The following is a 57,671-nucleotide window of genomic DNA, read 5'->3' on the forward strand; positions in this document are numbered from 1 at the left end:
GTTGGTGGCTGCATTACTTGTTCGCAATCGTTGAAATTTTGAGACAAACTACGGTCATTAAATGCTGGACCAGACCAGCAAAAACCTGATGATGATTCATAAGATAATCCAGAAGAGTCATTGCATCTTCTACTCAATAATTGTTCACTCCTTTTAAGTATTATCCACAATTGGACAATATTGACTTGTTTTTTACACTATAAACTATTCAAAAAGAGAAATATGGCTTGTACACATGACATAAAAAAATACTATATTGGATTAATTATTGAAGTAAGTATAAAAAAACGACACGCGAGAGGAACCGTATTTCATTTTTTTGCACCTCACTTATGAATATAAAATATGACACCTGCTAAAACCTCTATTTTATTTATTCTATTTTTTGGGATCAATACTTTTAAGTTATGATACCGAAATGTATTCCCAATAAAAAAAGCAGCCTTTACGGCTGCATGAAGTGGGTTACCCTCCTGGCATCTTTACTAAGCATATTTCTTAAAATTCTCCGCCTGCTCCAGCACCTTCTCGAAAACTTCCTCATCCCACTCTGGAGGATATCCGTTTTCGTATAGTAGAACAGTCAAATTCATGTTCAGTTGGTTCTTAATGTCGTCACGTGTCGACCAGTCGGCATATTGAGCTTTTTCGTCAACCAGCTCTTTTATTTTTCTAGCAAGTACAATGCATTTTTCATCCTCGTATTTAAACTGATGTTCATCGCGAACCTTAACTAGAATATCGTAAAATGCCTTTTCCTCATATGATATTCCGAGTTTCTCAAATGATACTTTATCATCTTGTAAATCGGTTAGTATTCTAATTAATTCATCGGATAGATCATTAATAAAGTCTGCTACAACTTCGCTGGTAAAAACAAGCTTATCTCGATTGTTGTATGTTTCAACAACCTTTTTAAGGCGTTCATCAAATACAATAGCCTTTACCTTATTCGTTTTACCATAGCCTGAAATCGCCTTTCTTAACAGCTTGAGCAAAGCATTAAACTTTGATATTGGTAGATCTATAGCATCTAATTGTTTTTGGAAATCATCTCCAAATACATCTTCTGGCTTGTCTGCATTGACAATGTTTTCGATTCCAGTACAGGTGATTGCGTCTTGCACCATTTGTTCGACCACACTATTCATGATTTCTGCGTCCGGTGTGTTGCCTTTGGTTTGCTTATAGATAATTGAGCGAATGGCGAGATATAATTGCGCTTTTATGACTTCTTCATAGGTAAGTTCTCCTGACGGAAAGCAAATCTCGTAGGCCGCCTTTAGTTTGCGTGTTAAATCCATGAATCGTATTTCGATTTCTTTGCTCATCTGCACATATTCCACAGCCGCATTTAAACAAACTAGCCGTTCCAAAGGTTCACCTGTATAGAACTTTTCCGCATTGAAGCCATGCATAAGAGCATCGACTAAGTCTAAATGATTGCGAAAAATGGAAAGTGAAATCGGTAGTTGGTCAATCGGACTTTCCTGTGGACCGCCATAAACTTTTATTGCTTCCAGCATATCTTCCTTAATGCCGATATAATCGACGACCAAACCTTTGACCTTGCTTTCAAAAACGCGATTGACACGGGATATTGTCTGAATTAAAGTGTGTTTCTGAATTGGCTTATCAATATACATAACCGAAAGTGACGGCACGTCGAAGCCTGTAATCCACATATCGACAACAATAGCAATCTTAAAGTTTGAATCGATGTTTTTAAACTGCTTGTCCAGTTTGGCACGATATTCTTTATTACCGCACAAATCAAAGAGCTCTTTTTCGTCATTATCCCCTTGCGTTGCAACAAGCTTAATTTTTTCAAGAGGAATCAACTCATCCAACTTTTCCTCTGGAAGGTTAGCCTGGTTTTCTGCCTTTATTGGAGTATTCCACTCCGGGCGAAGCGCGATAATTTCTTTATAAAGCTTGAATGCCAGCTTTCTATCTGCACAAACAATCATTGCTTTTTGAACTATAGCGGGCTTTTCAGTACATAGTGCTTCATAATGCATCACAATGTCCGCCGCCAGCTTCTTCAGCCGGTCAGGGTGACCGAGTAAACGTTTCATCTCACTCATTGCACGCTTGCTCTCTTCGACTTGCTCCGGATTTGCGCCTTCTTCTGTACATTTATCATAATACTGTTGTATTTCTTTAGCTTGCTCTTCAGATAGAATAACACGTGCCAAACGAGGCTCATAAGCAATACGGACGGTGATACCGTCATCACTGGACTCTTTCATGGTATAACTGTCCACCACTTCACCGAAAACCGCTATAGTCTCGTCAATCGGCGTTCCAGTAAAACCACAGAAAGTTGCGTTTGGGAAAGAATCTCGGAGGTATTTTGCAAATCCAAAATTAGTCGTAACTCCTTTGTCGTTTACTTTCAGTTTTGAACCAGTATTCGTTTGTGTTCTGTGTGCTTCGTCCGAGATACAAATAATATTATATCTGTTAGAGAGAAGCCCCGTTGATTCACAGAATTTCTGAATGGTTGTAATGTAAACGCCGCCGCTGGTTGTACCACCAAGTGCCTCCTGCAAATCTTTTCGAGTTTCAATGCTTCTCACATTCTTGTCGTGTAGGTAGCGTTTGGAAACTACGAACAGCTCGGAAGTTTGGGAGTCTAAATCCTCCCGATCCACTATTATAACTATTGTGGGGTTATTAAATGTTTCACGTTCCCGAAGTGCAAGTAAACGGGACAAGAACATCATAGTATAGGTTTTTCCACAGCCTGTAGCTCCAAAATAAGTACCTCCCTTGCCATCTCCCTGCGGACGTAAATGTGCTTTAATATTTTCAAGCATCTTATTTGCGGCAAAGAACTGTGGATACCGTGTCACAATAGCTAGTTCATGTTGGCTCTCATCCGGATAATATACAAAATCCCGTAGAATACTTGTGACTCTATCTTGGGCAAAAACACCCTTAATCATAGTAAAGAGCGCACTAATACCATTAGAAACCTTTTCCTCATCATTTGCCTTATTCCATGCATAATAATACTCGTAAGGCGTGAAGATACTTGCAAGCTTTGTGTTCGCCCCGTCCGTAATGACGGATAGGAAGCAGTATTTCATCAACTTTGGGATGTCACGGCAGTAGCGGATATGAATCTGTTCCCAGGCATCAAATATTGTTGTATCTTCCTTAACTGCTGATTTAAACTCAAATATTGCGACGGGTATACCATTGATAAACAGTAGCATATCGGGACGACGAAGACGTGTTCCTTGAACGGAATACTGGGTAACGACTTTATAGATATTGTTTTCCAAAATATCAAAATCGATATAACCCACATGCAGAGCAACTTTGCCCGCGTCATCGCGCGGGAGATCAAAACCCTCGTTTACAAGCCAAAAAGCCTCACGATTGCCATTATAAAGTGGGTCGGATGGAATGAGTTTTAGTCGGTTGATAATCTTTTGTATTTCACTTTTTGATAGATTTTCATCTTTATACCTTTTGGCAAGATACGCACGCAGATCATCCTCAAGCAATATGTCTTCAAATTTGCGATGTATGTTTTCGCCAAGTACATGGGTGTAGTCCTCAGCAACAAATAACTTAATTATGGCTCTTTCTAATTGTTCCTCATTAAATTGACCCTTTATAAAGTTTAATTCCATGTCCTGCCCCCGCTTTTAAGGATAGTTTAGCTTCTTCCAGTGAGCCTTTTATCAATATTGGGCAGATATCCTTTATTTTTGCTTTTAACTTCTCATTGATGTCCCTGCGCTTGATATAGGCGTTATAAATATTAACGATTGATCGCTGAACCTCAATGTCAGGTACTGGGATTTTTACCTCGCACATATCATCCCATACGAATGTTTCACGTGCGCTTCCCCATGAATTGAATCGAACGTATCGGTTAAACTCTGAACGACTAAAATGCATCATCAGATATTCTGGTAACAATTCATCTGTCTTCACTACTCTAAAAACTGTCGAAATAGATGAGACCAAATAATGATCGTCAGAGTGGTTAAACGCTAGCGATATTTTATCTCCACGACGCGATGTATCGGATACATATGCGAAACTGCCTACCCTTACAACTTTATAACTCCCTAAACTGACTCCCTTTAAATCTGCCTTTGTAGGAATAAACTCTTTACCTGTTGAAATACCCCGTACACCTTGTGCGTCTATGCACAATGATTTGTTACGCTCATCTAATTGCTCAATGTACTCGCCAATAGCTTTAGGCGGCAAATTCCGTCGTAATTCATCAATATAAGCGTCACAAGTCAATTTAAGATCCTCTAACCCGCTCTCAAATACCTTTTGATTTTGTACCATGGCGTTGTAGAGGTCCACGTATTTTTTTTGAATTGGTAATGGCGGTAAGTCGATTTCAATGTCACACATGTCCTCCCACAAAAAATACTCTCGCGCTGAACCCCATGAGTTAAACCTCGTATATCTGTCAAACTCTGGACGATTGAAATATAAAAATAAGTAATCAGGGAGCAATTCTTCAGGCCTGATTACCCGAAACACAAGCGATATTGTCGATACCAAAAACATATCTTTCGAGGTATTGTAAGCAATTGAAATTTTGTCTCCACGCCGCGAAGTATCCGAAACATAAGAAAAACAATTGGGTGGCACCAGTTTGTATGAATTTAGTCTTACGCCACTCAAATCCGCTTTTGTAGGGATAAATTGCTTATTGGTAGAAATTCCAACAACAGAACTTGTACCATATTCGCCATCAGAATTTTTCAGGTCTAACAATTCCAAAAATGTACCTAATTTACTCAATACCATAGCCAATCCCCTTAAATGCATTTTCCAGAATGGCATGTGATGCTTTCTCTTCCCTCAGAATCTCACGCATCTCGGCCTGGATACGAGCCATTTCAACGGCATAGTCAATCTCTAAATCATGGTCGATAAAATCTATATACTTGCTTGGCGCAAGGGAGTAGTTCCGTGCACGGATTTCCTCCTGCGTCGCCGATTTGCAGAGTTCCGGCATATTAGTAAAAGCAGACCTGTCTGTATTCTGCCAGTCGGTGTAAATCTTCTTGATGGCGGCGATTTGGTCATCGTTGAACATCACATACTTTTTCTCATAAACATTCTCATTCCACTGACGTAGGTCAATAAACAATACCTCCTTCTGTCGGTCGCGTAACTCGCGTCCGTTCAGCATCCGAGCCTTTTTGTTGTTATTGACAATCCAAAGCGTAACCGAAATATCCGTCGAATAGAACATTTCACGAGGAAGAACAATTATTGCCTCCACTTTGTCATTTTCGATAAGCTGTTTGCGAATCTTGTATTCTTCGCCTCCTGCGTTTAAAGCACCGTTTGCGAGTAGGAAGGCCGCTATTCCATTTGTAACATCGAGCTTGGAGATCATATGAAGAATCCATGCATAGTTAGCGTTAGAAGCGGGTGGTACATCATAACCTCTCCAACGGTAATCGTCGGTCAACTCGTCCTTTCCTCGCCAATTTTTCAGATTAAATGGCGGATTCGCCATGATGAAGTCCACTTTGTCATCCTTATGACGATCGTCACTAAAAGTTGAAGTTGCCCTGTCCCCGAGGTCATAGGAAATACCTCGGATTGAAAGATTCATTTTTGCTAGCCGCCATGTGTCGAGATTGGACTCCTGCCCGATCACGGAAATTTTCTGTCGATTGCCATTGTGCCGTTCCACAAACTTAACCGACTGCACAAACATGCCGCCGCTTCCGCAGCAAGGATCATAGACCCGTCCACTGAAAGGCTCTATAAGTTCTGCAATAAGGTTTACGATGCTTGCTGGAGTGTAATATTCACCTTTTTCAGATCCAGAACCACCGTCCATGGCAAACACTTGTAGGAAGTATTCGTACACCCTGCCAATAAGGTCTTTGTCATGAAACTTCTGCTCATCTATCTTATTGATTTCGTCAATCAGTCCTTTAATAGATGAACTTCTAGCGCCAAGAGTAGCATAAAAGTTTTGTGGTAGCGCACCTTTTAATGATGAATTCTTATCTTCAATATCTGCCATTGCCTTGTCCAGAATAACGGCGATATCATCCGAGCTCGCATTCATTACAATGTATGACCAGCGAGACTTTTCACTCAAATAGAATACATTTTCAGAGAGGTAAAAAGATGGTTTATCAAGGAAAGCAGGCACATCACCAAACTGTGCCAATATTGCCTTACGCCTTTTTTCAAACTTATCGCCAGCAAATTTGAGAAATACCAATCCCATAACGGCGTCACGATTTTTTTCATTACCGCCCACAGTTCCTCGGAGGGCGTTCCGGCAATTCCATAAAATGCTATCAAGCGATTGTTCCTTCACTAAAGTCTTTTTTGCCATAATTCACTTCGGTCCTTTCAGAATAAAAACTACTTAGTATGGTAATGGTTAGGAAAAGGAATGTTTATATACCAGCAAGAAAAAATATTATCAAATAAATAATTCACCATGATGCTCTAAATTCCTGTAAGAATTTGGGCTAATATTAGTTCTTTAGCATGACACTTTGCCACACTTTCAGCTGTTTTTGCATTTTCCTCCGGTTTCCTGAGTTATCAATAACAAATTAGGGTATAGATGGCAAAACAAATGGCAAAGCAGCATACCCCAAATGATTGCCACGAGTATTATTTCGTAGCCCCAAATGAATACGTTACCTTGCCTTTTTAGATTCAATAGAAATCAGAATTAGTTGGGGAAATTATTAAAGGATGTTACTGATTAATTTTATCATACATAGCTTATGGTAAGGAAAGATCTTAAACATATATTTACATTTATCCTGCTTTACCTTAAATAATGACAATTTATCTATCATCAATATCTGCTTTTTGTGCCATTGATAATACTTCTATTTTTTTCAACTGAAAATGTATCATGGCAAAGGACTTTAGCTACAATAATTATTGCTAAAAAAATAGAGAGAAATACAATCATTATGACTGTAATTCTCTCATTAATTAATGCAGTATTAACAAAAAATTATGCATCCGCAGCAGTGGGATCAACAAAGCTAAATTCAATCTTATTGTTTAAAGCACCCTGCAATTCCTTTTTATCGACAAATGCACCATTCGTTTTCGCAATGAATTCTGATGCCTTCAGCCGATCCTTCATCTCCGCATTTTCATCCCGCATAATTTCCGTCCAAAACCGCTTTGTTTCAGTGATATCGGCAATAAATTCCACATCCAATTGCGCATTCCGCTCCTTAATGTATTCTTGGACCTTAGCATTCCTGAGCAGGCGGCTGGCATTTACTTCAGCGGCATTCCCTTCAGCATCGTATCCTGCTCTCAAATAGCTCGCTGTGGCATTTCCAGTTTCTATATAATAATCGGCAAATCTCTTTTGCTTGACGTTTAATTCATCCATCTATAACACCTGCCCTTGTTATTATTTCAGCAACCAAACACAACAACTATGAAACATCAATTTTTTCGTCAACCTGCCTACTCAACCAGTTCCCAAAACTAGCTCCCCCCTCTTCTTCTGAATCAATGTAATCTAAGATATCTATAACAAAAATGTCATCTAGAGATAATCTAGTATCCTTTACAATTCTTTTCAAATAATTGAAAAGACCTTCTAATACTCCCAATGTTTCTATATAAATAGGAAGTTTATTTTTATCTATACCGTAAACGTAATAATTATCCAAATCATCTACAATAAGAATTTTCCTAATATCCTCAATTTTTTTAGTCATAAAAACTCTCCAACCTTCTTTTAGATATATTTTGTATAGTTACAGCGTTAGTTTGGCTGAGTAAGAGACAACAGAGATTCTTCTCTATGTTGTTATTTTTTCTTCTTAAAAAGGCTATTGAATAATGTGTCTTCATCAATAAAATAAATGTCTTCAACAGTTAAATTAGCAATCTTCACTGTTTCTTTTACATAATCCCAGAGTATTTCCCATGATTCAAATAACCGCGATTCAATCAATGTTTTACCTTCCCTGAATCTTAAAGTTAAAATATCACAGTTATTATAATTCTCCACAATAACAATTTTCGAAGTTTCCTCTGGTTGATGTATATACATTTTACACTCACTCCTAAATTAGTTTTTAAACAATTACGTCTTTTTCACAACAATGCGATTCACTTAATAAATCATGTTCTGCATCAGAAAACTTATATTAGCTCATTCCTAACCATGTAATAAAAATGATGGTAAATATAGTTTCCAGCGGTGGGGGGGGCAACAAAAACTGTTTGAAATCCGTAACGTGCCTCAAATGCTTTTAATGAACCTAGTAAAGCGCGGGCTTGGTATTCGCTTCTGTATTTGCCAGTAATGATATTTTGATAGCCATTAGGATCTTCAACCAGGATCAGAAAAGGGAACCGCTGCGCCCGAATCAACTCATTCTCAAACCGAGTCCTGTCTTTAATCGTGGCCGCCAGCTCGTCCACACTGTTTTTCCTTTCAATGGCTGCCGGAAAGTATAAATCCCTATGAATCCCAAGCTCCTCATTTTTAGGCAAGTAGGCTGCATAATCCCCATAATCCAACTTTTTCTCTTCATATGGGATTCTCTTAGACTTAAAATAATCAATAATATGCTTGTTTTCTTGCTCCCTCGAATCAACCAATATCACTATAGACGACAGTAATTTTTTAATTTCTGTTTCAGTAAATTTATATTTGATAGTTCCATCTTTCATATGACTTTCTCCTTCTCCAGTATATAAATACGTCATTAACGCTATTAACTCCATTAATCATTAACTCTTGAATTATCGTGCTATAAACCTATTTGTGATGAACGTTTTTAATAAGTTTTTTATTACGTCATTAATAATTTCCAGACTCTATTTCAAATAAAAAGCGTTATTAATCGCGTCAAAAAAGACGTTCAAATTAAAGGTATTGGATACACTATTATCAAGGGTTTATTATTAAACGCGTTAACAACGTTAATGTCGTTAAGACTAATCTGTTAGTGATATTTTGGTAATGTTTTTCTTCACTCCTTCCTTTCGTATAGAATCAACTCTAATAAAGCCGTTAGATAATAAGTCTTCTACAATAAGATCTATTTCATTTTTACTAAGGTTTTTATGAAAAAACTCCCTGACTTCAGTTCTAGTCATGCCGTCTTTGCCGCTGTCTTTTCGAAATTTTAACTCGTCTAGGAGTTTAATAGCTCTACTGTTTTTTAGAATCCCTTGATTGCCGAAAATGAAGCGAGCTGAACCAAAACAATATTTCCACAAATCCAGCGCAGCCATTAAATGGATAACTTTTATCTCGTAAGATTCATCCAATAAGGCATATACGCAAGCGAGACGCATTGTTTGAGCCTCCGCGCGGCTTGTGACTGCTCCAATTACACCGCCTGTCCCAGTTGACAATGGTCCATAGACTTTTTCCCATAATTGCTCTGCTTCTTTATCTCTTTTTAATTCCCCTGCGGTAGACCCAAACTTAACAGCAGATTTTATCTTATTTACTAGCGGCGAAATATCTATTTCGTGAAAAGCTCCTCCACTTGGAAGCAGTTTTGACCGTTCAACCATTAACCATAAGAAGCGATTCGCAAAACCATTAACTAAATCTACATTAGAAATTTCCTTTTTTAATTCATCCTGTGTAATCTGACCTAAAATGGATAAATGTGCATTTGTAGCTTTTAATGGGTTTTTGGTTAATGTTCTCGGGCTGCCAGTATCCCAAAACTCTCTAACAATTGCAGAAAGGGTATTTCCAACCCTATTGGCAATTCTCAATACCTTCCCAAACTCCTCTTCAACAACTAGAACTCTTTTATCCTCTATTCCTTCATCAACGATTTCACCATTTTTTATTTCTTCATCTCTTACGGCATAAATTAACCCTTCACCACTAGACATACCTGAAAGCATATGGTCTTGTTCCCACTCTGGTTCTATCGAATTAAAAATTAATCTAACAGGACTTAGGGAAGTTCCCTTTCTCCCTTTACCAGTAGCCCCAACAACGACCGCAAATATACGTGCAGGGTGCCTCCTTGCTGCTGCTGTAAAGTGTGCAGAATCGCCGATAATATTTCCATACGCAGTTAAAAAGGTTATTAATGTTGCCATCGGATCTGCCTCGGTATGAGGGTCAATGGTACGCACTACCTCACCAGCTAATCCATAAAACGCAGGTGCAGCGGGACCTTCTTCAGTGGGATATAACCTCAGTTTTGGAGTAAATGCACCGCTTTCATTAACAAAATCTTCTTCATCGATAAATAAGTTTTCAACTTGGTCATGTTTTACTTGGTTTTCTTCTCCCAAATTTGAAATATTTAAATCTTCATTGAGAACTTCATTTACCTTTTCGATCGGATATGTTTTTAAAAAAATATCCGCAGTTTTACTTGCCAAAGTTAAAACACCTTTCCGTTTATTTCTTTGATAAAGCAATTAACCTCTTCCAATGTTTGAAACTGGATATGGGGATCATCATCAATTAAACAAACCAACCAATGCTCCACCTGTCTAATAATGTGATACAAGTCTCCAACTTGGTCCAAATCTTCTGGTGTTTTAATAGTGGAAATAGCATCATTTAACAGCTTTTCGACCCACTTTAATTTATCAATGCTTTGGATTAACTTTTTATTAAACTTTTTTTGAAGTGCTGCCACGAGTTGAGTGTTAACTTTTTTTCGCTGCCATTCTTTTGCCTGAGCACTATCAGGCTCTGTTAGTCCATAATCACTTATTATTGTTTCAACTGCTTTGTAATAGTCCAAATTAAGTGATAATTTCACAATATCGATCACATTGCCCGCTTTTCCATCATTGCAGCCACCCCAACAAAAGAAACTATTTGTATCCGTATATACCGTAAAACTGGGACTTCGATCGTTATGATAAGGGCAACGAATATTGAAGCTTCGACGGCTTGTCTTAGCCTTAAAAAAATTTACCCCTGCATATTTTTCAAGTGCATCCGTTATTGAAATAGTATTTTTTATTTGGTCGATCATTGACATAGACTCACCTCAGTGATTTAAGATTTATTAATTATTCACCATTCCACCACGTTGTCGAACCTCATCGAACCATAGATCAATAAATTCTTGAACTTCTCTCCGATTAAAGGCCCACTTTTTCCCTATACGAATACTGGGAAAGTTAGGATCATGGAGAAATAACTTTTCTATGGTAGGCCATGAGAGATTTAATGTTTTGCAAAGTTGTTTGCTGTCCATAATCATGGTATCGAGTTCAATTTTTTCAAGATGCCTTTGAACCTCTTCCAGGTATAGAGCTTTCAACTGACTTTCATCCATTTTTATTTCAAACATTTTTGCACTCCTTTAGATGACTGTATTTTTCCTTCATTTATGAAGGTTAATAAACATTATAGTTATATAATCCTTCATTGTAAATATATTTATACCATTATTTCATAACAAAGTTGCTTTTAATGAAGGTCGGGGGGTAAGATGTAATATTATAAGGAGGAAAATTTTATGAGTTTTGAAGGAAATAGATTACGAACTGCCCGCAAATTTAAAAAGCTAACCATAGATACTCTCATAGCTGAAGTTAATGAAAAGTATAATATGAAGTTAAATAATGGAATGGTATCGAAATGGGAAAATAATAAGGTTATTCCTCGAATTGATACTATTTCTGTGCTTGCCGAGTATTTAGATGTCCCAGTTGGATACCTTCTAGGTAACAATGACTTAGGCAACCTTATTCTTGATTTAAGATTAAAAAAGAAATATAAAACTAGAGAATTAAGCATCGGTAGTGGCGTTAGTGAAACAGATCTTAATTTTATTGAAGCTGGTGTATCCTTGCCTGCAGATGACTATGCATTGAATAGTATAGGATTTGTTTTTGGTGTGGAAGATTTACGAAGTTATGCAAATAATCAAGGAATCTTTGGACCGGTAACCAATGAAGAATTAAATCAGGAGAAGACAAAAAACTTATTAGAACAATTTGATGATAATTTTCCACCAATAGATTTTACTGATCTTCACGTTGTACTAGAAGGAACGAAAGATGTCCGGTATAAACATTTGGCCCTTACATCTAAGCAAAAAAGCAAACTAATGAAAATAATTGAGATACTACTTGAGGATGAATAAAGGAGGCAATCCAAATGGCACAATTCCGACAACGAGGGAAAACATGGACTTTTGTTGTGGATATGGGTATAGATCCACTGACAAAAAAACGCCGCCCCCAAATTACAAAGGGCGGTTTTAAGACTAAAAAGGAAGCACAAGCCGCAGCGCGTATTATTGAATTAGAAAAACAAAATGGAACTCTTATTAAAGAATCAAATATTCCATTTGAAAACTTCGCCCACGACTGGCTAAAAACCTATAGCCGCAGTGGAGTAAAGGTTAGCAGTGTAAGAGCCAGAGAAAAAGAAATTAAACATTTTATTAAGGTATGGGGGCCATATCCCATTAGTCGAATTTCAAGGAAAATGTTTGAGGAACGAATTTTAGAACTTAACGAACAATATAGCCATAATTATGTAGATGGTATTAATGCTTGTGGAAGAATGATATTTCGAAAAGCAGTTGATCAGGGGTTAATTAAAACAAATCCTACTGAGGGCTTCCAATTACCTAAGAAACAAAAAACGGTTGAGGAGTTAGAAAAAGAAGAAGAGGAAATTATCTTTTTAGAAAAAGAAGAACTAGCTCATTTTCTTAAATTATCCCAAAAGGATGGTCTTGAAATGGATCACCTGGTCTTTACAGTACTAGCATATACAGGGCTAAGAATAGGCGAACTTCTAGCTTTAAAATGGGCTGATTTTAGCGAGAAACAAGGGTCTATACGTATTACAAAAACATTGTATAATCCAAATAACAATTATGAGAAATACCAGCTGCTCACGCCAAAAACCCATGGATCGGTCCGTACCATTCGAATCGATGATATGTTAATAAGCATGTTGAAAAGGCATCGAATTAAACAAAATGAGATAAAGTTAAAAAATAATATAGTATATAAAGATAACGGCTTTATTTTTGCTCGTGAGGATGGCCATCCACAATTAAGAAAAGTAATGGAAACAAGGCTTAAAAGATTGCTGAATAAAGCCGGAATCAAAAGGAACATTACACCGCATTCATTCCGCCATACCCATACCTCTTTATTAATCGAAGCGGGTGTAGGTATAAAAGAAATTCAACAGCGGTTAGGACACAGTGACATTAATACGACTATGAACATTTACGCACATATGACCAAAAACATGGAAGAAAAGGCCTCCCAACAGTTTAGCAAACTGATGAAAGACCTTCTCCAATAGTTGGTTTTTCTTTTTTCGATTTATGCGGACAAACTCGCGGACAAGTTTTATACCTTACGAGTTCATCACTTGATATAACTGGGTTTTAAGGCCCTAATTACATCATGCCGCCCATGCCGCCCATTGCGCCCATGTCAGGCATTCCAGCAGCACCAGCTGGTTCTGGCTTGTCAGCAACAACTGCTTCAGTTGTTAAGAACATAGCTGCAACAGATGCAGCATTTTGAAGCGCAGAACGAGTTACTTTAGTTGGATCCACGATACCAGCTTCGATCATGTTTACCCATTCGCCATTAGCAGCGTTGAAGCCTGTTCCAACTGCTTCGCGCTTTAAGCGGTCAACGATAACTGAGCCTTCAAGGCCAGCGTTGTGAGCAATTGTGCGAACTGGCTCTTCCATCGCACGTAATACGATGTTGATACCTGTTGCTACGTCGCCTTCAGCTTGGATTCCAGCTACTTTGCTGTATACGTTTAGAAGGGCAACACCACCACCGGATACGATACCTTCTTCAACTGCAGCACGAGTAGAGTTCAAAGCGTCTTCGATGCGAAGCTTGCGCTCTTTTAATTCAGTTTCAGTTGCAGCACCAACTTTGATTACTGCTACACCGCCAGCTAGTTTAGCTAGGCGCTCTTGTAATTTTTCACGGTCAAATTCAGAAGTAGTTTCTTCTAATTGAACACGGATTTGGTTTACACGAGCTTCGATCGCTGCAGAATCTCCTGCACCTTCAACGATTGTTGTGCTTTCTTTTGTTACAACCACTTTAGAAGCGCGTCCTAAAGATTGGATTGTAGCAGTTTTTAATTCACGACCAAGCTCTTCAGTGATGACTTCTCCGCCAGTTAAGGCAGCGATATCTTCAAGCATTGCTTTACGGCGGTCACCAAAGCCAGGAGCTTTAACAGCAACTGCATTGAATGTTCCGCGAAGCTTGTTCACTACTAATGTAGATAATGCTTCACCTTCGATATCTTCAGCAACAAGTAATAATGGCTTACCTTGTTGAACCACTTGCTCAAGAACTGGAAGGATTTCTTGAATGCTTGAAATCTTCTTGTCAGTAATTAAGATATATGGGTTTTCTAATACAGCTTCCATTTTTTCAGTATTTGTTACCATGTAAGCTGAAACGTAACCACGGTCGAATTGCATGCCTTCAACAACGTCTAGTTCAGTTGTGAAGCCTTTAGACTCTTCAATTGTGATAACGCCGTCGTTGCCAACGCGCTCCATTGCTTCAGCGATTAATTGGCCTACTTCTTCGTCAGCAGCAGAAATAGCCGCTACTTGTGCGATAGAAGATTTACCTTCGATTGGTTTTGAGATAGCTTTTAATTCTTCAACAGCTGTAATTACTGCCTTTTCAATCCCTTTGCGGATACCCATTGGGTTTGCACCAGCTGTTACGTTCTTTAAGCCTTCGCGGATCATCGCTTGAGCAAGAACAGTTGCAGTTGTTGTACCGTCACCGGCAACATCGTTTGTTTTGCTTGCTACTTCAGCAACAAGCTTAGCACCCATGTTTTCGAATGCATCTTCTAATTCGATTTCTTTTGCGATCGTTACACCGTCATTTGTAATTAATGGTGAACCGAATTTTTTCTCAAGAACCACGTTGCGTCCTTTAGGTCCAAGAGTTACTTTTACTGCATTTGCAAGTGTATCTACACCGCGAAGCATAGCGCGTCGAGCGTCTTCACTAAACATAATTTCTTTAGCCATCGTTCAAAAAACCTCCTCTTATTATTTCAGGTGTTTATTTTTTAAAAATCAACCTTACTAAGCTAAAACAGCAAGGATATCGTTTTCACGTAAAATTAAATATTCAACGCCTTCGAATTTTACTTCAGTACCAGCGTATTTTGAGAAGATAATGCGGTCGCCTACAGCTACTTCAAGGGCAACACGTTCGCCATTTTCAAGCACACGGCCTGTACCAACGGCAACAACTTTTCCTTCCTGAGGCTTTTCTTTCGCTGAATCCGGTAATACGATACCGCTTGCAGTTTTTTCTTCTGATTCAACAAGCTCAATGACAATGCGATCACCTAATGGTCTTAACAAATCAAACAACCTCCTCAAAAATATATGTAATTCTGACATTATTAGCACTCTCTACGAATGAGTGCTAACACAATTATTATAATAATGAATCTGTAAATCTTTTGCAAGTCTGAAGCATAAAATTTTTACAGCAGGGCAAATCTTTTTTTCAACCTTAATCAGTATGTGAAATACAGCAATTTCTATACAAAGAATTTGGTTAAATTGTTCAAAATTGAACGGGGCCCTTTTTAACGGTAAAATGTAGGATGGAATCCATATGAATTTATTTCAATTTAAATTAAAGGCTGTGTTATAGGTAACTGATGATTTTTTAAACCTGTTGGAGCGGAAGGCGCGAGACTCCTGCGGGATATAGAGGTCACTGGAGACCCCGCAGGCGCCAAAGCGCCGAGGAGGCAGGGACCTCCCCGCGGAAAGCGAAGCACCTGGAGCGTAATATCAACAGCCAAGTCAAACACAGCCATATTAAAAAATAGATCAGAAGGAGAATACTTATTTGAAAAGGGAATATTGGATAATTTTAATTGTTTATATCGTTATGCAGTTTTCCAGTTTAGCTGGCGTTCCGTTATTTATGTTCGGTTTTAAGCATTTTGGGGGCAAACTGGAGTTAGCTGTGCCCGTTTGGCTGTTGACTAGTTTTACAGTTGCTCTCATCATTATTCTTTTTATGTTACGGAACGAAATGAAAGGACAAAGCTTCGACCGCAAGGGAAGTTCCTTTTGGTACTCGGCGATGTGGGCAGTGGCCGGCTTTTTCTTAGCTCTATTTGCCCAGTACGTGGCGGCTATTATTGAGCACCTGATTGGCATTAACCCAGGCTCAGAGAACACGAAAGAGATTGTTAATATTATCGAAACCTTTCCATTAGCAATTTTTGTCACAAGCATTGTGGGGCCGATTCTAGAAGAAATTGTTTTTCGAAAAATCATTTTTGGTGCCCTTCATAAACGATTTAATTTCTTTATCTCAGCGATTATTAGCTCGGTCATTTTTGCCGCAGCCCATATGGAGTTTCAGCATATCTTACTTTATTCGGCTATGGGCTTCACCTTTGCTTTTCTTTATGTCAAAACAAAACGCATCATCGTGCCGATCTTTGCGCATGTCACGATGAATACCTTAGTTGTCCTCGTTCAGTCTGTTTATCGGGAGGATATCGAAAGACTGATGCGGGAGGCCGAGGCGGTTCAAAACTTTATCGGAGGCTTTCTATGAGACGTTCACCCTTGATTTCCGGATTGATTTACTTTCTACTCGGCAGTTTATTTACTTACTTCGCTATTGATGATGTGCAATCAAATGGCTGGGGCTTTTTCAGTTACCTGCTCGTTGTCTTAGCCACCTTTGACTTCGGCTCCGGCCTAAAAATGATCACTATCCACTTTAAATATAAAAACAAAGTAGATAAATAAAAAAAGGTGTCAGGCACCATGTGAAAAATTCACAATGGTGCCTGACACCTTTTTATTTGGAAATCCCTTGCTGCTTATGGAACACCATTCGTTCTTTGCCTAAGATAAAGATGAAGAGAAAGGCGATGCCTGCCGGGACAAGTGCCCATGTAAAGGTATGAACTATGGAGCTGGAAAGGGCATCGGTAATTTTATCAAGAATCTGCGGAGGAATGTTCTTTCTTGCCTCTTCCGATAATAACGCTCGTGAATCGCCAAATGCTCCGCTCTTAGGCATTGGCCCCATTCCGGAAAACGCCTTTTCCAATCCCTCTTTAAAGTCGCTCCTTTGTATCGTTCCAAAAATCGTAATCCCAATAGTCATTCCTAGGGAGCGGATAAAGTTGCTGGTGGAGGTGGCGGAGCCCCTTTGCTCCATCCCGAATGGATGAATCGCGGCCATGCTTAAAACGGAAAAAGAGAATCCTACCCCTAAACCTATGACAATCATATACAGGGTTAAGATCGCCCTGCTTGTTTCTGGTGTAATGGTGCTGAGCAGGATAAAACCGCCTATCAAGATGACACCGGAAATAAACATTATGTTCCGATAGCTCATCTTTGTCGTTAAAAAGCCGCCAAGCTGTGCCGTCACAACGGAACCCAGCATCATCGGCAATAAAATAAGCCCCGAATTCGTAGCGCTTCCTCCATATACTCCCTGCACAAAAATCGGGATATAAACGGTTCCCGCCATAAAAGCAGCCCCATAAAACAAGCCAACTAGTGTACTTCCAGCGAACAACTGGTTTTTAAACATCGCAAACGAAATAATCGGATCCTTCGCTTTTGTTTCGACAAATAAAAAGATCAAAAATAAAACCCCGAAGCCCGTAAATAAACTAATAATCGTCGAAGAATCCCAAGCATACTTTTGTCCCCCTAATTCAAGGGCAAACATTAAACAAACTACTGCGCCAATTAACGTCACAGCTCCCCACCAGTCAATCGACTGCTTCTGGTGAATCGGCGATTCCTTGTAAGAGATGATGATAAAAATCAATGATAAAATCCCTAGTGGAAGATTAATATAGAAAATCCAATGCCAGCTGATATGGTCGGTAATATACGCACCCAACAGCGGCCCGAAGATACTTGAAAGCCCGAAAACTGCCCCGAACAAACCACCCATTTTCCCGCGTTTTTCGGGTGGAAATAAATCGAACATAATTGTAAACGCAATCGGGACAAGCGCACCGCCGCCAACCCCTTGAATCGCGCGGTAAATACTTAATTGCGTGATCGTTTCGGCTGTTCCGCACAGGGCCGAGCCGGCCATAAACAATATTAACCCAAAAATAAAGAACCTTTTGCGGCCATACATATCCGATAATTTGCCAAAAATCGGCATCCCGGCCATTTCCGCGACCATATAAGCGGAGACCACCCAGACGAAGCTTTCCAGCCCGCCAAGATCACCGACAATCGTTCCCATCGCCGTGACGACAATCGTGTTATCCATCGAGGCCATCAATATCCCCAGTAATAGCCCCGCGACAACCAAACCTAATTTACTCTCTTTTGCTACCATCCGATTTCTCCTTTATATCTTTGTCTTTGTTTTGATCGTTGCTTGTGAATCCTGGCTTAGATGCTCTCGATACTCCACCAAGCCTACTTGGCAGCCCTGGCCAATTTTTACCTGGTTGCCCCGAACAATATCTGCCGTTGTATTTTCGAGAAAAATATCATCCCCTTCGATGACTTTCGCTTTAAGAGTTCCAACCTCTTTTCCGAAGGGAAGAAGGGAGCTCTTTTTCTTTTTGACGGTTATTTTTCCCCCGCCAATTTCCTCTGCAGTGCTTTGGCCGAAGCGCAAACCCACCTTAATCGTATCTGCGGTTAATAATCCCTTAATTTCAAAACCGCCGCTCGAATCAAAGGTTTCATATTCCACATCGCCATTTACCACGATGCTTCCTTTAATCGATGCTTGATCGCCGAAAAGTCTCTCTCCCACTTCGAGCAGCCCAAGGATCTTTATTTTTTTCAACTGTGCCCGGCTGCCGACGGACATCGTTCCCATGATCAGCGTTTCCTCTGCCTCGATATTCCCTTTAACCTCTGCTTCCCCCAAAATTTTTACTGAACCTGTTTTAACATTTTCGACCGCTTCACTAGTTCCATATACATGAAAAGAGGAACATTCTACATCATTTACAATTGTTCCTTCGCCCCTGATCCTGATTTTATCGTAACGGCCGCCAGGGTAACTTCCTGAACCATTGATAATCAAGTTTGCATCTTTTTTCATTTCCCTTCCCCCCTTATGCCTTTCTGATATCATTCACGACAGCATTTTTATCCTGTGAAAATTCGTCTGTGTACTCAACAACACCAATCTGACAGTTCGGTCCAATTCTGACCTGATTGCCCCGCACCACCTTGGCAATCGTATTTTCCAAGTCAATTTTATCCCCTTCGATTAACTCCGTTTCTAATTGTGCTTTGAAAATTGGCTTAAATAAAGCACTGATGAACGACCCTTTATGCTGCCTTACAGTTATGGTTTGCCCGCCAATCTCTTTTGCTTTGCATTCCCCATAAATCTTTATATCTACCTGATCCGCATTTAGAAGCCCTCCGATCGCGAAGCGGTATTCGCCTTTAAAATACTCAGCCTCGCAGTCTTCCCCAACAGATAACATGCCGCGAAGTTTAATCTCCTCACATTTTACGCTCCCGCCCACAGAAGCTTTCCCAGAAATCCTTAAATTTTTTACATTCAGGTTCTGCTCAAATTTTGCCGTCCCATCAACTGTCAACTTTTCGCTCTCGAAGGTTCCTTTAAACTTGGCATTCCCGTTTACTCTGGCTGTATCTGCTGTAACATTCCCACTGACCGTCCCTAAGCCATTACATTCAAATTCATGACATTCCACATCATCGTTGATTGTCCCTCTGCCATTCAATGTAACTAGGTTAAACTGTCCCCCATTTGAAGAACCTAGGCCATTAATGACCAAATCTCCCCTGTTTTTCAATTCCATAAGAATTCTCCTTTATAATAATTTCGACTTAATTTCTTCCATACAGGTCATCAAGGAAACCTGGACGACAATCTTAGTTCCCCGCTCAAAATGGACCTCTTCTGCATTAATCAGTAAGAGACACGATGATACGCCGAGCTTGCGGGTTATCATGAGTTCACAGCTTTTTTGCTTAATCAGCGCGGCATTATCCTTTAGCACCTGCAGCAGCATTTTCCCTTCATCCAAATTGATTTCCCCAGACTGCAGCAGCTTTTCTAAAACATAAACTTCAAGCATTCTGGAAAAATTAAAATTTGGTCCGCTTTGGTCATTTTCTAGGTAAAAATTCATTACCGCATTTGAAACAATGTTACGTTTCATTAATTCGTCCTTATCTAGCTGCAAATCGCTCAGGCTCGGAGAAAACATGTCGGCTAGTTCATCCAACGATAGATTTTCCTTCATTGTTTGAATTTTATTGATTCTTTCTAGGATTTTTTCCTTCGGAAAGAAGGTTTCCTGGCCCGTAAACGTCGATTTCCTTACAAACCATTCCTCTGGTATAAGATCTTTACGCTTCCATCTATATAGCTGACCATAAGATATTCCCGCCAGCTCTAATAATTCCTTTTTGGAAATTAACTCCTCGCTCATGATTAAAACCCCTTTCTATGTAACAATGTAACATAACACTGTTACGTTGTAAAGATTCAAAAAACTTGTCCTAATAAAAAAAGGGCCTTCCGCAAAATTTTGCGAAAAACCCTTAAACATTTTATTCTTCGATTTCATCTGTTGGATTTGGATAATGCTTTAAAAAGTAAATCAATGATTGCAGCTCGACAGCTAAATCAATGTGATGAACACGAAGCGAGGACGGAACATTTAATCTTGCCGGTGTGAAATTTAAGATCCCTTTCACATTTGCCTTTACAAGCCGGTCTGTAATCATTTGGGCGACCTGCGCCGGAACGGTTAAAATCGCCACCGATATTTGGTGTTCGGTGATTACCCTCTCCAGCTCATCCAAATGATAAACCGGTACCTCGCGAATCATCGTTCCCATTTTTCCAGGATCGACATCAAATGCGCATTCAATTTTCGTATTATTATTTTTTAAAAAATTATAGTTTAAAAATGCTGTGCCAAGGTTCCCCACACCAATCAAAGCAACCTTTGTCAGTTCATCCTGGTCCAATGTTTTCCGGAAAAAGGTTAATAAGTAATTCACATTGTAGCCATAACCCTTTTTCCCTAAAGCTCCGAAATAGGAAAAATCCCTTCGGATGGTCGCCGAATCTACCTTAACCGCTTCACTTAATTCTGCTGATGAAACTCTTTGCTTGCCGGAAGAATGCAGGTTTTTTAAAAATCGATAATAAAGGGGCAGCCGTTTGGCTGTCGCCTGTGGTATTTTCATCGTTTCATTACTCATAATCTCCCACACCCCATATAAATAGTTTTGTTAAACTAGTTCTGTTCTCTTAAAATCTCCATTTTTACCGCCTGTTTTCTCTACTAAATAGGTCGGCCCGATGACCATTCCTTTATCAACGGCTTTACACATATCATAAACGGTTAAGGCACAGGCAGAGGCCGCTGTTAACGCTTCCATTTCTACACCTGTATTTCCTTTTGTTTTAACAAAAGCATCAATATGTAATTGATAGTTATCTCCGGTCTGCTCCCATGAGAAGGAGATATTCACTCCCGTTAATGGAATCGGGTGGCACATTGGAATGAGATCCCATGTCTTTTTCGCAGCCATCACGGCGGCAACCTGCGCTACAGCTAAGACATCGCCTTTTTTCATTTCATGATTTGTTATTTTTTCAAAAATTTCTCTGCTGACTGTAATACTTGAATGAGCAAGAGCTGTGCGAGCCGTTTCTGGTTTATCGCTGACGTCGACCATCTTAGCTCTGCCTTCTTCATTAAAATGAGTGAATTCTGCCATATAAACAATCCTCCGATTAAATCATACACTATTTTTCTTTCTATGTCTGTGAAACTTTGAACTATCGGTACATTTTTTTGTCCATGAGGTATTCACTTCAGGGGAACTAACTTGCTTTATTGCCGGACCTTAGGGAATACGGTAAACTAGTGAGTAGTATAGAGGTGAATTTTATGATTTTATTGCAGGTTAATCAATTACAAAAATATTATGGTGCTGACCTTATTTTATCGAATATAAAGCTGGAATTACAAACAAGAGACCGCGTCGCCCTTGTTGGCCGTAACGGTGCAGGCAAATCAACGTTGTTGAAAATCATTGCCGGCCATCTGTCACATGATGGCGGGGAAATTATTAAGCCGAAAGATGTGACCATCGGATACTTGGCGCAAAATACGGGGTTAGAATCCAATTTGTCTATCTGGGAAGAAATGCTGACTGTTTTTGAGGAACTTCGGCAGATGGAGAAGTTGCTGCGCAAACTTGAGGAACAAATGGCTGATCCTAGTATTTTCGAAGACTCGAGCCGATACGAAAGAATTTTAAAAGAGTATGATGGACTTCAAGTGAAATTTAAGGAGGAGGGCGGCTACCAGTTCGAGGCGGATATTCGCTCCGTGCTTCATGGACTAAATTTTCATGATTCAAATACGATGATTGCCAGTTTAAGCGGCGGTCAAAAAACCCGGCTTGCTTTAGGGAAACTGCTATTAACCAAACCTGACATCCTAATCCTGGACGAGCCGACCAACCACTTGGATATCGATACTCTCTCATGGCTGGAGCAATACCTTCAGGGTTATGAGGGTGCCATATTAATTGTTTCCCACGACCGCTATTTTTTAGATAAAGTCGTCACACAGGTGTATGAGGTATCCCGGAAGCAGATTCAGCGCTTTACGGGCAATTACAGTTCATATCTAGACCAGAAAGCGGCCAACTATGAGCGCGACCTGAAGCTTTATGAAAAGCAGCAGCAAGAGATTGCGAACCTGCAAGACTTTATTCAGCGCAATTTAGCCCGTGCCTCAACAACCAAACGTGCGCAAAGCCGGCGGAAAAAGCTTGAGAAAATGGAGGTCATGGATCGTCCATTAGGGGATGAAAAGTCTGCTTCTTTCTCATTTGAAATTGAGCGGCAGAGTGGTAATGACGTTCTTATGGTGGATTCGCTTGCCGTTGGGTACGACGGTGTTGTGATTTCTGAGGGGATTTCATTACGGGCTTTTAAAGGTGAAAGTATAGCTCTTGTTGGTCCAAATGGAATCGGCAAATCAACGCTTTTAAAAACGATCATTAAAAAGCTGCCGGCATTGAGCGGGACGATTCATTACGGGACAAACCTTTCGATTGGCTATTATGACCAGGAGCAGGCGGAGTTAAAATCAAACAAACGTGTCCTTAACGAATTATGGGATGATTACCCGTTGAAAAATGAAAAAGAAATCCGGACAGTGCTCGGCAATTTCTTATTTTCTGGTGATGACGTACTGAAAACGGTCTCGACTTTAAGCGGCGGCGAGAAGGCGCGGCTTGCCCTTGCGAAACTGATGCTCGAGAAAGCGAATGTTTTAATCTTGGACGAGCCAACCAACCATCTTGATTTAGATAGTAAAGAGATTCTTGAGAATGCCCTAATCGATTACCCTGGCACGATTTTGTTTGTATCACACGACCGCTATTTCATTAACCGCATCGCAACAAAAGTGTTGGAGTTAAGCCGTGATGGCAGCTGTGAATATCTTGGGGATTATGATTATTATTTAGAAAAAAAGCTGGAACAGGAAGAACTGGCGGCATTAGCCCTTGCCGATTCTGTTAAAAAGGTTCAGGTTGATACTTCAGAAAAAAATAGTTATCAACAGGACAAGGAAAGCAAAAAGCTGGAGCGGCAGCGAAAACGAAAATTAGAAGAAATCGAATTAAGGATTGCTGAGCTTGAAGAGGAAATTCAGGATTGTGAAGTATTATTGTGTGAGCCGGATATTTTTCAGAATCACGAAAAAGTGTTGGAAATTAACTTAAAAAGTGAAAAAGCCAAAGCTGAGCTCGAGCAATTGATGGAAGAATGGGCGGAGCTGGCGGAATAATGGAATAACCGGACTCATTGAGTCCGGTTATTTTTTTGTTTGGATATCCACAAACAAAGCCCCTTTGTCCACTAGCTTATCCACATTTCAAATAACATATTTACAAATAGTTTTATTAGTTTTCCACATTATCCACAATAAAATGCCGAGTTATCCACATTACTAACAAGAACACACGTACTTATCCACATCAATGGCTATATAGCTGTTTTTAAACAAAAAAATTATCCACATACTAAACTTAACCAATATTAATATTGCGGAAACCTTTCTCCAGTCTCCACGAGTCTTTGAGCATTTAAAACAATCCCTGTATCCAGCAAAGAGATTTGCTTTAATACCTCGCTTCTGCTCGTATCTATTACAATAGTAGCTTCTGATGTTTTCATAATTAGGCTTTTTGCTTTTTCGGATTGAAAATCTACAGCCTTAAAAGTCTCGACGGAGCGAATTTCATCAATATTCCAAACGGCTGCATCAATTTGATTTTCTTTTAACATTTGAAAAAGCTGCATATAGTTTAGATCGATAAATTGAACATCCAGGCCTTCACATTCGAGCAGCGTTATGATCGTTTGGTCTGGTGACGAACGGTCAATACCTACTCGCATCCCTGGTTCAATCTTGACCTTTGATGAATCAGACAAGAATATCTTATGCTCTGAAACATAGGTCCCCAAGCCAAAGGATTTAACGATCTCCAATCCTTTATGGTGTTCTGTCCCCTCTTCAGCAGCCAATCGTGACACAATAGCAAAATCATAACGTCTTGTTCTAAGCGCTTCCAAGCGGTTGCTGGCACCTCTCATATAAGCTAGGCTAATTCGTTTGTTCAGGAGGTTGAAACCATCAATAATGCCGGTTGCCAATCCTTCGTATTTTTTTGAATATGGCAAAGGCATGACTCCAACCAAAGGACCTGTACCAGATATATCAAGAAGCAGACTTACATCCTTTTTGATTAAAAATGTCCCTAGATGACCTCTTGCCTCTAATTCAATGGCTCCAAGCATTTCAAGCAGTTTAATTGCCCCCTGGACTGTGCCTCTTCCTAAACCGAGTTCATCACAAAAATCGGTGACAGTCGGAATTTTATGGCCTACTTCCAATGCTAAGAGCTCTAGAGCTATATTTTTAGCTGCTAATCCGTTTTTTGAATACAATTTTTCCCACATATGTCTTCTAACCGCCTTCAGACAAAATCCTATATTCAGTATCTTGAATATATCAATATAAAGACCGCTGGTAAAGAGATCCCCAACTACTGATCCCTGCAAAACAAAAGAAGCCGCATCTTGTACGGCTTCCTCTAATTGGCATATTATGATGGTTTTAGCTATGGCTCATACTCATTGTAGCGATTAACTTTGAGACAGCCTTTTCATCCGCTACCACCACTGCATTAGGATGGTTTTTCAAAACAGAGGCAGGGCAGTCTATACTTGGTTCCCCGGTAAACATCTGATAAATGGCCTCTGCTTTTGATTCACCTGAAGCCAATAATAAAATTTCCTTGCTTTTTAAAATGCTGGCAATCCCCATCGTTATCGCCTTTTCTGGAACTTTATCCACACTCTCAAAATAACGGGAATTAGCTCTTCTTGTTGATTCCGTTAATGTTACAATATGTGTCTCCGTGTCAAATGGGGTACCAGGTTCATTAAAACCAATATGGCCGTTTTCACCAATTCCTAGTAATTGCAAATCTACACCACCGATTTGATCAATGATATTTTCATAGTTACTAGCTTCCTGGTGAATGTCCGCTGAAAGTCCATTTGGGATATGGACTTTTTTCCTTGGAATGTTGATGTAATCAAATAAATGTTTAAACATAAAAGTATGATAGCTATTAGGATCATCCGGTGCAATCCCTACATATTCATCTAAATTATAGGTAGAAACATTTTGGTAGGAAGTATAGTTCCTTCTAAAATCCTCAATTAACATTTCATAGGTTCGAACAGGAGTACCTCCTGTTGCAAGACCTAATTTAAACTGGCAATTGGATTTCACTTGATCCAAAATATAATTGGCGGCAAACTCGCTCATTTCTTCATGACCTTTAACTTTTACAAGTTTCATCTTACCATCTCCTTGTTAAAAGGCACGTCCCCCTCAAATTTCTCACAAAACCTCATGTAAAAAGCTCTCACCATACTCCGGTCTTTCAACCCCTACAAATTCCGCCATCGTTGCCGCGATATCTGCCATCGTTTCTCTCGTTCCAATCGAAACAGGCTTGACACGTTTACCGACAACTAATATTGGCGTTTGTTCTCTTGTGTGATTTGAATGGCCGATGGTTGGATCGTTCCCATGGTCAGCCGTAATGATCAGCACATCTTCCTCGCCTAATTCCGGAATGAAGGAAGCCAAAAACGCATCTGATGTCTCTAATACTTCTTTATACCACTCGCTGTCCTCTTTATGACCCGCGAGGTCTGTTTCTTGAACATTCACCAAGAAGACGGCATTTTCTTCACTTTCGTGATAAAGCTTGGCATAGGTTTCCAGAACATCCTTTGTATTCACAACTGGATCACTGTATCCATTTGCTTGAATCACATCCGCTGTTTTACCAATCCGATAAACAGGAATCTCATTTAACTCGGCAATATGAGCAAATTGCTTCTCAAATTCGACCCCGTACCCTAAATGAAGTACCCGGTATCCCTCTCCATAAACATTCGCTTTCGGAGCATCGACACCCCATTGCCCAGGATGTTTCTCTTTCACAACAGAAAGAATCATTTCGATATCCGACTTTTCATTGCCAAAAATAATCACGCGGCTTGTATCGACATTTGCCCGTACCACTTTACCTATTTTAATAACTTCCTCGAACGATAACTGTCTCAAATCCCCGACAACGTTAATAATATTACCAAGCTGGGATTCGAGATTGTCGCCAATCACAACGGCACCATTTACTAGTAAAATAGTAGACTCTTCAATTGGATTGGTCACAGTATAGCCTTTTTCTTCTAATGCCTGTTTAAGAGTATTTCTGATATCTTTCATTAAACGTTTTTTTGAAACCTGTGGTCTGCTTCCCATAAGTTCCTGATGGCCCATAAAGGTATCGGCCCCTGGATGCGCCAAGTTGCTTTTTCCGTAAGCAGCTGTTGGAACTCCGACTTGGTCAACAATTTTCCCTAATCCCAGGTTATATAAAGTAGGAATATTTAAATCAACGCTCTCTCTGATGTGTTTATACGTATGGGCATTGATGTCCTCCATCTTTAGTTCCTTGCAGTCTTCCATTGCCCCGACCCCAAATCCATCCAACACTAGTAACGTGATTTTACTCATACCTTAATTCCCCCTTCTTTGAAAATAAATGAGCTCTGGCTGATCGGAATTCACATTTCGAACAAAGGCAACATGGGCTCTGGTTACGAATATTTGTGTACGAAACGCGTAAACAACTGTATCCGCAACCTTCATATTTTTCTCACGCTTAAGACATCCATAATAATCAATATTTTCAGGTGACACACAGTCCACTTTTGCGGGTTGCTCCAAAGTTTCTGTTCCGTTACTTCCGTATAGTGCATTTTCCATATTGGAACGCGGATAAAATCCGCCTGCAATCGTGTACGCATGTTTTTCATCCATATGAGAAATTTCCGATACATACACCATGGCTGGCACTTCTGGCAAATCCTCTTTGTAGGCATGTAATGGCGTCGTGCCAGTCAGCGCATGTCCTGGTTCTCCATGTGTCACACCATACTCTTTCAGCATTGGTATCGTGTGGCAGCTTGTGGCACTTGGAGCATTCACATGGGTCACGGTAATTCCTTTATTTTCAAGGATTTTACGTGCCAGCTGGATCGTTTCCATATTGGAGGTAAAATCAAAATTATTTTTTTCTCCATTTATTTGCAGTACAGGAAAACTTGTAATTCCAATTACACGGATTCCTTTAAGCTGCAGCAGCTCGTCCAAGCTATCTTCAAGCTGATCCAATAGGAAGCCGCCAAATTGACCTGGATAAACCATATCAGATTGTCTAATCACCCTCAGAATGACATCCTGAACCAGGCCCAATTTTTCAGCTGCCTCTGAAAGCTGTCTACCTTTTTCTACTGAAAAAAGAGTAACAATCTCCGGCTGTAATTTTGTCAATACTTCTTCCCATTGGGATTTGCCTGGCTGAACTATATGACCAATATTGCCAATATGACAATCTTGTTTTTTAAGTTCAAATGCTTCATCTATATCAACGGCAACAGCCCGCTCGATGCCACTTTGCTCGATGATCTTGCCCACAAATCCGCTTCTTCCGATTTGCTTTGACATATAATACAAATTAAGTCCATGCTCTTTTGCAGTTTGACTAAGTTTTCTTACGTTATCTTCCAACGAATCCACGTCAATCACATACGTATTGGCAGGTATTTTTCCTTCCTGATGAAGTTTTACCGCCGCTTGGATGAGTCCGGGATTTCGTTTTTTTGTCATATTGATAAACATGGGCAATTCACCCCCTAGAGATTTCTTCTAGTACATTTTGTAAAATTCTTATCACAGTAGTTGCAGAAGATTTCATAGGATTTACTCGAACCCCATGCATTTTCAGTTCTGGTCTGCTTTCAAGAAAGCTCCCAGATACTCGGTAAATCATCGGAATCAATTCATAACGTGATTCAGCACCGACCGGGTAAGTGGCTGCTCCATATTTGGAGGCAAGCTCAATTACTTGAACGGCAATTGGCTTCTCGAATTCAATGATCACGTTTTTTGATTGTGAATTAGTGATATAGGCATCTTTAATGCCTTCTAATTCGCCATGATGGATTCGGGAACACAATTCCTCAACCTGCTCATTTTGGATAGCAATCATAACAGGAGCAAACGCCAAGCTTCGAAGCAGTTCATGCGCCTCAAAACCTTGTACTTGCCCTCCACCGGAGTAGTTTCGCTGGTGAAGCCGCTGAATTGTGTCCTTTTTGCCTAAAATCACACCAATCCCTTCTGGCCCTAACAATTTAAAGCCAGAAAAAGTGGAGAGGTCCGCCCCTAACTGCGTACCGATAAACTGGGTTTTCATCGCACAATAATTGTCATCCACGACAATCGCTAAGTCAGGCCGCAACTCTTTTACCAAGGAGATGATTTCCTTTAAGTCATACTCATCGACAGGCTGCTGTCGTGAGTGCTGAACATAAAAAACCTTGGATTCTTTATCTGCTTCTAACGATGTTACAAGTGCTTGCTTATCATTAAAATTGACTTTGTTTTGTTTTAAACCCATCAAGCGAAATGTTTCTTTTGTTGTCGTATACATTGGAGCCGAATGAACGATACATTGATCACCTGGTTCAAGCAATACACTTAGTATCGCCCGGATCGCGCCTGTCCCGCTCCCGCGCACTAAAGCACAAGCGTCTGCACCAAAGGTATTGGCAATAACCTTTTCGACTCTTGCAGTGGTCAGCGGCCGGTGATAGTCCGGATGAAGACCGACATCGCCAATTTGAAAGAATTCATTATTCGAAAACTCTTTCGTTACTTCATCCAAGAGCCGAAACTGCAGCTTTTTTGCTTCTTCTAACGTCATATTCTTCAAAATAGAACGTTCATATTTAAGACTCATTTCCTGCCCTTCCTTCTCATAATTCGTAACATTTTAAAATGCTATAAATTTACGTGGGTTATGAATGAGCATTTTTTCAATGATTTCATTTGTCACGCCGCTTTTTAACAGCGCGGGAATGAAGCTTTCAAATAAATGGTTATAACCATGTCCGCCGTTAGCCTTCAAATGAGAGTTTCTTGTAATATCGCAAGATAGCATTATTTGATCCTGATAGCCGCGGTCCAGTAATACAAGCAGGTTATCAACCTTATCAGAATCTTTTCGGTAGCTGTTTTTGCCGATGGTATCAAATTGGATATAGGCCCCGCTTTGTAATAGAAGCAATTGTTCCTCCAGATCAGTGTTTAAATCCTGGTGGCCGAAAGAAATCTGTTTTAGATTGACTTCATATCTTTGGAAAATCTCCAGCTGTCCTTTTCCCATTGTTCCAATTTCACAATGTGTGCTGATTGGTGCCCCTGTCATCTTATGGGCCATAATGGAAGCTTGAAATACTTTTTGTTCAGTTGGAGTGATTTCGTTCAAGCTGCTGCCGATTTCAGAGATGAGACCTGCTTTGATATCCGTGTCATCCATGCCCTCTGTAATTTCGCGGATCATCATATCAGCCAGCTCTTCAGCTGATTTTTCAAAAACAAAGGCAGGATAAACGGATTCTTTATAAAAACCTGTGGAAGCCACAATGACTAAGTCATGCTTTTTGGCAATGTGATAAAGTGCCTTTGCGTCTCTGCCCATTCCCATATTAGAAACTTCTACGATCGTGTTGCAGCCTGAATCCTTCAGCATTTGGATTTCTCGGTCTAAGATCGGAGTGTCTTCGAGTTTAGAATCCTTATCTACTTCCTGGCGTACACCTGAAAGATCAAACACAAGATGTTCATGAATCATCGTTTTCTGTACTTGCTGCGGATCAACTGTTCCTGTAACGGAATGAACTTTCATAGTAATTACCTCCATAGGGAAAGGTAGGATAAACCTACCTTTCAAGTTTTAGATTAGATGAAGAAAATATAATAAGTTCAGAATAATACCTGTTAAAATAATCGCTACTGGACCTGCTGCAAGTTTCATGACTGGACGGCCGAGACCTTCGTTTGCAGCGTATAATAGAATATAAACGGTTAACGATAAACCAACTGCATCTGGTGCCATTTTCATCGCGGCGAAAGCTCCACCGATAAATAAGGCCAATTCAATCATAGAGTTCATGGATGAACGGATATTATCGGACGCTTCACGCAATGACGGAAAGCGCTGTAAGAAACGGCCAATTCCGCGAAGAGCAATAACCTCTAAGCAAACCCACAGTGCACCGACAATACCAGCTAGAATTGGATTCGGTAATAATAGACCAATAGGAAAAACAAAGGTTAAACCAACAACACCATAAACACCTGTTGCAAGAGCAGTGGTCGCAATCAATGGAATAAAACTGATACCCCTGATAATGTCAGCAATCGCTGCACTGTGAAGAAGGTTGCTTCGCTCTGCCCCTGAAGCTGCCCAAGCTTGCTGCAAGATTGGACCATCAACCTCTGATCCATTCATTAATCCGAGATTAGTAGCAATGGCAAGTAAAGCACCAATCGCTGCTAGGATTGGCAGACCTTTATATATCCGTTTTGTACGTGCTTCAAAGATGTTTTCTTCATCCGTATCGATAGTAATTTCAGCCTTATTTTTCACGTCTTTCATGACCGCAAAGGTAATTAATAGAATCATACCCATTAACATCAATACGGCAATTTGCATCGTAAAACCAGAAATTGTACTTCCCAACGAAAAGTTATTGGTTGCTTGTGAAATTAAATCTTGTACGTGTGGATTACTTTCAGCTGCGTCCTTCAGCGCCTTCACTTTACCAGCGAAGTCAGCCTTATCAGGGAAAGTAACACCAGCAATTTCACTTGCTTCTTTTAAATTTGCATTTGCCTTATCCGTCCAAACGCCGCCGACAATTGGAAGCAATTGACGGACAACCAATGCTGCAAGGCCAGAAAACAAGGCTCGTACCCAGCCAAATTGATATAAAATCGCGATAATCGGAAACGCTGTAAACGCAACAAGAACGGGTGTAGATAATTCCCCTAAAGAACCAAGTAAATCAATTGGCAGTAAGGAAAACGCTGTCTGAACGCCTGTTAGTCCAAATAAGGCAACAACTCCCCATACAGCTCCAAGTCCTGCCGCCATCCACCAGCTGGCAGCCATTACCCCTAAAATATCCGTTGGCAGGAAAAGCAGCCACGGGTTCAGCATCTTAAAGGATACGGCGAACGAAATCCCGACAGACACGATAAATCCGATACTTAAACCGAAGGAGATTGAAGCCAATTCTGTACGCTTCATTCGACCTTCTAAAAACTCAGGAAGGATCGGGCGAATTCCATCGTGGAATACCGCCTTTCCCAAATGAGCAGCTAACCCAGTCAACGCAGTCAGCAAGACCACAACTGCTATTTCAAAGAACGATAAGTTTTGAAAGATATCCATTTCCCCATCTCCTATCAAAGGTTATGTTTTTTAAGCAAGCTATTCACAATTACTGGTACAGCTTCTTCTATGCTCTCTACAGCCATACCAAAAGCGATTTTTCCGTCCTGAACTAACTTTTCAATTTCTTGCTGATTTGGTTTTTTTCCGTTTTTGGCGACTGTCGAACATTTGCCATAGCCAAGAATACCGATTGCAACCGAAAGGGCTGCACCTCCGCCGCTGTTGCATGCACCTAAATAATAGTCGGCATCTCCGGCTTTTACTTTTTTAGCTGCATCAAAATCAGATGTAACGGTAACTTGTACATTCTCTCCACCAACAGCTTTTGCACTTCTTTCAATAACGTCCTTTTTAAGACCTCCAACAACGATTCGTAACATTATTCATTCCCCTTTCCAGTTAACAAACAGAAATATAAAGTGATAAATGCTGCTTCTGCATCAATATTTGTTTCGTCATTTTCCAATAAATCTTTAGCAAATTGATAATATTCCGGGTTTTCTCCGATAAGCGTTTCCAATTCGCTCGCGATGTCTGTGACAGGCTCGTTTTTGGAAATTCTCTGCAAAGCCACTGAAATGTGGCTCGTAAAAGAACCGGCATTTTCTTCTGTTAGTTTTACATCAAGGAAGTTTTCAACTTCTTCCATTAAATAAGGCAGCCGATTATAAATTTCATCATTGATTTGGTTTGTATCATGCAAAAGATCGATTCTCTCTTTTAAAGTAGCATCCATTATTAATGCCTCCCCTTGCTTCTTCAGAATATCAATATATCAAAAACTGTATATTGAGCTATATGATTACAATTAGTTTGCGGATTTAATGCTTTTTTAATCTGGAATGCGTGAAACTGTCATTGTTTGTTGGAAAGTAACCACCCCCATTAAAATACAATTTTTCGTATAATAACTGAAAAAATTAATATTTTGGAATTAAGTCCCCGTTTACGACCTTGGTTTGCGTTTCTACTATTCTTGTTAAAGATAAATGGTGCAGAATGTATTCCATTTTTCGATTTTCCGAACGGATTACACAAACAGCTTCATTCATATGTTTTTCAAACTGAAGCGCAAGTGGTGAGGTCAGCGGCTGAATATTGTACGCTGAATGGTTAATTTCATCCACGTTCCAAATCATCGCATCCACCGTTTGTGCCTTTAAATGTTGAAGTAAATGCATATAGTTGAATTCAAGGTACTGAATGTTGTTTAAACCCTGAACTTCTGCATTTGTCAGGATTTGTTGGTCGGTCGAGAAACTGTCAATTCCAACTTTCATTCCGTCGCTGATGTTTTTCTTTTCCGGGTCGGAAAAAATGACGGCATGTTCAGATACATAGGTCTTTGCGCCGAATTCTAACGCAATTTTTAATGACCGATCTTTTTTCATTTCTTCTATGGCCGAGAATTTCGATACGAGCGCAAAATCATATCTTCCATCCTTCACTCCATGAAGTCTTGGTTTGGATCCTCTCATAAAGGCAATATTGAGAGAAATGCCCAATTGTTCAAACTGTGACGTTATTCCTGTTGCTAATCCTTCATACTTCTTGGAATAAGGAAGCGGCATGACGCTGGTAATTTGATTAGCTCCTGAAAATCTTAATAAGTTTGAAATATTTTTGTATCGCAAAAAGGTCCCAAGATGGCCTCTAGCTTCTAGCTTAATACAGTTTTCATCTTCTAATTTTTTTAACACCGTTTGGACCGTGCCGCGGCCAACATGAAATTTAGCGGCAAAGTCACCAATCTTCGGCAAGCGTTCATTCACTTCAATGAACAATAATTCCTCCGCAACCTTTTGTAATAGGATGCCCTTTTTCGTAAAAAGGTTTTCAAGATTGTCCATCATCACCATCCGTTCAATGTACAGTATTTTGTATAATTAAGATAAAAAAAATCGCTCAAAGCGTTTTGAAAGGTGTTTTGTGATTAATGTGAATGTACAATTTTTTGTACTTTCGACACTCATAATGTAACATCTATTTAAAACGTTTACAATACTTTTTTAAAAGAATTTTTTGCCAGTTATTGAATCTTTTACATATAATTATTTTTAAATATACAAAAATCAGTATATTGTATTATGATAGAGAATGAAATAAAACTATAATCTTCGAGGTGATTAAATGTATCGCATCGTTTTTCTTGATATAGATGGAACGATCCTAGATTCCAAAGAAGAATTAAGCTTGGAGCTGGTGCAAACCGTAAAGAAACTTCAGCAAAAAGGAATTCTTGTTGGATTGGCGACAGGCCGATCTTATGATGGTGCCAAAAAATATGGAGAGCAGCTCGGAACTTCCATTTTCGTTACTTATAATGGCGGTTTTTCTCTCATTAATGGAGAAATCATTCATGATGGGAAAATACCTGCTGCCCTTGCCTATCTGTTATGCAGCGCAACGGAAGAATTGGGTAATACCTATATCCATTTCTCTTACAGATCATCCTGTTCTAATCGTCCGGCAAAAGGAATCGAGTACTTGCTCCCAGAAGCGAAGCTTTCCGATTTAAACGATACAAATCGTGATGCACATCGGTTAGTACTTTATGTAAACCAGGAGCAGCGGGCCATTTTGCAGGAAACAGCAAAGGATGCAGCAGCGCCTTTTGATGAAGGAGACCGCTTGGAGGTATTTCCGAAGGGATCAAAATGGACGGGGATTTTACCGATCATCACCCACCTTGGGATATCCCCTGAAGAAGTCGTAACAATTGGTAACGGAGCAAATGACATTGGGATGTTAGAAGCAGCTGGCCTGGGGATTGCCATGGGGAATGCTCCTGATCACGTCAAAGAGAAAGCCGATGTCGTTACGGAGGATAATGATCATGATGGGGTTATCTTGGCTTTAAATAAGGTGTTTAGCCTCAATAAACAGTCTATATTTATGGTCTAATTTAATTAAGCCGACAGGACATTTGTAACTGTCGGCTTTCTTTCATGCAAAAAACAAAAAAATTATGACGAGCCTTTCATTGGAGTCAGCTTTTAAGCCTCTTCTCTTCGAACCCAAATATCAAGAATGACAGCTAATCCAATTATGGCGCCTTTAATCATTAATTGATAAGCATAGGTCATCCCTAATAGCGTTAATCCATTACTTAGTACACCAATAATTAGCGCACCGCCAATCGTACCAAGAACAGTACCTTGCCCCCCGCTAAACTTTGTTCCTCCCAATACAACAGCGGCGATCGCATCAAGTTCCCAACCTGTTCCAGAATCAGGAAGACCTGCTGATAGACGCCCGGATAAAACCACTCCACTGAACGCTGAAAGAAAACCGCAAATGACGAAAACCATCACTTTAACTTTGCCAACATTCACTCCAGCTAGTGAAGCAGCGATCGGACCGCCGCCCGTCGCATAAATATGTCTTCCGAAAACGGTTCTGTTCAAAGTAAAATGGGCCATAATTAAGATTGCGGCAAGATAGATTAAGACAATCGGTATTGGTCCAATATTCATGGTTGTTAAGTCAACATACGTAGTCGAGTTAATCGTGATCGGTGCGGAACCTGGGCTCGACGCTAATGACAGCCCCCTTAATACAGACATGGTCACTAATGTGGCTAAAAAGGCTGTAACTCGAACCTTTACTACCATCAAACCATTAAATAACCCTATCAAAGCACCTAAAGCGAGAGATAAACAGATGACCAGGATTGGATTCATGCCTTGTTGAATCGTGATGGCAGCAAACATTCCCGTAATCCCGATAATGGATCCTACTGATAAATCAATTTCACCAGCAATGATGACATACGTCATTCCAAAAGCCACAATTGCAATCATCGCCATCTGGCGAATGATATTCATGAAATTACTAAAGGTTAAAAAATAAGGTGAAAGATAGCTAAACACAACTACTAATATGACAAGCCCTATAAAGATAATGGCCTGAGATGAGGTTAAGATTTTCCCAATCTGTAAATTGTTTTTGTTCATCTTTTTTGAATTGATCGATTGTCTTTCCACTCCTAAACTCATTTAGGCCCCCCCAGTCGCATAATATAAAATATTTTTGTCCGTAATCTCTGAACCTTCCAATTCCCTCTTTACCTCTCCGTCATAGAGAACTATCGTACGGTCAGCCAGCGCCACGAGCTCAGGCAATTCGGAAGAAACAACGATAATAGACATCCCTTGATCGCTTAATTGACGAAATAACATTTGTAGTTCCGTTTTCGCGACTATATCAATTCCTTGAGTCGGTTCATCAAGTAATAGAATTTTTGGATTCAAGTTTAAACACCTGGAAATGACTACTTTTTGTGCATTTCCTCCACTTAGCTTCCCTACCAATTTCTTCGGATCTCCTGGACGGATGTCTAAATGATCAATATTTTGTTTGGCAATCCTGTCCTCTTCCCTAAATTTAATGACTCCTTGTGGGAATATGCTAGGAAGATTGGTTAATGTAACATTTTCTTTGATCGACATTCCAGGAATGATTCCTTCTTTTCTTCGATCTTCAGGGACCATAATAATCCCCTTTCCAATGGCATCATGAATGGACTTTATCCTTACAATCTCACCATTTAAGGCGAATGATCCTGAGGTGATCGGATCGATTCCCGAAATCGCCCTTAAAATCTCTGTCCTGCCGCTGCCTAATAACCCGGCTATCCCCAAGATTTCCCCCTTAAAAAGATCAAAACTCAAATTGCTGAATTTCTGTCCTGACAGATTCTTTACCTGTAAAACTGGACCTGCCTTTTTATTGATCGTTTCCCTTTTTTCCGATAAATCATAAAGCAGCTCATTGTCGCCTATCATCATGTTGATAATTTGTTTTGTGTTGGCCTCTTTGGTCGGTAAGGTCTGAATTTTTCTCCCATCTCTAAGGACAGTCAGCCGATTGGATATTTCAAAGATTTCATCCATGCGATGCGATACATAAATAATGGCTGTACCTCTAGAGGTTAACGTCCGAATAATTTCAAAAAGCTTTTCCTGTTCATCCTGCGTTAACGCCGTAGTTGGTTCATCCATGACAATGATTTTGGCATTACTGGAGATGGCTCTTGCAATCTCGATTAACTGCCTCTCCCCCATACTTAAATCTTTTACAATCTGGGATGGGGATAAATTCATTCCCAAACTTTCAAGAAGCGTTTGTGCCTCTTTTTCCATTTGTTTATCATCTAACCGGATACCCTTTTTCTTTTCTCTGGACAGAAATAAATTTCCAGCAATAGTCAGATTCGGCAATACACTTAACTCTTGAAAAATCATGGCAATTCCATGTTCCTGGGAGGAACTTCTTGAATTAATTTGTACTTGCTTCCCATCTATTAAAATACTCCCGTTTTCAGGACGATACACTCCGGCAAGAATCTTCATTAAGGTGGTTTTTCCCGCCCCATTTCCACCCAGCAAAGCATGGACTTCTCCTTTTCTCAGGTCAAAGTCAACACCATCAACAGCCCTAAAACCTGAAAAAATTTTCGTTATTTGCCTCATTTCAAGGACATTTTGAACCATGATTCCCCCCCCTAGAAATGTCTCTGGGTTATAGAAGATCTAACCCAGAAACAATGTTTTAAACAGATTATTCAGCTAAAGTCTTTTGAAATACTTTCTTATATTGTTCTTTTACATTCTCAGATGAAGTAGGTAATGTTGGAACAGTTACATATTTCGGAACTTCTCCGCCTGCCAGTTTCTTTAACAACGCCAAAGTCTTATACTTTCCTTCTGCATATAAATCTTGTGAAGAAGTGAAAATAACGATCTTATTTCCTTTTTCTAAACCTTGGGCTAAATGATCACTTAAGTCATGTGTTACAACGAAAACTTCTCGGCCCGAAGTTCTTACCGCTGCTTCCATCCCCAATGCCGGCGTTTCATATACTCCAAATCCACCGACTACATCGGGATGTGCAGTTAAGATATTTTCAAATTCTTGCTGTGCCTGGTCTGCGGTATCAGCCTGCCCCCTGGCAACAATTTTGTATCCTTCTTCGCGGACAGCATCTTCGAACCCTCTTACTCGCTGTTCACAAGTGAGAATATAGGCTCTCAAGCCCATCGTAGCTAAAGATTTACTTTTAATTCCTTCGTCCTTCAGCTTTTTCACTAAAGCTTTGCCTGCAGCAAAACCGCCGCCATAACCATCTGGATCTACTAAACTAGTAAATTCACCTTGATTAGGAGGACCGCCGCCAAGGACAACTGGAATTTTCGCATCATTTAATTTCTTGACTGCTGGTCCAAATGCGGCTGTATCTACTCCGATTGCTACAACGCCGTTTACCTTTTGAAGGATTAACGATTCAACATCGCTCATTTGCTTATTTAAATTTCTTTGTGCGTCCGTTTGAACATATTTTCCACCAAAAGATTCAACTGTTTCTTTTATGGCTTGTCCAATAACCTTCTCTGAGGCAATGTCCCCGAAGTGTACAGAATAGCCGATAAATGGTTTCATGGCTTTAATTTTTTCAATTTCTTGTGGTGTCAATTCCAGAGTTTCTACACCGGCTGGTTTTCCTAATGTACTTTCTTCTTTTAATGGCGGCAGTGCAGCTAACCCATTAGCGGATTCCTTTTGAGCGGCCGGTACATCTTTCGCTGCTTCTTGTTTTGCTCCGCAACCCGCTAACAAACCAATTATCAGCAAAGAGCTCCCTAAAATTGACGCAAATTTTTTTGTTTTCATCGTTTTCTCTTCCCCCCTGATAGTGAATGATCGTTTTTACACTTTTAATAGTACATGGATTTCAAATGTTTAAAAATTAACAAAATTGCGAACAAAGATATACTATATTGTTAACGCTTACAAAATAAAAAAGCCTCTCCATGATTATGGAAAGACTTATTAACTATTGAATTGCAATTCTCCTAATTCTTTCTTCAGATGCATGGGTATGATGAATCTCGTCTACAATTTGCCCATCACGCAAAACTAAGATTCTGTTACACAAACCGATTAGTTCGGTAATGTCTGAGGAAATAACCATGATCCCCTTCCCTTTCTGCGCAAGATCATGTATAGCTAAATATAATTGACATCTTGATCCGATATCAATGCCCCGAGTCGGTTCATTTAATAATAGCAATTTACTATCCGCGACCAACCATTTCCCCAGGATAACTTTTTGCTGATTTCCACTGCTCAAATACTTAATTTGATCATGGATATGTTTTAATTTGATATCTAGTTCCATTACTTTTTCTAATGCGGTATCCTGCTCTTCATTCCGCTTAATAACTTGCCATTTATTGAATTTGTCCAAGCTTGAAATGGTTAGATTTTGTGATATATCCATATTCGTCAAAAGCCCCTCTTCCAGACGATTTTCGCTAACGTATCCAATACGTTCATCTACAGCCTCATAGGGATTTTCTAATTTAATTTCTTTACCTCGCCAATAAATATGGCCTGACTCTTTTGGCACTTGCCCTATGATAATTTTTGATAACTCTGTTCGCCCCGATCTAGATAACCCGGCTATTCCCAGTATTTCTCCTTCATATAACGAAAAGTTAATATTTCTTAGGAGAGGTGCTCGTGACAAATTTTCCACCCGCAGCATCTCTTCACCCTTACTAGCTAAAATAGGAGGGAAATAATGACCAATATCCTTTCCTATCATTTGTTTAACCATTTCCCTTTTATTTAAGGCTTTGATATCGCTGGTATTGATATGCCGACCATCTCTTAAAATCGTCACCCGGTCACTTATTTTTAGCACTTCATCCAATTGATGGGAAATAAAGATGATTCCTATTCCTTGCTTTTTAAATTCTTTGATTAGTTGATACAATCGGTTACGTTCAACTTCATTTAAGTTTGCCGTTGGTTCGTCCATTATTAAAATGTTTGACTTTCTACTTAGTGCTCTAGCAATGGAAACGATATACCGTTCTCCTGGATCTATCGAAGAAACCAGTGAATTGGGGTTCATTGGACATCCTAAGAGCTCTAACAAGCGTCTTGCTTCATTCTTCATCTTTAAAAAATTCGGAATGAATCCTAATAGTTTAGGATAGTTTCCTAAATATATATTTTCGGCAATACTCATACTTCGAACTAACATTGGTTCCTGGTAAATTGTCGAAATACCTAATTTTTGTGCCTCTTGAGTGCAAGAGATTTTAACCTTTTCTTTATTAATATAAATTTCACCCTCATCAGGGGTATAAATGCCCGCAATCATTTTAATTAAGGTGCTTTTACCAGCTCCATTTTCCCCGATAATCGAATGGACTTCACCTGCTCTTAATTCAAAGTTGATTCCATCTAATACTTTTGTTCCGAAAAAAGATTTATCAATATTTTTCAATTCTAGAAACATAAGTCCACCTGCCTATTCCTTAATCTTTCTATATTTTCCCGGCGGAATCCCTGTTATTTTTTTAAAAAGCAAATTGAAATAATTAGCATTTTCGTAGCCTATTAACGATCCTATTTCTCTCACAGAAAGGTTGGAATGCTCCAGCAGCCTTTTGGCTTCATTTATACGGCACTGAATCATGTATTGAATGGGCGGCATCCCAACTTCTTCTTTAAAAACATGAGCTAAATGGTAGGGGCTTACATAAACGAGGTTAGCTAAATCGTTTAATGTCAGCTCCTGACGAAAATTCCCTTCAATATATTTTTTTACTTCAAGGCAAATCGAAGAAAGGATAGGATGATTGCCATTTTCCAAAAGACGTGTAACTTTAATAACAACAGTTTGTAAAATCGAAGATATGATATCCTGATAACCGGTACGTTTTAAATCATATTCATTTAATATGGCATTTAAATAATTAAGAATCTCCTTTTTTTCTTCCTGCAGAGGGATAATTGGAAGATCCGTGGACTCTATCAAAATACCTTTTTTATTTCCATTGATATAAATATTGGAAAAACAGATAGATATCCCTTTTAGGGGCTCATCTATACTAGATTTCCCCTCAAACCTAATGAATGGATTTAAAATAATCAGGTCCCCTGCATTTCCGATAAAACGTTTTTCTTCAAATTTAAAGTCACCACGCCCTTGTTCTATAAAAATTATCTCGGTATAGTCTTCGTCCTTATGTTTTTTAAATACCTTAGGATTTTTTTGATTGATTTCTGATGCAGTGATAAATCGAGGAGTTTCTAGAAGAATTGAGGATTTTTGCACGGAGAATACCCCCTTTAAAGAAGAATGGGCGATGGCAGGTTGTCACCGCCCGTTTATTGTTGAATGTTATTTGTATTCCCAACCAATTTCTTTTAATTTATCTTTCAAGTAAGCAATAGAGGTCTTCGCGTACCAGTCCGGCTCGGATTGTCTGGTATTGAAGCCGACTTCCATTGATAAATATCCGTCGTAGTTGATTTCCTTTAATGCTCTTAAAACCGCGGCGAAATCACAGCGTCCATGACCTGGAGGCAGGCGGTCGCTGTCAGCGATATGAACATGATGAAGCTTGTCCTTCATGCGGTATACATAGTCGCTCGCCACTTCATTGCGGTATAAAGCATGGAAGGTATCGAACATAACCTTTACATTATCCATACCGGATTGCTCTGCTAAAAGAAGGGCATCGTCAGCTGTTTCAATTAGGTTGCTATCTGCAGGAGTTGGCTCAACCACTAGTGTCACACCAAGATCCTTTGCATATTGAGCTACTTCAATTAAGCCTTCCAAGCTATAGTTCCATGCTTCCTGCTGTGAAGTTCCAAATACAACCCAGCCCGCAATCCACATAACTGTCGGACATTCCCATTCATGCGCTAAACGAACAACTTCTTTATAATGATTAATCGTAAATTCTCTTTCTTCTTTTAAAGGAGAGCTTGGGTTCATTCCTGGACCGCCGCCTGGTGCTGGCAGCATCGATGAAACCTTTAAATTCTTTTCCTTTAATAATGCTTTGATTTCTTGTCTTCTTTCAGGTGATAAATAGTCCGGCCATGCATGTGGCGCAGCGCAGCCAATTTCAATGGCATCATAACCAAATGAAGAGAGACGGTTAATGACTTCCTCTAGAGGATAAGAAGAAAGCCAGTTTGGAAAACTACTATAAACCCATGTATTAAATGCTATACCTTTCAATGTGGACAGCTCCTTTTAATAAAAATATTAATTAAGATAACGGCGGATTGGTTATTTGAGAGTAATATCGGCTTATCCGAGAGTAAACTATATCGTATCCGAGAGTAATAACCTCTCTTCCAAGAGTAACTACATCCCCTACGAGAATAATGACCTCTCATCCGAGAGTAAACAACTCTTCCCTCTTATTCCCAGACAAACACAGCTTTTTCTGTCTTTCTTTCGTCAAACAAACGGAATGCTGTTTCTGCTTCTTCCAATTTGAATCGATGTGTAACCAATTTTTCTACAGGCAGATTTTTTCTGACAATAAACTCCGCAATTTCATTGAACTCTTGGATAGGGAAGTACCAGGATCCCATCACGGAAATTTGTTTGCGGATTAATTGCTGGCTTGGCTTAATCGTTGATTCTTTGCTTTCACCAATAAACGCCACGCGTCCATGAGCTCTTACGCAATCTAATGCGTCATTTTGGGCAAATGGACTTCCGGAGCAATCAATCGCTGCGTCGGCGCCGGCACCTTTTGTAATGCGAGCAATTTCTTCTTGAACATTCACATTTTTACCGTTGATGGTGTAGTCTGCACCTAATTCCTTCGCTAGCTCCAAACGTTCATCAAGCATGTCCACCGTAATGACAGTAGCTCCCAATCCTTTGGCAATCATCACACCGGCACCGCCCATTGGCCCCATTCCAAAAATAACAAGTGTGTCTCGGCCGGAAATGCCTAATCTCTTTTGAGCATGATAGAGAGTTCCTACTGCATCTGTAGAAACAGCTGCGGTTACGAAGCTCATGCTATCCGGAAGTCTCATGCAGTTTTCGGCTGGAACCACCATGTACTCCGCATCTCCGCCATGTGAATCAAAGCCGATGCACTTGAATTCGTTACAGAACATTTTGTAGCCGCTCTTACAATGAGGACATTCCCCGCATCCAAGGGCTAGGTAAACAGCTACGCGGTCACCCGGCTTGAAATTGCTTACGCCATTCCCTGCTTCTGTAATCACTCCTGCCGGCTCATGTCCTGGCACTGTGCATCCGCATTTGGTTCCTTCAAAAACGGATGTCCCGTAATACAAGCTCATATCACTGCGGCAAATAGCAGACGCCTTTAATTGAACAAGTACTTCTCCCTGTCCTGGTGTTGGGATTTCAATCTCGCGAATTTCTACCTTTTTGTCTCCCGGAAAAAATACGGCATTCATTGTTGTCATAGTACTGCCTCCATTTAAATTAATTTTTGTAACCCAAAACGCCACTATCCTCGCTTCATCTGTCTCTAGCTTACGCCCACCACATCTCTGTCAGCTGCTCCTTGAACATAGCTCCTTTTAGAAGGGAAATGGCTTTGCTTAAACCCTCATCCGTAGAAGCAAGCATATCCTCATGTTCAATAGAAATGACATAATCATATCCGACCGCACGCAATGTACTGACAATATCTTTCCAGAACTTTTCATCGGAACCGTAACCGACAGACCTAAACGTCCATGAGCGGTCTAAAATTTCAGAGTAATGCTTTGTATCCAAAACGCCATTTATACTAATATTCGCACGATCTAAATAAGTATCTTTCGCATGAAAATGGAAAATAGCATTTTCGCGGCCCAGCTTTTTGATGGCTTGGACTGGATCGATACCTTGCCAAACAAGGTGACTTGGATCAAAGTTGGCTCCGATGTTTTCTCCGGCATGTTCCCTTAACTTTAAAAGTGTTTCAGGATTATAGACCACAAACCCCGGGTGCATCTCAAAGGCAACGTTAATGCCATGCTCCTTCGCGAATTGTGCTTCCTCTTTCCAATACGGAATGACCATATCGTTCCACTGCCAGTTCAACACATCCAAATATTCTGGCGGCCAGGAACAAGTGACCCAGTTCGGATTTTTAGCTTCTGCATGATCACCAGGGCATCCGGAAAAACCATTCACAACCGGCACACCCAGCCGCTCCGCTAACAAAACAGTTTTTCTCCAAACCTCATGGGAATCCTTCGCAAACTTTTTATCCGGATGCAGCGGATTTCCGTGGCAGCTTAGACCGCTGATCGTTAACCCTCTGCTTTCAATCGCGCGCAGGAAGGAGCTTGCTTTCTTGGGAGATTCAAGTAATTCATCTGGATTACAGTGATGGTTCCCGGGATAATTTCCTGTCCCCAATTCCACTGCTTCGACACCCATCCGTACTAATTTATCCAGCATTTCCTCAAAAGGCAGATTCTGATATAAAGGATTAAATACACCTAGTTTCAAGCCAGAACCTCCTTGCCAGTCTGAACCTTGACCCATTTCTGCTGCTGATGGCTTTCCAAGATCGCATCGGTAATGCACATGGAAATATGTCCATCTTTAAATGTTGCAAAATTAGGCTTGTCTGTTTTCAGGCTCTTGCCATCGCGAACAAACGAATAGAAGTTTAACATCATATTTTTCAAAGCATCCGGCCAGCCTTCATTGTGTCCGCCTGGATGGTGGATGGAAGACCTTGCTTCTGCTGTAAACAAGGCAGGGTCTGCTAGCAAAATTTCATTTGCCCGGTCCCTGTGACCAATCCAAAGTTTTTCTTGCTCTTCCTGATTCCAGAAAACAGAACTTTTACTTCCGTTAATTTCAAAGCTTAGTCTATTTTTTCGGCCTGCACTCACCTGTGATACCGTAAAGGCTCCCCGTGATCCATCTTCAAAGCGGAACAGAACAGATGCATAATCTTCTGTGTTGATCGGAACATCTTCATATTCTTGTTCTTCTAGATTTTGTGTGCTAAAAGTAGCAATCGTATTTTTTGCTTTCTTTCTTACCGGAATTACTGTTGCTAAGTCTGCGAAAACTTGGACAATCCGCTTTCCAGTTACGAACTGGACTGTGTCACACCAGTGTGAACCGATATCGGCGACTGCACGGGAATTGCCGCCCACTTCCGGAGCAAGGCGCCAGTTAAAGTCTGTTTCATACAGTAACCAATCCTGAAGATAGCTTCCATGTACCAAATTTACTTTTCCAAGATCACCGTTTGCTATTTTTGCTTGTAAGTTTTGCACACTACCATGCTGTCTATAGTTAAAATTCACCGCATGGATAACTCCGTGTTCTTCCGCTAACTCCAGCAATTCTGCTGATTCTTCGCTGTTCATTGCAAGTGGTTTTTCAGAGACGACATGCTTTCCGGCTAAAATAATATCCTTATTAATGACATAGTGAAGAAAATTTGGTGTGCAATTGTGCACGACCTGGATTTCGCTGTCTTTCAGCATTTCGCGGTAATCACCAAAGGCTTTTGGAATTCCCAGTTCTGCCGCCTTTTTTTCAGCAGCTTTTTGACTTGTTTCCGCCAAACCGACTACTTCCACGAATCCAAGTCTTCTGATTGCCTCAATATGGGTTGGTCCAATAAAACCCGTTCCAATAATCCCAACCTTTATTTTGTCCATAGTGATCACTCCGTTTCTATCAAACCTTATTTTTTTACAACCTCTTGTTTTTTAAGAAAATGAATAAATTGTTGAGCCACATCCCTCGGATTCCCTTCCAGACGATTGGCGGTACGCTCTTTTACACCGCCAGTGAGGATTTGTTTCAATCTTTTATGGGCACTGATATTGCTGTCAGGCATATAGATTTTTTTAGGTCTTGGACTTGGCGTTTGCAGCGTCATTCGATCCGATTTCATTTGAGTCGTCAGAACATGTTCTTTTACCTTTATTTTCGCTGCCTGAAGAACATTTGAAAGGGATGGTTCTCCATCATGCTCCATGGTCTGATCACACATCATCAATGCAGGTAATTGAACTGTTAATTTTTGCCTTCTTCCACGTCCAAGGGTTCGAGTTGCCACATAATTTTCAGTTGAAACTTGCTCAAGTTCGAGCAGTGAATTAATCAACGTGACCCCGAGCAAATTGGAAAGAGCAGGCCCAACACCGTTTGCCCCACCTCCTTGCTGGCCGGTCATGATCAGATCAAATTTCTGATCAACAAGGATTTCACTTACCTTTTTGGTCATTTCGAAAAGATTTTGTTCATCATTTATCTTAATCAAATCTGCCTCATCAGCTCCTAAACCTAGTAAACTGCGAAGCATATATGGATTGTTTCCGAAATAATAGACATGAATCTCCGAATTTGGTATTTTAGCTTTCAGTTTCGCCGCTTCCTTCATCGCTGCAGAATCTGATTCATCAATAAACAAAGTCGTATTCAATTCACTTAACCCTTTATGGTTTTGCGAAAACAACGGAGTTCCAACTGGAGCTTGTTTCTCCTTTATCAGTACTGCAATTTTCAATCTTTCTCCTCCTCTCCCACGAATCGTTTCTTATCCTAATCGAAAACGAACCCCGCAGCCACCATGCGGAAAATTCCAGGTTACCGCATCTGTCTCGCAGGAAATGCGGCAGGCACCACATTCGAGGCAACCGTCAACTACGAATCTCATTTTTCCGGATTCTAATGTAAAACGTTCGGCTGGACATATATTAAGACAAATTTGTGTAGAGCATTCATTGCATATCGAGGTATCTACTTTTATATGCGGTGTATCATCAGGATTAAAATTTACACGCAAAAGCTTTTCGGTTGTATTCATTTTACATATACCTCCATATTTCAAAGCCGTCCTTAATTAATTGCCACGGTGAAACGTTACCGCGGAGGGAATTTTTCAGTGTTGATGACAAACTCGGTTGAATCGTATCCTCAAAGCCAAATAAATTTTTAGCGATATTGTCGATTAGAACAGGATACTCTCTTCCGATTCGCGGATTTGCTAAAACCTTATGCGTGTTCTGAAACTTTTTAAGGTTTTTTCCCACGAAGGACTGATCAAGCTGAGTTTTATAGGATGCCAATTCTCGCGCCGATGCATTTCCTTTCCTTATACAGTCAACCGCGGTTTTTCCTGCCTCTCTTCCTGAAGCAATGGCATAGTTCATGCCCTGAATCGAAAAGCCGTTATTGATGACCAGCCCCGCAGCATCCCCAGTGACCAAGATCCCATTTCCATATAATTGTGGAACCATGTCAAGTCCCACTTCGGGAACTAAATGAGCACTATATTCCACTAAACTTCCGCCTTCAAGAAACTTTTTAATTTGCGGCTGATTTTTAAAATGCTCTAAAATCGCCCTGGAGTTAACAGAAGTTTCTGCTATGGATCCTAAATTCACAACAATTCCAATGGATAGAGTATTACGATTTGTATAAAGGAAGGCACCGCCATAAACTCCATTTAAAAACTCACCCACAAACTCATACGCGCAGCCTTCACTTCCCTTAAGTCCAAAACGCTCGTTAATTGTTTCCTCAGGCAGTGACAGAATTTCCTTAATACCCAGCCCGATATCCTTTGGCTTTATATCCTGCTTGCGCAAGCCTGCTTTTTGAGCCACCAAGGAATTCACTCCATCTGCACAAATTACGATATCAGCGTAAATGAAGCCATCGGCATGATGCGTTTTGACACCCTTTACAAACCCATCCTCCAAAATCACATCTTCCACTAATGTATTGGTTAAAAGGGTCGCACCAGCTTCTTCCGCTTTATTGGCCAGCCAGCTGTCAAAATGAACTCGGTTCAATGTGCAGGCATTATAGCCATCATTTCTTTCTGTCTCATATTGCATTAAGGATAATGACTCGGCGGTAACCATTCCAATCCCTTTTTTCGAAATCCAGCGCTCAATCGGGGCCTCATTCTTCCAGTTTGGGATAAATTCATCCAAGATCCCTTTAAACATGACTCCGCCAGTTACATTCTTTTCCCCTGGCACAATTGCCCGTTCAATAATACAAACATTCAATCCGGCCCTCGCCATTTCAAGAGCTGCCGCACTGCCGGCCAAACCCGCACCAACCACGATTACATCAAATTTGCTAGACAACTTGGTCACCTCCTAATCCTTCAATAAGAGCAGGTAAAATTTCAAACGCATCGCCTATGATAGCAAGGTCCGCAACCTTTAATAAGGGCGCGTTTGGATCTGAATTAATTCCCACAATAACATCCGATTCTTTGATGCCGATGAGATGGTGGGGAGCGCCTGACACGCCGACGCCTATATATAATCTTGGTGCAACCACGTTTCCTGTCAGACCAATGAGCTTATTGTGCGGGAGAAACCCATTATCTACGACAATCCGGCTTCCTCCCAAAGTCGCTCCTATTAAATTGGCAAACTGGGAAACTAGCTTTAATCCTTTCTCATTGGCAATGCCGTCACCCATTGCCACAACCACTTCGGCTTCTGTTAAGTCAATATTTTCCGCTTTGGCTTTAAACGTTTCCATAATTTTCGGTACCATTCCATTAACAAGCGGATTCACTTTCTGAACGGTAACCGGATTTTTTTTCTCAAAATAAGGATTTCTGCCTGTGCCGCTTGGGATGATGGTTGCAAAAGCAACGTTTGAATGTTTCGGCAGGATGCGAACTTCATCGACTTTACCGTTATACGTTGATTGATGGATTTTAAAGTCACCGGCATCAATAGAAATTTGCCGGCAGGAATGGAAAAATACGCCGTCCGATGAAGCTGCCGCAATGGCTAATATGGTTTCTCCCAACAAATTATTGGCAGAAAGCAGTAAACCCAGCTTTGCTTCGCCTACTAAACATCCTATTTCACTGCCTGCTAACTGCCCGCATGGATCATCGTCTAGTGTAAAAGGCAATTCCCAAAATACATCGATGGCCGCTTGTGTTAGTTCCTCCTGGGAGATGGCTTCGCTGTAGGCCGCCCCTATGAGACTCCCTCCCAAAAGATCGGCCAGCTTTTTGCTGTCCTTCACGATATTCTTACTATCCTCCGTGATTTTTCCTTCTTCCCCTTCAATAAAAACAAGGACATTATTCATACCAGGATGCTCCCCTCTAACCATTCCGATCTATAGTTTGCGCCCAATTTCCTCTCCATCCCAAACTGCCTGCTCGATCATCCTTGGTGCAGCACTATCACCAATACGATAGATTTCTTTACACTTGCCTTTTAAGGAGAAGTATAAATCGGTGATAGAGCGGTTTTGGGTGGCATAGACAAAGGAATCATAACCGCCAATTTCGGTTTCCTTTTCCGTGTATACATTTTTTAGCACTGCACTATTTCCATTAATCGATACAACTTCATGATGCGGTGTCATTTCTACATCCATTTCCATAAAGCGTTGATAGAACATAACCTGATTACTTGGTTCCAAATTTTCTCCAACAAAGTTTAGATGTGTGACCATATTTACATGTACGCCTTGTGAAGCTAATAATTCTGCTACTCCTGCACCCTTGTAATGTCCATTTTCATCAATAAACAATACTCGATTTCCAACTGTTGCTTTTCCGTCGATCACATCATAAACGCTGTAGACATTATCCTGGCTGCCGCCTGGAACATCGAGCGGTGCAACGCTGGAACCCGTTGCGATCACAACTACATCCGGGTTAAAATCCAGTACGGTCTTTTCATCCGCTTCTACGTTATAGTGAATGTCTACACCGAGACGATTGACGCGCTTAATTAAATGAGAAATCACACCATGTACCTGGTCCCGATGCGGCAGCTTACTTGCTAATAGAACCTGGCCGCCAAGCTTATCATCTTTCTCAAGCAGAGTAACCTGGTGCCCTCTTAATGCGGCTATTTCACTTACCTTCAAGCCGGCTACACCACCGCCGACCACGACAATTCGTTTTTTCTGGTCTGCTTCTTGTAAGGTGCCGATACCCAGTTCCTTTTCAAGCCCTACCGCAGGATTATGAATGCACCGAATTGGCTTTTCCTGCATGACTTGATAAATACATCCATCATTACAAGCGATACAGTTTCGAATATCCTCTTCTTCACCGCGCTGCGCTTTATTTGGAAGTTCTGGATCCGCGATTAAGGCCCTTGCCATTCCTACAAAATCCGCATGTCCATCAGCTAAAATCTTCTCAGCCTGAACTGGATCATTAATGCGGCCAAAAGAGATAATCGGCAGATTGATAATTTCTTTAAGCGTTGCGCCCATATAAACCGCGAACCCGGCGGGAACAGACATAGGCGGAATTTCCATATAAAAACTTGAGAAGGATCCGGCGTCGGTATTGATGTAGGTTACCATGCCTGTTTCCTCAAACGCCTTTGCAAGTTTGATTCCATATTCCAGATCGTAGCCCCAAGGGGTAAATTCATCCAGGCAAAGACGAATGCCTACTGGGTAATCATCCCCTACTGCTTTGCGTACTGCCCGGAGGACCTCCATCGGCAGCCGCAGTCGATTTTCAAATGAACCGCCATATTCATCGGTACGCTTATTAAAAAATTCAGAGACAAAAGAGCGTAATAAACCATCATGTGCGACCTTTATCTCTACACCATCAAACCCTGCTTGTTTATAGTGATAAGCGGATTTTGCAAATCCTTCAATCGTTTCTTGGATATCTTCTATTTCCATTTCCTTCGTGTTGAACGAACTGGACGGTTCCGGCATTTGGGTAGGAGCTAATAAAATTTGTGGAGGATTCTTTAATGTAGTATGACCGGCATGGTTAATTTGTCCAAAGATTTTCCCCCCATTTTCATGGACCATGTCAGCATACATGCGCAGCCCAGGCACAATGGCAGGGTCCCATCCACGTACAAATCGATTGGACATTTGTCCTGATAATGTAGCGGCTATGCCATACATGATAACTAAGCCAGCTCCGCCTTTCGCCCGTTCAGCATAATAGCGTGCCTCCCGTTCATGCGGCATGCCATCTTCAAAAGTCAATGCATCAAAATGAGGCTGAAATACAATTCGGTTTTTAATCGTGACATTCCCGATCTTAAACGGGGTAAACAAATAATCAAAGTTACTCATTACAGGTCTCTCCTTTAGATTACGCCTCCGTTCCTCGCAAATGGTCAGCGGGAGATTGAGGCGATTTCTTCAAAATGGTTGAGTTTAATTTCGTCAGCCAAAAGTGATTCGAGCTTTTCTAGCAATGCTTTCATATGAGGAGTAGAGTCATGATATTCCCAGGCTTCTTGATCCTTATATTTTTCATAGAATGTAAACTTCCCTGGAGTATCCTTCACCCGATGAAGGATATAAATTAGAGCACCTTCCTCATTTTGTACTTCTGAAACCATGTGGACGAGGGCATCTTCAAGTTCCTTTTCTTTACCTGACTTCGCTTGTAAAGTAGCTGTGAAAACGATCAATTGTATCTCCTCCGGGCCTATTTAAAATAATTCTCCAAATAACGGTAGCTGTGCTCTGCCAGATATTCCACATCTTCGCCAATATCATTGGCTTCAACTGTAAATTCAACGTTGTTTCCATGATTTTGGATGACGTTAAAAATCTCCTCAAACTGAACATCACCCTTGCCTAGCGGCTGGAATTTACCATTCCCAAAGTCCTTCAGATGCATGTAACGAATTCTATCAATATATCTTTTTACAACTGCAAGTGCATCTCCCCCGGCACCATGGATATGGCCTGTATCGACACAAAGATTGATTTTGGTCTGTGGCATTAGTTGATCGAGTTGTCCCTCTGTTTCTACCATCGAGTCAAGATGGTGGTGGAAGCTGGCCATTAACCCATTCTCTTCACATAAATCAACTACTCGATCCAATCCTGTTGCCAGTTTGGTAAAATCACTTTCCCTGATTCCGTCCCGTCTTATAGCTCCGCCCCCTACAATTAGGTGTTTCGCTCCAAATACTTTTGCCGCATAAATCGCCCTATCAATTTTGTAAAATTCCTCTTCAAGGATTTCATCGAAAATAAAGTTCGCAGCTGTATAAACAGCCCCTAGTTCAACTTTGTTTTCTTCTAACAGATGAGTGAATTCGTTTCTTCTATTAATATAGCTATATAAATTCCCATCGAAGATCTCAATTCTCTCAAAACCCGTTTTGCCAATAACCTTAACCGCCTCTTCAATCGGACCAATAGATAAGTAGAACAAATCTTTTATCGACGGAACGCCTACAGGATGGCCAACTGTATGGCCCCATGCATTTGTCATAAATCCAATTTGCATTAACAGCACCACTTTCTTTGTGAAAATAAATACAATCTATTCAATAAATGCATGTGAAAAGGGAGTTTGTACGCTCCCTTTTATTTATTCACTTTCAACCTTTTCCCACTGTCTTGAAGCAGCCGATCTTTCCACCGCGTCCAGAACAGCCTGGTTCCGCACTCCGTCTACAAAATTCGGGGATGGGCTATATCCATTTGTAATCCCATCCATCAGATCAGCCATTAAGTTAATAAACGTATGCTCGTAGCCGATAATGAGACCCGGCGGCCAGTATGCTGCAGCAAATGGATGATGCTCCTCGGTACAGTTGATTGTGCGGAACCCCTGCAGCCCTGGTTCATCATCCGTAAAATACACTTGGAGATTATTCATATTCTCCAAATCCCAGCGGATGGACCCTTTTTCACCGTTAATTTCAAAGCGGTTGCCATTTCGATTGCCAGCTGCTACACGGGTTGCCTCAAACACGCCCATTGCTCCGTTTTCAAATCTGGCCAAAAATGCGGTGGCATCGTCTACTTCAACCATTCCCTTAGAAGTTTCATCGGCAATTGCTTTTAAGCCAAAGCTCGCTTTCTCAAGCGGCCTTTCCTTAATAATCGTTTCCATCATACTTGTTACTTCTGTGAATTCTCCGACCAAAAACCGCGCAAGGTCCAAAATATGCGCCGCTATATCGCCCAAAGCTCCTGACCCCGTTACATCCTTGCGCAGGCGCCATACTAATGGAAAGTTAGGATCCACAATAAAGTCCTGTAAATAGGTGGCTCGTACATGATAAATTCTGCCCAGACGGCCTTCCGAAATTAGTTTCTTGGCGTACTGTACTGCAGGAGCATAACGGTAAGCGTGGCCAATCATGTGTACAACTCCGGACTTCTGAACCGCCTTCAGCATTCTCCTTGCTTCATCCAATGTCATTGCCAGAGGCTTTTCACAAAACACATGTTTACCTGCTTCTGCAGCAGCAATCGCCATTTCCGCATGTGTGTGGTTCGGAGTGACAATATCAATCAGATCAATATCATCACGTTCAATCAAACGCTGCCAATCCGTTTCATAAGAAGCAAAACCAAATTTATCTGCCGCTGCACTCAAAGCATCCTCGTTCCGGCCAGCTATTGCCTGCAATACCGGCTCAGTTTCCGGATCAAAATAAAAGGGCAAATCACGGAAAGCATGGCTGTGTGCCTTTGCCACAAACTTATATCCGATCATTCCTACTCTAACTTTCTTTTTCCCCAACAGAATCCACCGATCCTTCCTTGATTAAGTAATCGATTACATTTATAGATCCGTCTCTTAAAAATCCGTTTACTGTTGGATGGCGTGCTCTAATTCCGCCTCGGATTCGATCAGATCCCCATCTAATTCACCAGTGATTCTTCCATCCTTTAAGACAATAATCCGATCACAGATGGCCATAAGTTCGGCCAATTCGGAGGAGATTAAGATGACACCAAGACCTTGATTGGCCAAATTCCTTATTACATTAACGATTTCACCTTTAGCCCCGATATCCACACCTGCTGTTGGTTCATCCATAATCAATACCTTTGGGTTGGTTTCCAGCCATTTTGCGATAACAACCTTTTGCTGATTACCACCAGATAATAACGAGATTGTTTTATTCATAGAATCAGTTTTGATAGAAAGCTCTTCAATATAGGAGTTAACCGTTTTTTCCACGTTCTTTTTATCTATTGCAAGGCCTTTTCTAAATTTATTTATTACTGGCAGGACCATGTTATCCTTGACCGTATGCATTAATACTAATCCTTGCCTTCTTCTATCTTCAGGAATCAACGCAACTCCGGCATTAATCCCATCTTTCACCGATTTAATTTTGACCTTTTGATTATCGAGGATAATTTCTCCTGCTTTTGCAGGATTAAGTCCAAAAATGGCTTCTCCTATTTCGGTTCTTCCAGATCCCATCAATCCGGCAAACCCAATAATTTCACCCTTTTTTAAATGAAAGTTAATATTCTTGATTTTGTCATTAATAGTCAGATTTTTTACCTCTAAAATGTTTGAACCTGTAACTTTCTTTTCTCTCTTGATTCGTTTAAATGCTTTCTCGGCAGATGTACTGCCAAGAAGGTGTTCAATGATGGATTCCATATTTAAGTTCTTGGTTTCCGTTGTCAACACATGCCGTCCATCTCTCATGACCGTAATCGAGTCAGTGATCTGGAATATTTCATGCATCCGGTGAGAAATGTAAATGATGGTAACCCCTTTTTTCTTTAATTTCTCCACGATACCAAAGAGGATTTGTGTTTCAGCCTCTGTAAGAGAGGCTGTCGGTTCATCCATGACCAAAATTTTTGCTTCACGTGACAGAGCTTTGGCGATTTCAATCAGCTGGCAATACCCTACACCAAGCGTATTGACGACTGCACTAGGATCGACATCGATTTCAAACGTTGCCAAGAGCTCAGCAGCTTTTCTTTCCATTTCCTTTTTATTGATAATTTGAAGGCCTTTTTCTTTTACCTTCTGGTTAAGAAAGATGTTCTCAGCCACAGTCAAAGTAGGTATTAGGCTCATTTCCTGAAAAATCATTCGAATACCATTCTCACTGGCATCCTTTGTTGACGAAATCTTAATCGTCTCTCCGTTGACTTTGACCGTTCCTGAATCAGAGGTATATACCCCAGTTAAGATTTTCATCATGGTGGATTTACCCGCGCCATTTCCACCTATCAGGGCATGCACTTCACCCTTTTTGATTTTTAGATTAATATTGTGCAATACTTGTATCTCATTAAATGACTTGTTGATATTTTCCATTTCAAGGATGTATTGACTCAATGCTTATCACCTCTTGATTGTCCCCTTCTCAGCAGCTTCTTCCTTAGCGCTTTAGGAGACGGTAATATGATACAAATTTTATAACGATTACTTTCTGGCTTTTCTGCGGCTTCCTAATGTACTAAGTGCTACAAACAGGATGATAATACCGCCGCGAACCATCATTTGCTGGCTGATGCTTAATCCGCCAATGATCAGACCATTGTTAATGATCCCCATAAGCAAAGAACCGATGACAGAACCGATTACCGTGCCAACGCCACCTGCCATGCTTGTTCCACCAAGAATAACCGCCGCAATAACAGAAAGCTCATCGCCTTCACCGAAAGTGTAGCGTGCTGTCTGTACTCTTCCTGCGTAAAGCATGCCTGCAAAACTTGCAGCAATACCTGACATAACGAAAACGGCAATTTTGATTCTGTCTACGTTGATACCTGTATATTTGGCAGATAATTCATTACCGCCAGTAGCCATTACTTTTTTACCAAAAGGCAGTTTATTTAAAACAAAATATCCAATCACTAAGGCAACAACAGTCCAGATTAATAGAATCGGAACAGGACCGATTTGACCAAGACCGAAGATAAAATTATAAGTATCATTTGTAATCGGAACCGCCGCCGTGTTGGTTGTCCACATGGCAGCACCTTTGATAATACTTAACATCCCAAGTGTCACGAGGAAAGATGGGATCCCTACTTTTGTGACAAACATACCGTTGATTAAACCAACAGTTGCGCCGAGCGCAATTCCTGCTAATACGGCAAGTAAAATACTATTGGTACTTTGCAGCACCAGTGCTACGATGATGGAAGACAACGCTACTGTAGAGCCAATCGAAAGGTCAATTTCCTTGGCGCCAATTACAAATGTGCACGCCACAGCCATAATGGAAATCATCGCTGTTTGCTTTGTAATATTTAAAATATTGTTCACAGAGAAAAATTTATCGCCAAACATTAGCGTAAACGCGACCAGCACTATAGCAAAAATGATATAGACCATGTAGTCACTAAAATTGATAGTTGTCTTTTTTGTTTGCTTAGTTTTTACTGAAATGTCAACAAGATTTTTTGCAGTCTGCATACATAACCACCTCATTATTAGAATTCATATCGTTCAATATGAAAGGTTAATAGTTAAGCAGCACGCCTGCGCTTAACTATTACTCTGTAAGAAATGCATCCTTTATTACTTCTTTAATGCCTTTTTCACAATCGCTGGAGCGTCCTTATGGTAGGCAATTTGGAATGCATCCGCTACATTCTCTTTCATGACAGGAAGAGCAGGCGGACAAATATAAGAAGGAACTTCTTTTCCAATCAGTGCATATGCAGCCGCCATTGCTTCTGCAATCCCTTGATCATAAGAACGTGGAGCAGCTGTTCCTTGAATCATGCCGTCTTCCGCAATATTCCTCGCCGTGTTTTCTCCTAAGTCTACTGTCGTAATGACCAAATCATTTCTACCCGCTGACTTAGCTGATGCACTAATGGCTTCGGCCGGTACATCCCAGCTGGCATAGACGCCCTTTAAGTTTGGCTGATTTACCAGCAAACCGTCTGCAACTTCTCCTACTTTGTTCGGGTCTGCAAATGGAGACTCAGCTACCAATTTGATATTTGGATATTTTTTAATTTCATCCTTGAATCCTCGATCACGTTCATTGGTTACAAAGAATACGGCATCATAGTAAACACTCGCAACTTCACCCTTGTAGCCAATTTGCTTAGCCAGCATATCTGCTGCAGCTACTCCGTTGCCATAGCTGTCTGCATTAACAAGAGTGGCATAGTCTTTTCCAGGCTTGAATCCTTTCGGGATATTTTCCATAAATACTAGTTTCGTTCCAGCTTTTGCAACCTCTTTATAGGCTGATGCTGTTGCTTCCGGATCCACAGGCATGGTAATCATGACATCCGGTTTAAGAGCCATTGTGCTTTCAATGTTGGCAATTTCCGTTTGAGCATTGAAATTTGCATCTGTTACGGAAACAACTTTAACGCCAAGCTCTTCAAGCAGGGACTTGGCAGCTGCCAATTTTACTTGGTTCGGTGCGTTACTTTGCATATGATAAACAAAGGCAGCGGTGAAATTTCCATCTTTTAGTTTCTGTTTTTCCTCGTCTGTCAATGTTAATTGTGAAGGAGAGACAGCTTTCTCGCCGTATGGTCCAACCCCTAGAACCTCAGTTGGATTAAGATTTATTTCTTTAACCGGCGCTGTTGCAGCAGCATCTTTTGCACTTGTTTCAGAGGACTTTTCTGAAGTAGTAGTAGAAGCACAAGCTGCTAAACTGAATGTGACTCCAACCGCAAGACCTAGTGACAATAATTTCTTTTTCATTTTATTTCCTCCTTGAATATGATTGTAATTGATTACAATAAACACCAAATCTCGCATTCGTTTTCAAAAGGGCAGCAGAGAAAATAGTTCGAAGCCCTGCAACCACCTCCTTACCAAGTGTATATTCCTTAATATACCTTTAACTTTTTTTCACCAAGAAATGAGGAATAGGTACGGCATGTGTTTCGAATCATCAAGCGATGAGGCAATACAATTTGGTTGCGAGTCAACTCTTCTTTTTTAATAATCGACAGCAGCATTTGCATAGCCTGATAACCCATGTCATACCTCGGCTGCGAAACAGAGGTCAGTTCCGGTTCCACCAACCCGCACAGCGGAATATCGTCAAATCCGATAACAGATATATCGTTAGGAACTTGCAGCCCTCTTTGTTTAATCGCCTTCATTGCTCCAACAGCCATTTCATCATTTGTCGCGAATACCGCTGTCGGAGGATCCTTTAAAGCCAGGAGCTTCAGCATCGTTTCATATCCTGAAGTAA

The 57,671-nt window shown here is 40.5% G+C and carries 55 protein-coding genes (1 of these 55 cut by a window edge); 6 read left to right on the forward strand and 49 right to left on the reverse strand.

The window, feature by feature from the left end; all coding sequences use genetic code 11:
- Positions 1 to 485: 485 nt before the first annotated feature.
- The 10 genes from V7161_RS26885 to V7161_RS26930 form a co-directional block, all read right to left on the reverse strand.
- Positions 486 to 3,647, reverse strand: a complete 3,162-nt coding sequence (locus V7161_RS26885; protein WP_335715867.1) for a type I restriction endonuclease subunit R — start codon at positions 3,645 to 3,647, stop codon at positions 486 to 488.
- On the reverse strand, positions 3,616 to 4,794 hold the full coding sequence (locus V7161_RS26890) for a restriction endonuclease subunit S (RefSeq protein ID WP_335715868.1): 1,179 nt from the start codon (positions 4,792 to 4,794) through the stop codon (positions 3,616 to 3,618). Before V7161_RS26890 ends, V7161_RS26885 begins: the two co-directional genes overlap by 32 nt.
- Complete coding sequence (locus tag V7161_RS26895) at positions 4,781 to 6,355, reverse strand: type I restriction-modification system subunit M (protein WP_335715869.1); 1,575 nt, start codon at positions 6,353 to 6,355, stop codon at positions 4,781 to 4,783. Before V7161_RS26895 ends, V7161_RS26890 begins: the two co-directional genes overlap by 14 nt.
- A gap of 642 nt (positions 6,356 to 6,997) precedes the next feature.
- Positions 6,998 to 7,390 carry a terminase small subunit gene (locus V7161_RS26900; RefSeq protein ID WP_335715870.1) on the reverse strand — a complete coding sequence of 131 codons (393 nt, stop codon included), beginning with the start codon at positions 7,388 to 7,390 and terminating at the stop codon, positions 6,998 to 7,000.
- A gap of 46 nt (positions 7,391 to 7,436) precedes the next feature.
- Complete coding sequence (locus V7161_RS26905) at positions 7,437 to 7,724, reverse strand: hypothetical protein (protein WP_335715871.1); 288 nt, start codon at positions 7,722 to 7,724, stop codon at positions 7,437 to 7,439.
- Between the two features lie 92 nt (positions 7,725 to 7,816).
- Positions 7,817 to 8,062, reverse strand: a complete 246-nt coding sequence (locus V7161_RS26910) for a hypothetical protein (RefSeq protein ID WP_335715872.1) — start codon at positions 8,060 to 8,062, stop codon at positions 7,817 to 7,819.
- Between the two features lie 92 nt (positions 8,063 to 8,154).
- Positions 8,155 to 8,688, reverse strand: coding sequence for an ERCC4 domain-containing protein (locus V7161_RS26915; protein ID WP_335715873.1), 534 nt, complete (start codon positions 8,686 to 8,688; stop codon positions 8,155 to 8,157).
- A gap of 267 nt (positions 8,689 to 8,955) precedes the next feature.
- A complete protein-coding gene (locus V7161_RS26920) occupies positions 8,956 to 10,377 on the reverse strand; it encodes a DUF3987 domain-containing protein (protein ID WP_335715874.1) in 1,422 nt (473 codons plus the stop codon).
- Positions 10,378 to 10,379: 2 nt separating this feature from the next.
- Entirely contained in the window at positions 10,380 to 10,985 is a 606-nt protein-coding gene (locus tag V7161_RS26925; RefSeq protein ID WP_335715875.1) for a CHC2 zinc finger domain-containing protein, read from the reverse strand.
- Between the two features lie 33 nt (positions 10,986 to 11,018).
- On the reverse strand, positions 11,019 to 11,306 hold the full coding sequence (locus V7161_RS26930) for a DNA-binding protein (protein WP_335715876.1): 288 nt from the start codon (positions 11,304 to 11,306) through the stop codon (positions 11,019 to 11,021).
- Between the two features lie 168 nt (positions 11,307 to 11,474).
- Here V7161_RS26930 and V7161_RS26935 point away from each other — a divergent pair, with 168 nt between their 5' ends.
- Both V7161_RS26935 and V7161_RS26940 read left to right on the forward strand, forming a co-directional pair.
- Positions 11,475 to 12,104 (forward strand): helix-turn-helix domain-containing protein, encoded by a 630-nt coding sequence (locus tag V7161_RS26935; protein ID WP_335715877.1) that lies wholly within the window; start codon positions 11,475 to 11,477, stop codon positions 12,102 to 12,104.
- Positions 12,105 to 12,118: 14 nt separating this feature from the next.
- Complete coding sequence (locus V7161_RS26940) at positions 12,119 to 13,288, forward strand: site-specific integrase (RefSeq protein ID WP_335715878.1); 1,170 nt, start codon at positions 12,119 to 12,121, stop codon at positions 13,286 to 13,288.
- Positions 13,289 to 13,385: 97 nt separating this feature from the next.
- Here V7161_RS26940 and groL read toward each other — a convergent pair whose 3' ends face one another.
- Positions 13,386 to 15,017 carry a chaperonin GroEL gene (groL, locus tag V7161_RS26945; protein WP_335715879.1) on the reverse strand — a complete coding sequence of 544 codons (1,632 nt, stop codon included), beginning with the start codon at positions 15,015 to 15,017 and terminating at the stop codon, positions 13,386 to 13,388.
- A gap of 57 nt (positions 15,018 to 15,074) precedes the next feature.
- Positions 15,075 to 15,359, reverse strand: a complete 285-nt coding sequence (gene groES, locus V7161_RS26950; protein WP_223596509.1) for a co-chaperone GroES — start codon at positions 15,357 to 15,359, stop codon at positions 15,075 to 15,077.
- A gap of 499 nt (positions 15,360 to 15,858) precedes the next feature.
- Here groES and V7161_RS26955 point away from each other — a divergent pair, with 499 nt between their 5' ends.
- Positions 15,859 to 16,581, forward strand: coding sequence for a CPBP family intramembrane glutamic endopeptidase (locus tag V7161_RS26955; RefSeq protein WP_335715880.1), 723 nt, complete (start codon positions 15,859 to 15,861; stop codon positions 16,579 to 16,581).
- Positions 16,578 to 16,778, forward strand: coding sequence for a YdiK family protein (locus V7161_RS26960; RefSeq protein ID WP_223596511.1), 201 nt, complete (start codon positions 16,578 to 16,580; stop codon positions 16,776 to 16,778). Before V7161_RS26955 ends, V7161_RS26960 begins: the two co-directional genes overlap by 4 nt.
- A 52-nt stretch (positions 16,779 to 16,830) precedes the next feature.
- On the opposite strand, the gene V7161_RS26965 is transcribed toward V7161_RS26960, so the two are convergent.
- The 6 genes from V7161_RS26965 to moaC all read right to left on the reverse strand — a co-directional run bounded on the left by V7161_RS26965 (position 16,831) and on the right by moaC (position 21,746).
- Positions 16,831 to 18,348 (reverse strand): MDR family MFS transporter, encoded by a 1,518-nt coding sequence (locus tag V7161_RS26965; protein WP_335715881.1) that lies wholly within the window; start codon positions 18,346 to 18,348, stop codon positions 16,831 to 16,833.
- A gap of 12 nt (positions 18,349 to 18,360) precedes the next feature.
- Positions 18,361 to 19,071, reverse strand: a complete 711-nt coding sequence (locus V7161_RS26970; RefSeq protein ID WP_335715882.1) for a cytoplasmic protein — start codon at positions 19,069 to 19,071, stop codon at positions 18,361 to 18,363.
- 13 nt (positions 19,072 to 19,084) lie between these two features.
- Positions 19,085 to 19,807, reverse strand: a complete 723-nt coding sequence (locus tag V7161_RS26975; RefSeq protein WP_335715883.1) for a polymer-forming cytoskeletal protein — start codon at positions 19,805 to 19,807, stop codon at positions 19,085 to 19,087.
- Positions 19,808 to 19,819: 12 nt separating this feature from the next.
- Positions 19,820 to 20,443: a YhbD family protein gene (locus V7161_RS26980; protein WP_335715884.1), complete on the reverse strand. Its 624-nt coding sequence runs from the start codon at positions 20,441 to 20,443 to the stop codon at positions 19,820 to 19,822.
- Positions 20,444 to 20,564: 121 nt separating this feature from the next.
- Positions 20,565 to 21,224 (reverse strand): redox-sensing transcriptional repressor Rex, encoded by a 660-nt coding sequence (locus tag V7161_RS26985; RefSeq protein WP_335715885.1) that lies wholly within the window; start codon positions 21,222 to 21,224, stop codon positions 20,565 to 20,567.
- 30 nt (positions 21,225 to 21,254) lie between these two features.
- Complete coding sequence (moaC, locus tag V7161_RS26990; protein ID WP_335715886.1) at positions 21,255 to 21,746, reverse strand: cyclic pyranopterin monophosphate synthase MoaC; 492 nt, start codon at positions 21,744 to 21,746, stop codon at positions 21,255 to 21,257.
- A gap of 173 nt (positions 21,747 to 21,919) precedes the next feature.
- On the opposite strand from moaC, the gene V7161_RS26995 reads away from it, so the two are divergent.
- A complete protein-coding gene (locus V7161_RS26995) occupies positions 21,920 to 23,836 on the forward strand; it encodes an ABC-F family ATP-binding cassette domain-containing protein (protein WP_335715887.1) in 1,917 nt (638 codons plus the stop codon).
- 251 nt (positions 23,837 to 24,087) lie between these two features.
- Here V7161_RS26995 and yhfZ (V7161_RS27000) read toward each other — a convergent pair whose 3' ends face one another.
- The 10 genes from yhfZ (V7161_RS27000) to yhfZ (V7161_RS27045) form a co-directional block, all read right to left on the reverse strand.
- Positions 24,088 to 25,011 (reverse strand): GntR family transcriptional regulator YhfZ, encoded by a 924-nt coding sequence (yhfZ, locus tag V7161_RS27000; RefSeq protein ID WP_335715888.1) that lies wholly within the window; start codon positions 25,009 to 25,011, stop codon positions 24,088 to 24,090.
- A gap of 157 nt (positions 25,012 to 25,168) precedes the next feature.
- The gene (gene nagB, locus V7161_RS27005) at positions 25,169 to 25,921 is read right to left on the reverse strand and encodes a glucosamine-6-phosphate deaminase (RefSeq protein WP_335715889.1); all 753 of its coding nucleotides are present in this window, start codon (positions 25,919 to 25,921) and stop codon (positions 25,169 to 25,171) included.
- Positions 25,922 to 25,963: 42 nt separating this feature from the next.
- Entirely contained in the window at positions 25,964 to 27,151 is a 1,188-nt protein-coding gene (locus V7161_RS27010; RefSeq protein WP_335715890.1) for a phosphopentomutase, read from the reverse strand.
- A 3-nt stretch (positions 27,152 to 27,154) separates the two neighbouring features.
- Positions 27,155 to 28,318: a YhfX family PLP-dependent enzyme gene (locus V7161_RS27015; protein ID WP_335715891.1), complete on the reverse strand. Its 1,164-nt coding sequence runs from the start codon at positions 28,316 to 28,318 to the stop codon at positions 27,155 to 27,157.
- 7 nt (positions 28,319 to 28,325) lie between these two features.
- Complete coding sequence (locus tag V7161_RS27020) at positions 28,326 to 29,441, reverse strand: aminotransferase class V-fold PLP-dependent enzyme (protein WP_335715892.1); 1,116 nt, start codon at positions 29,439 to 29,441, stop codon at positions 28,326 to 28,328.
- A gap of 33 nt (positions 29,442 to 29,474) precedes the next feature.
- Positions 29,475 to 30,389, reverse strand: coding sequence for a phosphotriesterase family protein (locus tag V7161_RS27025; RefSeq protein WP_335715893.1), 915 nt, complete (start codon positions 30,387 to 30,389; stop codon positions 29,475 to 29,477).
- Between the two features lie 48 nt (positions 30,390 to 30,437).
- Positions 30,438 to 31,940, reverse strand: coding sequence for a YhfT family protein (locus V7161_RS27030; RefSeq protein WP_335715894.1), 1,503 nt, complete (start codon positions 31,938 to 31,940; stop codon positions 30,438 to 30,440).
- Positions 31,941 to 31,954: 14 nt separating this feature from the next.
- Positions 31,955 to 32,323: a DUF2620 domain-containing protein gene (locus V7161_RS27035; protein ID WP_289989088.1), complete on the reverse strand. Its 369-nt coding sequence runs from the start codon at positions 32,321 to 32,323 to the stop codon at positions 31,955 to 31,957.
- Positions 32,323 to 32,679: a PRD domain-containing protein gene (locus tag V7161_RS27040; protein WP_335715895.1), complete on the reverse strand. Its 357-nt coding sequence runs from the start codon at positions 32,677 to 32,679 to the stop codon at positions 32,323 to 32,325. Before V7161_RS27040 ends, V7161_RS27035 begins: the two co-directional genes overlap by 1 nt.
- 184 nt (positions 32,680 to 32,863) lie before the next feature.
- Complete coding sequence (yhfZ, locus tag V7161_RS27045) at positions 32,864 to 33,793, reverse strand: GntR family transcriptional regulator YhfZ (RefSeq protein ID WP_335715896.1); 930 nt, start codon at positions 33,791 to 33,793, stop codon at positions 32,864 to 32,866.
- A 280-nt stretch (positions 33,794 to 34,073) separates the two neighbouring features.
- On the opposite strand from yhfZ (V7161_RS27045), the gene V7161_RS27050 reads away from it, so the two are divergent.
- Positions 34,074 to 34,847: an HAD family hydrolase gene (locus V7161_RS27050; protein WP_335715897.1), complete on the forward strand. Its 774-nt coding sequence runs from the start codon at positions 34,074 to 34,076 to the stop codon at positions 34,845 to 34,847.
- A gap of 92 nt (positions 34,848 to 34,939) precedes the next feature.
- On the opposite strand, the gene V7161_RS27055 is transcribed toward V7161_RS27050, so the two are convergent.
- The 21 genes from V7161_RS27055 to V7161_RS27155 all read right to left on the reverse strand — a co-directional run.
- Positions 34,940 to 35,941 (reverse strand): ABC transporter permease, encoded by a 1,002-nt coding sequence (locus tag V7161_RS27055; protein ID WP_335715898.1) that lies wholly within the window; start codon positions 35,939 to 35,941, stop codon positions 34,940 to 34,942.
- Positions 35,942 to 37,438, reverse strand: coding sequence for a sugar ABC transporter ATP-binding protein (locus V7161_RS27060; protein WP_335715899.1), 1,497 nt, complete (start codon positions 37,436 to 37,438; stop codon positions 35,942 to 35,944). It lies immediately after the preceding gene.
- Between the two features lie 67 nt (positions 37,439 to 37,505).
- Complete coding sequence (locus V7161_RS27065; protein WP_335715900.1) at positions 37,506 to 38,615, reverse strand: sugar ABC transporter substrate-binding protein; 1,110 nt, start codon at positions 38,613 to 38,615, stop codon at positions 37,506 to 37,508.
- A 163-nt stretch (positions 38,616 to 38,778) separates the two neighbouring features.
- On the reverse strand, positions 38,779 to 40,254 hold the full coding sequence (locus V7161_RS27070; RefSeq protein WP_335715901.1) for a sugar ABC transporter ATP-binding protein: 1,476 nt from the start codon (positions 40,252 to 40,254) through the stop codon (positions 38,779 to 38,781).
- A 12-nt stretch (positions 40,255 to 40,266) separates the two neighbouring features.
- A complete protein-coding gene (locus tag V7161_RS27075; protein WP_335715902.1) occupies positions 40,267 to 41,076 on the reverse strand; it encodes an AraC family transcriptional regulator in 810 nt (269 codons plus the stop codon).
- Positions 41,077 to 41,142: 66 nt separating this feature from the next.
- On the reverse strand, positions 41,143 to 41,994 hold the full coding sequence (locus tag V7161_RS27080) for a sugar phosphate isomerase/epimerase family protein (protein WP_335715903.1): 852 nt from the start codon (positions 41,992 to 41,994) through the stop codon (positions 41,143 to 41,145).
- 185 nt (positions 41,995 to 42,179) lie between these two features.
- A complete protein-coding gene (locus tag V7161_RS27085) occupies positions 42,180 to 43,214 on the reverse strand; it encodes a zinc-dependent alcohol dehydrogenase family protein (protein ID WP_335715904.1) in 1,035 nt (344 codons plus the stop codon).
- A 70-nt stretch (positions 43,215 to 43,284) separates the two neighbouring features.
- Positions 43,285 to 44,253 (reverse strand): sugar phosphate isomerase/epimerase family protein, encoded by a 969-nt coding sequence (locus tag V7161_RS27090; RefSeq protein ID WP_335715905.1) that lies wholly within the window; start codon positions 44,251 to 44,253, stop codon positions 43,285 to 43,287.
- A complete protein-coding gene (locus V7161_RS27095; protein ID WP_335715906.1) occupies positions 44,250 to 45,428 on the reverse strand; it encodes a Gfo/Idh/MocA family protein in 1,179 nt (392 codons plus the stop codon). Before V7161_RS27095 ends, V7161_RS27090 begins: the two co-directional genes overlap by 4 nt.
- Before the next feature lie 26 nt (positions 45,429 to 45,454).
- Positions 45,455 to 46,282 carry a hypothetical protein gene (locus tag V7161_RS27100; RefSeq protein WP_335715907.1) on the reverse strand — a complete coding sequence of 276 codons (828 nt, stop codon included), beginning with the start codon at positions 46,280 to 46,282 and terminating at the stop codon, positions 45,455 to 45,457.
- A gap of 30 nt (positions 46,283 to 46,312) precedes the next feature.
- The gene (locus V7161_RS27105; RefSeq protein ID WP_335715908.1) at positions 46,313 to 46,582 is read right to left on the reverse strand and encodes a ferredoxin family protein; all 270 of its coding nucleotides are present in this window, start codon (positions 46,580 to 46,582) and stop codon (positions 46,313 to 46,315) included.
- A 1-nt stretch (position 46,583) separates the two neighbouring features.
- Positions 46,584 to 47,876, reverse strand: coding sequence for an FAD-dependent oxidoreductase (locus V7161_RS27110; RefSeq protein WP_335715909.1), 1,293 nt, complete (start codon positions 47,874 to 47,876; stop codon positions 46,584 to 46,586).
- A complete protein-coding gene (locus V7161_RS27115) occupies positions 47,869 to 48,849 on the reverse strand; it encodes an electron transfer flavoprotein subunit alpha/FixB family protein (RefSeq protein ID WP_335715910.1) in 981 nt (326 codons plus the stop codon). The genes V7161_RS27110 and V7161_RS27115 overlap by 8 nt, the downstream gene beginning before the upstream one ends.
- Before the next feature lie 30 nt (positions 48,850 to 48,879).
- Positions 48,880 to 50,829, reverse strand: a complete 1,950-nt coding sequence (locus tag V7161_RS27120; protein WP_335715911.1) for an FAD-dependent oxidoreductase — start codon at positions 50,827 to 50,829, stop codon at positions 48,880 to 48,882.
- Between the two features lie 44 nt (positions 50,830 to 50,873).
- Positions 50,874 to 51,173 carry a putative quinol monooxygenase gene (locus V7161_RS27125; protein ID WP_335715912.1) on the reverse strand — a complete coding sequence of 100 codons (300 nt, stop codon included), beginning with the start codon at positions 51,171 to 51,173 and terminating at the stop codon, positions 50,874 to 50,876.
- 17 nt (positions 51,174 to 51,190) lie between these two features.
- Positions 51,191 to 52,003: a sugar phosphate isomerase/epimerase family protein gene (locus tag V7161_RS27130; protein ID WP_335715913.1), complete on the reverse strand. Its 813-nt coding sequence runs from the start codon at positions 52,001 to 52,003 to the stop codon at positions 51,191 to 51,193.
- Positions 52,004 to 52,087: 84 nt separating this feature from the next.
- Positions 52,088 to 53,251, reverse strand: coding sequence for a Gfo/Idh/MocA family protein (locus V7161_RS27135; RefSeq protein WP_335715914.1), 1,164 nt, complete (start codon positions 53,249 to 53,251; stop codon positions 52,088 to 52,090).
- A 69-nt stretch (positions 53,252 to 53,320) separates the two neighbouring features.
- Entirely contained in the window at positions 53,321 to 54,823 is a 1,503-nt protein-coding gene (locus tag V7161_RS27140) for a sugar ABC transporter ATP-binding protein (RefSeq protein WP_335715915.1), read from the reverse strand.
- Positions 54,824 to 54,910: 87 nt separating this feature from the next.
- Positions 54,911 to 55,909: an ABC transporter permease gene (locus V7161_RS27145; RefSeq protein WP_335715916.1), complete on the reverse strand. Its 999-nt coding sequence runs from the start codon at positions 55,907 to 55,909 to the stop codon at positions 54,911 to 54,913.
- A gap of 105 nt (positions 55,910 to 56,014) precedes the next feature.
- The gene (locus V7161_RS27150) at positions 56,015 to 57,169 is read right to left on the reverse strand and encodes a substrate-binding domain-containing protein (protein WP_335715917.1); all 1,155 of its coding nucleotides are present in this window, start codon (positions 57,167 to 57,169) and stop codon (positions 56,015 to 56,017) included.
- 128 nt (positions 57,170 to 57,297) lie between these two features.
- Positions 57,298 to 57,671, reverse strand: the final stretch of a protein-coding gene (locus V7161_RS27155; protein WP_335715918.1) for a LacI family DNA-binding transcriptional regulator. It continues 658 nt past the right edge of the window; the window shows 374 of its 1,032 coding nt (coding positions 659–1,032); its start codon lies beyond the right edge, outside the window; its stop codon occupies positions 57,298 to 57,300.

The organism is Neobacillus drentensis, from assembly GCF_036965425.1.
In the GTDB taxonomy this organism is placed as follows: Bacteria; Bacillota; Bacilli; order Bacillales; family Cytobacillaceae; genus Neobacillus; species Neobacillus drentensis_F.

Bases quoted from the DNA above. Each gene is read 5' to 3' on its own strand.
- V7161_RS26885 (WP_335715867.1), bottom strand. From the start codon at position 3,647: ATGGAATTAAACTTTATAAAGGGTCAATTTAATGAGGAACAATTAGAA.
- V7161_RS26890 (WP_335715868.1), bottom strand. From the start codon at position 4,794: ATGGTATTGAGTAAATTAGGTACATTTTTGGAATTGTTAGACCTGAAA.
- V7161_RS26895 (WP_335715869.1), bottom strand. From the start codon at position 6,355: ATGGCAAAAAAGACTTTAGTGAAGGAACAATCGCTTGATAGCATTTTA.
- V7161_RS26900 (WP_335715870.1), bottom strand. From the start codon at position 7,390: ATGGATGAATTAAACGTCAAGCAAAAGAGATTTGCCGATTATTATATA.
- V7161_RS26905 (WP_335715871.1), bottom strand. From the start codon at position 7,724: ATGACTAAAAAAATTGAGGATATTAGGAAAATTCTTATTGTAGATGAT.
- V7161_RS26910 (WP_335715872.1), bottom strand. From the start codon at position 8,062: ATGTATATACATCAACCAGAGGAAACTTCGAAAATTGTTATTGTGGAG.
- V7161_RS26915 (WP_335715873.1), bottom strand. From the start codon at position 8,688: ATGAAAGATGGAACTATCAAATATAAATTTACTGAAACAGAAATTAAA.
- V7161_RS26925 (WP_335715875.1), bottom strand. From the start codon at position 10,985: ATGATCGACCAAATAAAAAATACTATTTCAATAACGGATGCACTTGAA.
- V7161_RS26930 (WP_335715876.1), bottom strand. From the start codon at position 11,306: ATGTTTGAAATAAAAATGGATGAAAGTCAGTTGAAAGCTCTATACCTG.
- V7161_RS26935 (WP_335715877.1), top strand. From the start codon at position 11,475: ATGAGTTTTGAAGGAAATAGATTACGAACTGCCCGCAAATTTAAAAAG.
- V7161_RS26940 (WP_335715878.1), top strand. From the start codon at position 12,119: ATGGCACAATTCCGACAACGAGGGAAAACATGGACTTTTGTTGTGGAT.
- groL (WP_335715879.1), bottom strand. From the start codon at position 15,017: ATGGCTAAAGAAATTATGTTTAGTGAAGACGCTCGACGCGCTATGCTT.
- V7161_RS26960 (WP_223596511.1), top strand. From the start codon at position 16,578: ATGAGACGTTCACCCTTGATTTCCGGATTGATTTACTTTCTACTCGGC.
- V7161_RS26965 (WP_335715881.1), bottom strand. From the start codon at position 18,348: ATGGTAGCAAAAGAGAGTAAATTAGGTTTGGTTGTCGCGGGGCTATTA.
- V7161_RS26970 (WP_335715882.1), bottom strand. From the start codon at position 19,071: ATGAAAAAAGATGCAAACTTGATTATCAATGGTTCAGGAAGTTACCCT.
- V7161_RS26975 (WP_335715883.1), bottom strand. From the start codon at position 19,807: ATGGAATTGAAAAACAGGGGAGATTTGGTCATTAATGGCCTAGGTTCT.
- V7161_RS26980 (WP_335715884.1), bottom strand. From the start codon at position 20,443: ATGAGCGAGGAGTTAATTTCCAAAAAGGAATTATTAGAGCTGGCGGGA.
- V7161_RS26985 (WP_335715885.1), bottom strand. From the start codon at position 21,224: ATGAGTAATGAAACGATGAAAATACCACAGGCGACAGCCAAACGGCTG.
- moaC (WP_335715886.1), bottom strand. From the start codon at position 21,746: ATGGCAGAATTCACTCATTTTAATGAAGAAGGCAGAGCTAAGATGGTC.
- V7161_RS26995 (WP_335715887.1), top strand. From the start codon at position 21,920: ATGATTTTATTGCAGGTTAATCAATTACAAAAATATTATGGTGCTGAC.
- yhfZ (WP_335715888.1), bottom strand. From the start codon at position 25,011: ATGTGGGAAAAATTGTATTCAAAAAACGGATTAGCAGCTAAAAATATA.
- nagB (WP_335715889.1), bottom strand. From the start codon at position 25,921: ATGAAACTTGTAAAAGTTAAAGGTCATGAAGAAATGAGCGAGTTTGCC.
- V7161_RS27010 (WP_335715890.1), bottom strand. From the start codon at position 27,151: ATGAGTAAAATCACGTTACTAGTGTTGGATGGATTTGGGGTCGGGGCA.
- V7161_RS27015 (WP_335715891.1), bottom strand. From the start codon at position 28,318: ATGTTTATCAATATGACAAAAAAACGAAATCCCGGACTCATCCAAGCG.
- V7161_RS27020 (WP_335715892.1), bottom strand. From the start codon at position 29,441: ATGAGTCTTAAATATGAACGTTCTATTTTGAAGAATATGACGTTAGAA.
- V7161_RS27025 (WP_335715893.1), bottom strand. From the start codon at position 30,389: ATGAAAGTTCATTCCGTTACAGGAACAGTTGATCCGCAGCAAGTACAG.
- V7161_RS27030 (WP_335715894.1), bottom strand. From the start codon at position 31,940: ATGGATATCTTTCAAAACTTATCGTTCTTTGAAATAGCAGTTGTGGTC.
- V7161_RS27035 (WP_289989088.1), bottom strand. From the start codon at position 32,323: ATGTTACGAATCGTTGTTGGAGGTCTTAAAAAGGACGTTATTGAAAGA.
- V7161_RS27040 (WP_335715895.1), bottom strand. From the start codon at position 32,679: ATGGATGCTACTTTAAAAGAGAGAATCGATCTTTTGCATGATACAAAC.
- yhfZ (WP_335715896.1), bottom strand. From the start codon at position 33,793: ATGGACAATCTTGAAAACCTTTTTACGAAAAAGGGCATCCTATTACAA.
- V7161_RS27050 (WP_335715897.1), top strand. From the start codon at position 34,074: ATGTATCGCATCGTTTTTCTTGATATAGATGGAACGATCCTAGATTCC.
- V7161_RS27055 (WP_335715898.1), bottom strand. From the start codon at position 35,941: ATGAGTTTAGGAGTGGAAAGACAATCGATCAATTCAAAAAAGATGAAC.
- V7161_RS27060 (WP_335715899.1), bottom strand. From the start codon at position 37,438: ATGGTTCAAAATGTCCTTGAAATGAGGCAAATAACGAAAATTTTTTCA.
- V7161_RS27065 (WP_335715900.1), bottom strand. From the start codon at position 38,615: ATGAAAACAAAAAAATTTGCGTCAATTTTAGGGAGCTCTTTGCTGATA.
- V7161_RS27070 (WP_335715901.1), bottom strand. From the start codon at position 40,254: ATGTTTCTAGAATTGAAAAATATTGATAAATCTTTTTTCGGAACAAAA.
- V7161_RS27085 (WP_335715904.1), bottom strand. From the start codon at position 43,214: ATGACAACAATGAATGCCGTATTTTTTCCGGGAGACAAAAAGGTAGAA.
- V7161_RS27095 (WP_335715906.1), bottom strand. From the start codon at position 45,428: ATGGACAAAATAAAGGTTGGGATTATTGGAACGGGTTTTATTGGACCA.
- V7161_RS27105 (WP_335715908.1), bottom strand. From the start codon at position 46,582: ATGAATACAACCGAAAAGCTTTTGCGTGTAAATTTTAATCCTGATGAT.
- V7161_RS27115 (WP_335715910.1), bottom strand. From the start codon at position 48,849: ATGAATAATGTCCTTGTTTTTATTGAAGGGGAAGAAGGAAAAATCACG.
- V7161_RS27120 (WP_335715911.1), bottom strand. From the start codon at position 50,829: ATGAGTAACTTTGATTATTTGTTTACCCCGTTTAAGATCGGGAATGTC.
- V7161_RS27130 (WP_335715913.1), bottom strand. From the start codon at position 52,003: ATGCAAATTGGATTTATGACAAATGCATGGGGCCATACAGTTGGCCAT.
- V7161_RS27145 (WP_335715916.1), bottom strand. From the start codon at position 55,909: ATGCAGACTGCAAAAAATCTTGTTGACATTTCAGTAAAAACTAAGCAA.
- V7161_RS27150 (WP_335715917.1), bottom strand. From the start codon at position 57,169: ATGAAAAAGAAATTATTGTCACTAGGTCTTGCGGTTGGAGTCACATTC.